The 46,763-nt window shown below is 61.8% G+C and carries 44 protein-coding genes and 1 tRNA gene (1 of these 45 only partly in view); 23 read left to right on the top strand and 22 right to left on the bottom strand.

From position 1 onward, the window contains the following. Positions 1 to 11: 11 nt before the first annotated feature. The 5 genes from K9B37_RS14240 to K9B37_RS14220 all read left to right on the top strand — a co-directional run bounded on the left by K9B37_RS14240 (position 12) and on the right by K9B37_RS14220 (position 5,303). Positions 12 to 88: transfer RNA gene (locus K9B37_RS14240), tRNA-Met, on the top strand. A 436-nt stretch (positions 89 to 524) separates the two neighbouring features. Then, on the top strand, positions 525 to 1,508 hold the full coding sequence (locus K9B37_RS14235; protein ID WP_439651730.1) for a TAXI family TRAP transporter solute-binding subunit: 984 nt from the start codon (positions 525 to 527) through the stop codon (positions 1,506 to 1,508). An 81-nt stretch (positions 1,509 to 1,589) separates the two neighbouring features. Beyond that, positions 1,590 to 3,761 carry a TRAP transporter permease gene (locus K9B37_RS14230; RefSeq protein WP_224313836.1) on the top strand — a complete coding sequence of 724 codons (2,172 nt, stop codon included), beginning with the start codon at positions 1,590 to 1,592 and terminating at the stop codon, positions 3,759 to 3,761. Positions 3,762 to 3,816: 55 nt separating this feature from the next. Beyond that, positions 3,817 to 4,461: a bifunctional 4-hydroxy-2-oxoglutarate aldolase/2-dehydro-3-deoxy-phosphogluconate aldolase gene (gene eda, locus K9B37_RS14225; protein WP_224313834.1), complete on the top strand. Its 645-nt coding sequence runs from the start codon at positions 3,817 to 3,819 to the stop codon at positions 4,459 to 4,461. A 59-nt stretch (positions 4,462 to 4,520) separates the two neighbouring features. Further along, on the top strand, positions 4,521 to 5,303 hold the full coding sequence (locus tag K9B37_RS14220; RefSeq protein WP_224313832.1) for a tellurite resistance TerB family protein: 783 nt from the start codon (positions 4,521 to 4,523) through the stop codon (positions 5,301 to 5,303). A gap of 18 nt (positions 5,304 to 5,321) precedes the next feature. On the opposite strand, the gene K9B37_RS14215 is transcribed toward K9B37_RS14220, so the two are convergent. Continuing rightward, on the bottom strand, positions 5,322 to 5,921 hold the full coding sequence (locus K9B37_RS14215) for a hypothetical protein (protein ID WP_224313830.1): 600 nt from the start codon (positions 5,919 to 5,921) through the stop codon (positions 5,322 to 5,324). A 225-nt stretch (positions 5,922 to 6,146) separates the two neighbouring features. Here K9B37_RS14215 and K9B37_RS14210 point away from each other — a divergent pair, with 225 nt between their 5' ends. Continuing rightward, positions 6,147 to 7,952, top strand: a complete 1,806-nt coding sequence (locus K9B37_RS14210) for an IlvD/Edd family dehydratase (protein WP_224313863.1) — start codon at positions 6,147 to 6,149, stop codon at positions 7,950 to 7,952. Between the two features lie 26 nt (positions 7,953 to 7,978). Next, positions 7,979 to 8,725: an SDR family oxidoreductase gene (locus tag K9B37_RS14205; RefSeq protein ID WP_224313829.1), complete on the top strand. Its 747-nt coding sequence runs from the start codon at positions 7,979 to 7,981 to the stop codon at positions 8,723 to 8,725. 13 nt (positions 8,726 to 8,738) lie between these two features. Here K9B37_RS14205 and K9B37_RS14200 read toward each other — a convergent pair whose 3' ends face one another. After that, complete coding sequence (locus tag K9B37_RS14200) at positions 8,739 to 9,116, bottom strand: tetratricopeptide repeat protein (RefSeq protein ID WP_224313827.1); 378 nt, start codon at positions 9,114 to 9,116, stop codon at positions 8,739 to 8,741. 243 nt (positions 9,117 to 9,359) lie between these two features. On the opposite strand from K9B37_RS14200, the gene K9B37_RS14195 reads away from it, so the two are divergent. The 5 genes from K9B37_RS14195 to K9B37_RS14175 are packed head-to-tail and all read left to right on the top strand — an operon-like array spanning position 9,360 to position 14,587. Continuing rightward, positions 9,360 to 10,361 (top strand): AraC family transcriptional regulator, encoded by a 1,002-nt coding sequence (locus K9B37_RS14195; protein ID WP_224313825.1) that lies wholly within the window; start codon positions 9,360 to 9,362, stop codon positions 10,359 to 10,361. Beyond that, on the top strand, positions 10,358 to 11,425 hold the full coding sequence (locus tag K9B37_RS14190; RefSeq protein ID WP_224313824.1) for an AraC-like ligand-binding domain-containing protein: 1,068 nt from the start codon (positions 10,358 to 10,360) through the stop codon (positions 11,423 to 11,425). The genes K9B37_RS14195 and K9B37_RS14190 overlap by 4 nt, the downstream gene beginning before the upstream one ends. Then, positions 11,422 to 12,477: an AraC family transcriptional regulator gene (locus K9B37_RS14185; protein WP_224313822.1), complete on the top strand. Its 1,056-nt coding sequence runs from the start codon at positions 11,422 to 11,424 to the stop codon at positions 12,475 to 12,477. The genes K9B37_RS14190 and K9B37_RS14185 overlap by 4 nt, the downstream gene beginning before the upstream one ends. After that, on the top strand, positions 12,474 to 13,541 hold the full coding sequence (locus tag K9B37_RS14180; protein WP_224313821.1) for an AraC family transcriptional regulator: 1,068 nt from the start codon (positions 12,474 to 12,476) through the stop codon (positions 13,539 to 13,541). The genes K9B37_RS14185 and K9B37_RS14180 overlap by 4 nt, the downstream gene beginning before the upstream one ends. Then, the gene (locus tag K9B37_RS14175) at positions 13,538 to 14,587 is read left to right on the top strand and encodes an AraC family transcriptional regulator (protein WP_224313819.1); all 1,050 of its coding nucleotides are present in this window, start codon (positions 13,538 to 13,540) and stop codon (positions 14,585 to 14,587) included. Before K9B37_RS14180 ends, K9B37_RS14175 begins: the two co-directional genes overlap by 4 nt. Positions 14,588 to 14,593: 6 nt before the next feature. Here the strand turns inward: K9B37_RS14175 and K9B37_RS14170 are convergent, their stop codons facing one another. From K9B37_RS14170 to K9B37_RS14140, 7 genes are all read right to left on the bottom strand, one after another. Then, positions 14,594 to 15,565, bottom strand: coding sequence for a 2-hydroxyacid dehydrogenase (locus K9B37_RS14170; RefSeq protein WP_224313817.1), 972 nt, complete (start codon positions 15,563 to 15,565; stop codon positions 14,594 to 14,596). 23 nt (positions 15,566 to 15,588) lie between these two features. Beyond that, positions 15,589 to 15,894 (bottom strand): TfoX/Sxy family protein, encoded by a 306-nt coding sequence (locus K9B37_RS14165; protein ID WP_224313816.1) that lies wholly within the window; start codon positions 15,892 to 15,894, stop codon positions 15,589 to 15,591. A gap of 126 nt (positions 15,895 to 16,020) precedes the next feature. Beyond that, entirely contained in the window at positions 16,021 to 16,548 is a 528-nt protein-coding gene (locus K9B37_RS14160) for a MarR family winged helix-turn-helix transcriptional regulator (protein WP_224313814.1), read from the bottom strand. 102 nt (positions 16,549 to 16,650) lie between these two features. Next, positions 16,651 to 17,478, bottom strand: a complete 828-nt coding sequence (locus tag K9B37_RS14155) for an ABC transporter permease (RefSeq protein WP_224313812.1) — start codon at positions 17,476 to 17,478, stop codon at positions 16,651 to 16,653. Between the two features lie 3 nt (positions 17,479 to 17,481). Next, positions 17,482 to 18,261, bottom strand: a complete 780-nt coding sequence (locus K9B37_RS14150) for an ABC transporter ATP-binding protein (protein ID WP_224313810.1) — start codon at positions 18,259 to 18,261, stop codon at positions 17,482 to 17,484. A 26-nt stretch (positions 18,262 to 18,287) separates the two neighbouring features. Continuing rightward, a complete protein-coding gene (locus tag K9B37_RS14145) occupies positions 18,288 to 19,295 on the bottom strand; it encodes an ABC transporter substrate-binding protein (protein WP_224313862.1) in 1,008 nt (335 codons plus the stop codon). Between the two features lie 107 nt (positions 19,296 to 19,402). Beyond that, complete coding sequence (locus K9B37_RS14140; RefSeq protein WP_224313808.1) at positions 19,403 to 20,956, bottom strand: OpgD/OpgG family glucan biosynthesis protein; 1,554 nt, start codon at positions 20,954 to 20,956, stop codon at positions 19,403 to 19,405. A 642-nt stretch (positions 20,957 to 21,598) separates the two neighbouring features. On the opposite strand from K9B37_RS14140, the gene K9B37_RS14135 reads away from it, so the two are divergent. From K9B37_RS14135 to K9B37_RS14120, 4 genes are all read left to right on the top strand, one after another. Beyond that, entirely contained in the window at positions 21,599 to 22,753 is a 1,155-nt protein-coding gene (locus K9B37_RS14135; protein ID WP_224313806.1) for a type III PLP-dependent enzyme, read from the top strand. Positions 22,754 to 22,882: 129 nt separating this feature from the next. Further along, positions 22,883 to 23,455, top strand: a complete 573-nt coding sequence (locus K9B37_RS14130) for a GNAT family N-acetyltransferase (RefSeq protein ID WP_224313804.1) — start codon at positions 22,883 to 22,885, stop codon at positions 23,453 to 23,455. A 109-nt stretch (positions 23,456 to 23,564) separates the two neighbouring features. Beyond that, positions 23,565 to 24,995: a homospermidine synthase gene (locus tag K9B37_RS14125; RefSeq protein ID WP_224313802.1), complete on the top strand. Its 1,431-nt coding sequence runs from the start codon at positions 23,565 to 23,567 to the stop codon at positions 24,993 to 24,995. A 57-nt stretch (positions 24,996 to 25,052) separates the two neighbouring features. Next, entirely contained in the window at positions 25,053 to 25,391 is a 339-nt protein-coding gene (locus K9B37_RS14120) for a hypothetical protein (protein WP_224313800.1), read from the top strand. Here the strand turns inward: K9B37_RS14120 and K9B37_RS14115 are convergent, their stop codons facing one another. From K9B37_RS14115 to K9B37_RS14080, 8 genes are all read right to left on the bottom strand, one after another. Then, complete coding sequence (locus K9B37_RS14115; protein WP_224313798.1) at positions 25,392 to 25,910, bottom strand: DUF2937 family protein; 519 nt, start codon at positions 25,908 to 25,910, stop codon at positions 25,392 to 25,394. Positions 25,911 to 25,921: 11 nt separating this feature from the next. After that, positions 25,922 to 26,200, bottom strand: a complete 279-nt coding sequence (locus K9B37_RS14110) for a hypothetical protein (protein WP_224313796.1) — start codon at positions 26,198 to 26,200, stop codon at positions 25,922 to 25,924. Positions 26,201 to 26,209: 9 nt separating this feature from the next. Next, positions 26,210 to 27,214, bottom strand: coding sequence for a WD40 repeat domain-containing protein (locus K9B37_RS14105; protein WP_224313795.1), 1,005 nt, complete (start codon positions 27,212 to 27,214; stop codon positions 26,210 to 26,212). 217 nt (positions 27,215 to 27,431) lie between these two features. Then, a complete protein-coding gene (locus tag K9B37_RS14100; RefSeq protein ID WP_224313793.1) occupies positions 27,432 to 28,394 on the bottom strand; it encodes a CobW family GTP-binding protein in 963 nt (320 codons plus the stop codon). Positions 28,395 to 28,456: 62 nt separating this feature from the next. After that, a complete protein-coding gene (locus tag K9B37_RS14095; protein WP_224313791.1) occupies positions 28,457 to 29,380 on the bottom strand; it encodes a metal ABC transporter substrate-binding protein in 924 nt (307 codons plus the stop codon). 17 nt (positions 29,381 to 29,397) lie between these two features. Next, a complete protein-coding gene (gene aztB / locus K9B37_RS14090) occupies positions 29,398 to 30,264 on the bottom strand; it encodes a zinc ABC transporter permease AztB (protein WP_224313790.1) in 867 nt (288 codons plus the stop codon). 18 nt (positions 30,265 to 30,282) lie between these two features. Continuing rightward, positions 30,283 to 31,029, bottom strand: coding sequence for a zinc ABC transporter ATP-binding protein AztA (gene aztA / locus K9B37_RS14085; protein WP_224313788.1), 747 nt, complete (start codon positions 31,027 to 31,029; stop codon positions 30,283 to 30,285). A gap of 261 nt (positions 31,030 to 31,290) precedes the next feature. Then, positions 31,291 to 32,868, bottom strand: a complete 1,578-nt coding sequence (locus K9B37_RS14080) for an OpgD/OpgG family glucan biosynthesis protein (protein WP_224313786.1) — start codon at positions 32,866 to 32,868, stop codon at positions 31,291 to 31,293. A gap of 154 nt (positions 32,869 to 33,022) precedes the next feature. Here K9B37_RS14080 and K9B37_RS14075 point away from each other — a divergent pair, with 154 nt between their 5' ends. The 3 genes from K9B37_RS14075 (at position 33,023) to K9B37_RS14065 (ending at position 36,627) form a co-directional block, all read left to right on the top strand. Further along, positions 33,023 to 33,976, top strand: a complete 954-nt coding sequence (locus K9B37_RS14075; RefSeq protein ID WP_224313784.1) for a TAXI family TRAP transporter solute-binding subunit — start codon at positions 33,023 to 33,025, stop codon at positions 33,974 to 33,976. Between the two features lie 75 nt (positions 33,977 to 34,051). Then, positions 34,052 to 36,262, top strand: a complete 2,211-nt coding sequence (locus K9B37_RS14070) for a TRAP transporter permease (protein WP_224313782.1) — start codon at positions 34,052 to 34,054, stop codon at positions 36,260 to 36,262. Next, complete coding sequence (locus tag K9B37_RS14065) at positions 36,259 to 36,627, top strand: DUF1850 domain-containing protein (protein WP_224313780.1); 369 nt, start codon at positions 36,259 to 36,261, stop codon at positions 36,625 to 36,627. The genes K9B37_RS14070 and K9B37_RS14065 overlap by 4 nt, the downstream gene beginning before the upstream one ends. A 19-nt stretch (positions 36,628 to 36,646) precedes the next feature. Here K9B37_RS14065 and K9B37_RS14060 read toward each other — a convergent pair whose 3' ends face one another. Next, positions 36,647 to 36,868, bottom strand: coding sequence for a hypothetical protein (locus tag K9B37_RS14060; protein ID WP_439651733.1), 222 nt, complete (start codon positions 36,866 to 36,868; stop codon positions 36,647 to 36,649). A gap of 120 nt (positions 36,869 to 36,988) precedes the next feature. Here K9B37_RS14060 and K9B37_RS14055 point away from each other — a divergent pair, with 120 nt between their 5' ends. Next, the gene (locus K9B37_RS14055) at positions 36,989 to 38,587 is read left to right on the top strand and encodes a gamma-glutamyltransferase family protein (protein ID WP_224313778.1); all 1,599 of its coding nucleotides are present in this window, start codon (positions 36,989 to 36,991) and stop codon (positions 38,585 to 38,587) included. Here K9B37_RS14055 and K9B37_RS14050 read toward each other — a convergent pair. Both K9B37_RS14050 and K9B37_RS14045 read right to left on the bottom strand, forming a co-directional pair. Continuing rightward, on the bottom strand, positions 38,584 to 39,612 hold the full coding sequence (locus tag K9B37_RS14050; protein WP_224313776.1) for a nickel/cobalt transporter: 1,029 nt from the start codon (positions 39,610 to 39,612) through the stop codon (positions 38,584 to 38,586). The genes K9B37_RS14055 and K9B37_RS14050 overlap by 4 nt on opposite strands. Next, a complete protein-coding gene (locus K9B37_RS14045; protein ID WP_224313775.1) occupies positions 39,603 to 40,250 on the bottom strand; it encodes a DUF1007 family protein in 648 nt (215 codons plus the stop codon). The genes K9B37_RS14050 and K9B37_RS14045 overlap by 10 nt, the downstream gene beginning before the upstream one ends. 204 nt (positions 40,251 to 40,454) lie before the next feature. Here K9B37_RS14045 and K9B37_RS14040 point away from each other — a divergent pair, with 204 nt between their 5' ends. Then, positions 40,455 to 43,955: an indolepyruvate ferredoxin oxidoreductase family protein gene (locus K9B37_RS14040; RefSeq protein WP_224313773.1), complete on the top strand. Its 3,501-nt coding sequence runs from the start codon at positions 40,455 to 40,457 to the stop codon at positions 43,953 to 43,955. A 14-nt stretch (positions 43,956 to 43,969) separates the two neighbouring features. Here the strand turns inward: K9B37_RS14040 and K9B37_RS14035 are convergent, their stop codons facing one another. Both K9B37_RS14035 and ung read right to left on the bottom strand, forming a co-directional pair. Then, positions 43,970 to 44,899, bottom strand: a complete 930-nt coding sequence (locus K9B37_RS14035) for a bifunctional helix-turn-helix transcriptional regulator/GNAT family N-acetyltransferase (RefSeq protein WP_224313771.1) — start codon at positions 44,897 to 44,899, stop codon at positions 43,970 to 43,972. Between the two features lie 56 nt (positions 44,900 to 44,955). After that, positions 44,956 to 45,660, bottom strand: a complete 705-nt coding sequence (gene ung, locus K9B37_RS14030; RefSeq protein ID WP_224313769.1) for a uracil-DNA glycosylase — start codon at positions 45,658 to 45,660, stop codon at positions 44,956 to 44,958. 195 nt (positions 45,661 to 45,855) lie between these two features. Here ung and K9B37_RS14025 point away from each other — a divergent pair, with 195 nt between their 5' ends. Together K9B37_RS14025 and K9B37_RS14020 are read left to right on the top strand one after the other, a co-directional pair. After that, positions 45,856 to 46,224 carry a hypothetical protein gene (locus K9B37_RS14025; protein WP_439651729.1) on the top strand — a complete coding sequence of 123 codons (369 nt, stop codon included), beginning with the start codon at positions 45,856 to 45,858 and terminating at the stop codon, positions 46,222 to 46,224. Positions 46,225 to 46,278: 54 nt separating this feature from the next. Next, on the top strand, positions 46,279 to 46,763 hold the 5' portion of the coding sequence (locus K9B37_RS14020; RefSeq protein WP_224313767.1) for an NAD(P)/FAD-dependent oxidoreductase. 850 nt of this gene lie beyond the right edge of the window; 485 of the gene's 1,335 nt are visible here — the first part of the coding sequence; its start codon is at positions 46,279 to 46,281; the stop codon falls past the right edge of the window.

Here is a 46,763-nt window from a genome sequence, read left to right as displayed (position 1 = left end):
CAAGCCCTTGCCGCGGGGTGGAGCAGCCCGGTAGCTCGTCAGGCTCATAACCTGAAGGTCACAGGTTCAAATCCTGTCCCCGCAACCAAGACAAAAAACCCCCCGCATGATGAGTGCGGGGGGTTTTGATTGTTCGGGAAAACGCGCACATCAAAGACGCTGGCCGAGCGCGTCTCACATCGCCGGCGCACACATCGGGCGCGGACCCACAAGACCGCCAAACCCGATCCGGAACGGCACCACCACCGGCGCCGCCGACACAACCCCATCCTGCGCCAAAGCCTCCAATGCTTCAGCCTCAACCGCGTCGTCACGGTACCGCCTCAGACGACCAACCAAACGACACGACGCACTCTCAAGCAAACGACGCTTGCGGCGCCCGTATCCCGCTAGGAATGAGTGACGGGCAGCATACTATCCTATCCAGAGCAATTTCAGGCGCTTCATAGACGACTATTGAAATTTCGTTAGACTGATTTCCCAGGCCGCCAGGAGCGGCCCTTCTGTTGATTGGGGAGATCAGAATGTCCACAACCATCACCCGTCGCCATCTGGCCAAGCTCGGTCTCGGCATTGGTGCCGGCGCTCTGCTGGGGCGCAGCGCTTTCGCACAGATGCCGGCCTTCTTTCGGATTGGAACCGGCGGGACGGCAGGAACCTACTACCCTGTCGGCGGTCTCCTCGCCAATGCGATCTCCAATCCTCCCCAGCTCGTCCTGACGGCGCAGGCTTCCAACGGCTCGGTCGCCAACATCAATTCCATTGCGTCGGGAGCTCTCGAGTCCGGCTTCAGCCAGGCGGATGTCGCCTACTGGGCGCACACAGGCACCGGCCTCTTCGAGGGCAAGGGCAAGCTCGAGGATCTTCGCCTGCTCGCCAATCTTTATCCCGAAAGCATTCATCTCGTCGCGGCAAAGGCAGCAAACATCAAGTCCGTCGCGGATCTGAAAGGCAAACGCGTGTCGCTCGACGAGCCAGGATCCGGAACCCTTGTCGATGCCCGGATCATCCTTGGCGCCTGGGGTATCAAGGAAAGCGACATCAAGGCCGACTTCCTGAAGCCGAACCAGGCGGCAGAGAAGATGCGGGATGGGGGCATGGATGCCTTCTTCTTCGTCGGGGGCTATCCAACGAGCGCGATCACAGAACTGGCCGCCACCGGCGGCGGTATCGATATCGTGCCGCTCGCAGGTGCCGAAGCGGATGCGCTGATCAAACAATACAGCTTCTTCTCCGTCGATGAGATCCCGGCAAATACCTACAAGAATGTCGGCGCGGCGAAGACCCTGGCCGTGGGTGCGCAGTGGATCACCTCCGCGAAAGTCCCTGACAATGTCGTCTATGAGGTGGCAAAGAATCTCTGGAGCGATAAGACGCGCGCGACGCTCGATGCCGGCCACGCGAAGGGCAAGTTCATCCGCAAGGAAACGGCTCTCGACGGTGCGGGTATCCCAATTCATCCGGGTGCCGCAAAATTCTACAAGGAGGCAGGCCTCCTGAAGGCCTGATCTCATTCCATTTGAGATGCCTCTCGCAACGGGTTGCGAGAGGCGCTTTCATGTCGAGTGTTTGAAGCGAGCCGCATCACCATGACCCATGCAGACGTCTCCGCGATCGTCGAGGATCGTAGCCTCGAGGAGAAGTTCGATCCCGAGATGCGGTTTCGGCCTCTTAGACCGGGCACGGCCTGGATCGTCGCGGGGCTGCTCTTCGCACTCTCCATGTTCCACTACTATACCGCAGGCTTCGGTCTTCTCCGCGAGACGACGCATCGCGGCATCCATATGGCCTTCGTGCTCGGCCTGATCTTTCTCGTCTTCGCTGCGCGCAAGGCGGATCAGGAAAGGCTCGTGCCTTCGCATTGGTGGCGACCGGGCGGAATTTCCCTGCTCGATTGGGCGATGGCTATCGCGGCCGTCGTGTCGAGCCTCTATGTGCCGTGGATCTTCAACGAGCTGGCCTTTCGCGTCGGTAATCCGACAACTCCCGACGTGGTGATGGGCACGATCCTCATCGTCGTGCTACTCGAGGCAGTGCGGCGCTCCGTCGGTTGGCCGCTGCCGTTCATCGCGATCCTGTTGATGCTCTATGCCTACTTCGGCCCCACCATGCCGGGCATTTTCCAGCATCCCGGCGCGTCATGGTCCAATATCGTCAATCATCTCTACCTGACGAGCCAGGGGATCTACGGCATCGCGCTCGGCGTGGTGGCAACTTACGTCTTTCACTATGTGCTGTTCGGAGTCCTCGCTACGCGAGTCGGGCTTGGAAAGCTTTTCATCGATCTCGCTTCCTGTCTGGCCGGTCGCTATGCCGGTGGTCCCGCAAAGGTCTCCATCTTCGGCTCCGCTCTGTTCGGCATGATTTCCGGGTCCTCGATCGCCAACACAGTGACAGTCGGCTCACTCACCATTCCAGCGATGATCCGTCTCGGCTATCCGCGCCATTTCGCAGCCGCGGTGGAATCGACCGCCTCGACCGGCGGTCAGATCACGCCGCCGATCATGGGTGCTGCCGCCTTCTTGATGGTCGAATTTCTCAATGTCTCCTATCAGACGGTGATCCTGGCAGCCATCGTCCCGGCGCTGATGCATTTCTTCGGCGTTTTCATGCAGGTTCATTTCGAGGCCCGTCGTTCCGGCATGCGAGGCATGAAAGCGGAGGATCTGCCCAATCCGATTCAGGTCATCAGGGAGGGTTGGCAATCGGTCATGCCGCTCGCGGTCCTGCTGATTGTCCTGTTCACCGGCTTTACGCCCTATCTCGCCGCTTTCTGGGGCATCACGGCCTGCATCCTGATCGGCACCGTCCGCATTCCCGCCGTGACACTCGCTTTTCTGGCCGCAATCATTGGCGCTATCGCAGCAGGTGTTCTCACGAATCTTGCATTCGTCATCCCGATTTTCGTCGTCCTGGTCGGTTTGATGCTCGCAACTTGGCTTCAGAGCGAAGCTGGAAAGGCGAAGATTATCGATCTCGTCGATGCTTTCGTGGTCGGAGCGAAATACGCCATCGGCGTCGGGGCGGCCGCCGCAACGGTCGGAATCATCGTCGGCGTCGTCACTCTGACCGGCGTTGGCTTCAAGATCTCCTTCATCGTGACGTCTCTTGCGGCGCAGATTGCGCAAGTTGTCGGCGACATCGTGCCGGCATCCATGTTCGATCTGAAGAGCATGACCTTGTTCTTCACGCTGCTGATGACTGCCATCGTGTGCATTCTGCTCGGCTGCGGCGTTCCGACGACGGCGAACTACATCATCATGGTGACGGTTGCCGCGCCGGCTCTCGGTCTCCTAGGCGTCGCCCCGATCGTGGCACATTTCTTCGTATTCTATTACGGTGTGCTCGCCGATATCACGCCGCCGGTGGCGCTTGCCGCCTATGCAGGCGCGAGCATGGCGGGAGCAGATCCGTTCAAGACCGGAAACACGGCATTCCGTCTCGGACTTGGCAAGGCTTTGGTCCCGTTCGTCTTCGTCTATGGTCCTGCGATGCTGATCGTGACGCCGGAATTCACCTGGCCGAGCTTCTTCTTCGTGGTCGGTGGATGCATGCTGGGCATCGTGCTCCTTTCTGCCGCCTTCACGGGTTACGCCCTGACACCGATGCGAGCCTGGGAGCGTTGGCTTGCCGGCCTTGCCGCGCTTCCAATCATCGCGCCGGACGTGACGACGACCGTCGTCGGATTGGGGCTTGCAAGTCCCGTTGCGATCGCGCAGCTTGTCCGCGCCCGATCGCAGCGGGAGGCCGTGCCCGCCTGACGATGCAAATGTCGCCATCACACGATAAAATGCCAGCGAGAGCATCCAAGTACCTATGACAGCGAAGATCGAAACCCTGCAGCGCTATACGCGCCTTGCCCCGGTGATTCCGGTTGTGACCATCGATGATCCGCGCATGAGCATCGATCTGGCTCAGGCGCTGGTGCAGGCCGGGTTGCCGGTGGTCGAGATCACGCTCCGGACATCCGGAGCGATGGATGCCATCGCGGCGATTGCAAAGGCCGTGCCGGAGGCTGTGGTTGCCGCCGGCACTGTTCTCACGAAAAGCCAGATTGCCGAAGTCGTGGATGCCGGCGCCAAGTTCATCGTCACGCCTGGGACGCCTTTCAGGCTCGCGGAGCAGCTTGCCGAGGCATCGATCCCAGTCATGCCAGGCTGTGCGACCGTTTCCGAAGCGATGACTTTGGGGAGTCTTGGCTTCGAGATTCTGAAGTTCTTTCCGGCCGCAGCATCCGGAGGGGCGGCTTGGCTCAAGTCGCTTCAGGGGCCTTTGCCGAAGCTCTCGTTCTGCCCGACGGGCGGCATCGATCTGGCAAGCGCTCCGACTTACCTGTCCCTTGCCAATGTTCCTTGCGTCGGTGGTACATGGGTGACGCCCGCCGACCTCCTGCGGAAACGGGATTTCTCCCGCATCCAGGAATTGGCGCGCGAGGCCGCTGCCCTTCGCCGGCCAACCTGAACCATTCGTGAGCCACCCCGTTGTGTCCTTCAGCAGGACACGACGAAGGGGAGGTCTTCATGGTCGACTACCGCAAACTTCTGGATGCCGTGGTCGGCGCCCTCGCGAAGCCTGATGGCGGGTCGCCCGCAGGCGGCCCCTCCGATCTGGCGCATCAGCTCCAGACCGGCGCCACGTCGCTTGCGCCAGTCCTCGACAAGGCAAAGGAACTCGCGGCGAAGCATCCTGTTTTGACGCAAGCCGCCTTGCTCGGTCTGGCGGGTCTCATGTTCGGGAGGCGCAAGAAGGGGGGCATTGCCGGAGGTATCGCCAAGCTGGGTGGCCTCGCCGTGATCGGCGGCCTCGCATACAAGGCCTATCAAAACCAGAAGGGCGGACAGTTCGCAGCCGCTTCTATCCATGGATCGGACAATGAATCTTCTGGGCGCGGCGCAGGAGATGGCTTGCAGGACGTGCCGGAAACCTCGCGGTTTCATCCCGTATCGCAAACCGAAGACGATGCCATGCTCTTCCTCCGCACCATGGTCGCAGCTGCTGCCGCTGATGGGCAGATCGATCATATCGAACGTGCGCGCATCATCCGCGGGCTTACGGAAGCTGGCATCGATCCGGAGGCGAGCCGCTGGCTCGACCGGGAAATGCAGGCCCCGATGGGAGTCGACGAGCTTGCAGACGGCGTCGAGGATCCGGAACTCGCAGCCCAGGTATATGCTGCAGCCCTGCTCGCCATCGATCCGGACACGCTCCAGGAGCATGAGTTCCTGCGGCAGCTCGCGGAAGCTCTCGATCTCGACCAGAATCTGAGGCGGCAGATCGAAGAGACGATCGACGCGGCGCGTTAATCGAATCCTTTTGATTCGTCAGAGCGGAGACGTGCGAGCGAGTGGACGGATCTTCTGATACAGGACCGTAGTCTGCCGTCCGCCCTTTTCCTCGTACCGCCGGCCGAGAACGAAGCCGAGATCCGGAGCGTAGAGATCCGTGTATTCGGAAAGCACGCGCCCTTCTGCATTCATGGCGCGATTACGGACGATCGTCACATCGTAGCTGCAGGATCCGAGCTGTAGTTTTTCCTGTCCAGCAACCGTGATCTCGAGTGAGATAGGTGCTGCGATCTTGTTGGGCTGAGCCGGCGCATAAGTTACGGCGCGACGAGCCTTGCTATCCAGCGGAAAGATCGATCGCAGATCTGATAAGGGTACGTTGAAGCGTCGCCCATCTTCATCGAAACGGCTGATTTCGAACAGGCCGCGATAGTAGATCACATCCTGCTTCTTTCCGCCTGGATAAGTGTTGACCACGTGAACGAATGAGTCTGCCGTTGGCCTGACTTCGGCCTGTGTGCCCTGGCGTTCCAGCACGAACCCGGTCTTGGCCGTTTGAGCGTTCGGGCACTCATCGGCGAGCGCGGGCAGGGAAAGGGCGAAAGCCAGCGCAATGGGCGAAAGGCGATGAAGCATAGTCTGATCCAGAAGTTCTCAGGATCGCGATCAAACCGTTCCCGCGACAATGTTTCAAGAAAAATATTCCGCCGGGAGCGTTCCTGCTGCGCTGCGAAAGGAAACGCATGAGCAGCCGCCGCTATGCACCGAAAGCAAGGAGCGATCTTCCCGTAGCAGTTGATTTCCGTCGCTGCAGCGGATCAAATCGTGACAAGCACAGAGTTCAGTGGAAAGGACCAGCACATGGCCGAGAAGCCGAGACGCCGGACGCCTGATCAGCTTCGTTCCCGGTTGTGGTTCGACAATCCGGACAATCCCGGCATGACCGCTCTCTATCTTGAGCGGTATCTCAACTACGGCCTGACACAGAAGGAGCTTCAGGGAAAGAAACCGATCATCGGCATCGCCCAGACGGGCTCCGATCTTTCCCCTTGCAATCGTCACCATATTGAGCTGGCCAAGCGTGTGCGCGAAGGCATCACGGCGGCCGGTGGCGTCGCTTTCGAGTTCCCATGTCATCCCATTCAGGAAACCGGCAAGCGTCCCACGGCCGCCCTTGACCGCAATCTCGCCTATCTTTCTCTGGTCGAAGTTCTGTTCGGCTATCCGCTTGACGGCGTAGTGCTGCTGACCGGTTGCGACAAGACGACCCCCGCCTGCCTGATGGCCGCCGCGACTGTCAACATCCCGGCGATCGCCCTCAATGTCGGACCCATGCTCAACGGCTGGTTCCACGGCGAGCGCACCGGATCCGGCACGGTGGTCTGGAAAGCGCGTGAGCGCCATGCGGCCGGCGATATCGATTACCAGCAGTTCATGGATATCGTGGCGTCTTCCGCCCCGTCCGTCGGTCATTGCAACACCATGGGGACCGCGTCGACCATGAATGCTCTGGCCGAAGCGCTGGGCATGGCAATGCCCGGTTCAGCGGCGATTCCGGCACCTTACCGGGAGCGGGGCCAAATGGCTTATGAGACCGGTAAGCGCATCGTCGAAATGGTGTGGGAGGATCTCAAGCCGTCCGACATCCTTACCCGCGAGGCTTTCGAGAATGCGATCGTCGCAAACGCGGCGATTGGTGGTTCCACCAACGCACCGATTCATCTCAACGCACTTGCCAAGCATATTGGCGTTCCGCTCGATTGCGACGACTGGGAGCGGATCGGTTTCGAAATTCCGCTTCTCGTGAACGTGCAGCCGGCCGGAGAATATCTCGGTGAGGAGTATTTCCGGGCCGGCGGCCTGCCTGCAGTGATGGCCGAGCTGATCGGTGCTGGTAAGATTCATGAGGGTGCTCCGACCTGTGCGGGCACGACGATGGGCGAGAATTGCCGCGGCAAGTTCACCTGGGATCGCGATGTTATTCGCGCCTATGACAATCCACTGAAGGAAAAGGCAGGCTTCCTCAACCTGAAGGGAAATCTGTTCGACTCCGCGATCATGAAGACGAGTGTCATCAGTGAGGAGTTCCGGGAGCGATATCTGAGCAACCCGCAGGATCCGAATGCCTTCGAGGGACCTGTCGCGGTCTTCGACGGGCCGGAAGATTACCATCATCGCATCGACGACCCGTCGCTCAATATCGATGAGCACACAATTCTGATCATGCGAGGAGCCGGCCCTATTGGTTACCCCGGCTCAGCCGAGGTGGTGAATATGCAGCCGCCTGGAGCACTGATCAGGAAGGGGATTCATTCCCTCCCTTGCATCGGCGACGGTCGCCAGTCCGGTACGTCCGGAACTCCGTCAATCCTCAACGCATCGCCGGAGGCTGCCGTCGGCGGTGGGCTAGCGTTGCTGCAGACCGGTGATCGCGTGCGAATCGATTTGAACAAGCGAAGCGCCGACATTCTCATCTCAGGTGAGGAGCTGCAGCGGCGGCGGCAGGAGCTTCGGGAGAAGGGGGGATATCCGTATCCGGAGAGTCAAACACCCTGGCAGGAAATCCAGCGGGCGATGGTGGATCAGCTCTCGGAGGGCATGACCCTTAAGCCTGCGGTGAAGTTTCAGCGGGTGGCGCAGAAATACATTCCCCGAGACAACCATTAAACGGGTCAAGGATCTCCGAGGACGCCATGGCGAACAGGCTTGCAGGCAAGACGGCTCTCGTTACGGCAGCCGGACAGGGGATTGGGCGTGCCATTGCAGAAGCCTTTCTCCGGGAAGGGGCAACGGTGTGTGCGACCGATCTCGAACTCGCGAAGCTCGAAGGATTGGAAAGGGCCCAGAGACGTAGGCTCGATGTGCTCTCGACAGCTTCAGTTCAGGAGGTGATCGGCGAAGCGGGCCCTCTCGACATTCTCGTAAATGCCGCAGGCTATGTGCATCACGGAACGGTGCTTGAGTGTTCGGATCGTGACTGGGACTTTTCTTTCGATCTCAACGTCAAGTCCATGCATCGCACGGTCCAAGCCGCGCTTCCGGGAATGCTCGAGAAAGGCGGTGGATCAATCGTCAACATCGCGTCAGGGGCGTCATCGGTCCGCGGCATTCCGAACCGTTACGTCTACGGCTCGACCAAAGCGGCCGTCATAGGCCTGACCAAGGCTCTGGCCGCTGATTTCATCCGGAGGGGAGTTCGCGCTAATGCGATCTGTCCCGGAACGATCGAATCGCCCTCTCTCGATGACCGCATTCGCGCTTTAGCGGAGAGTTCTGGTCAAAGCATTGAGACGGTGAGGCAGGCCTTCATTGATAGGCAACCTATGGGACGACTGGGAACTCCGCTGGAAGTCGCGGAACTGGCTGTCTATCTCGCCTCTGACGAGGCCAGCTACACCACCGGGCAAATCCATCTGGTGGATGGCGGCTTCGCCCTCTAAGCGAAGCTTGCACTCAAAACAGGAAGGTAACGAAGGGAATCGCGGGAGCCTCGCATTCCTTGAAGCGTGCTGAATAGCCTTCAACGGCAAGGCTCTTACCGTCGACAAGGCACTGCTGCTGTTTTGCCCGCCCCGAGCGATCGATCCATGTAATCGCTTCTTCCAACCGCCAGTCCAACCGCAGGGCCGATCGGAAGTCGCTGATCGCATCGTCATAGCGTCCAAGACGATACATGATCCGTCCGCGCTGCAAATGAAACCGGATATGAGACTGGCGGGTCATAAGGGCCAAGAAAGACTTTGCAAATAAGTAAAGAGTTTGGCTCGCGCGAATTTGCTTCGCATGTGGGAAAGTATTCAAAGGAATGACGTTGTTGGCGGTTTCGTACATTTCCGTATCCGTTGAATAATCTTTCGAATGACTTCAGTCTTCCTTAGAGTAAGATCGATAAATGCGCTGCATTTACAGGCTGAAGAATGCCATCCATCCTCCCCCTACGAAAATCGGAAACCCGCACGACTTGTCGGAATTGCGCAGAAATCGTAGCGTTTTTCCGAGTTCTGCGGTTCAGCGGCGTTTGGGATGGTGCGAGGCGGAAAAGGTCGAAGCCTTAGGAAGGGTAACGCTTCCCCGGTGGTTGATGTTCAGGGTGGAATTACTACCGTAAGTTTTAGAACATCACTGATTGACGAAATTGAGCATCTGACGAGTACTGTCATATCCAATAACAATATGCTCGTGTCGTCCGGTCGGGATCGAACCGTCGATGCTCAGTTTCAACTGCGCCATGTTGGCTCCTGGGGCATCTTTAACGTTTCGTATGGCCTGGAAATCGGCAGCCGCCTCCACTTCGAAGACGGAGACAACCGTCTCGCATTCACCATGGCGACCCGAGGGAGAGGCAAGCTGGTGCAGGGAAGGGACGAGTTCGACTTCTCCCCCCAGAAAGCCGTCGTCTTCGCATCCACATCGCCGAAGGAGATTTATCACTCCTCTGATGTCCAGTTATCGAACCTCGTGCTGGAACGCCGGAAGATTGCAGGCCACTGTGCCAGGCTTCTGGGGCGTGATGCCGTCGGCGATGTCGAGTTCGAGATGGATTTCGACCTTACGGATATGAATGGGCAGAGCTGGCTGCGACTGTTTCACTACGCCTCTTCGGAGCTGAGCGCCCCTCATTCCTTGATTCGCGACATTCCGGCCGCCCGGCAGCAGATGGAGCAGATGCTGATCACGGGCTTGTTACTGAGCCATCGACACAATTACACCGATGCACTTCTGCGGCCGCAACCGGCCGTGGCGCCGTTCTATGTGAAACGGGCGGAGGCTTTCATCGAGGCGCATTTTGCTGCGTCGCTTTCACTGGCCGATATTGCAGCCCATGCGGGGGTCAGTGCACGGAGCCTCCAGAGCGGTTTCCAGAACTTTCGCGGCATGACGCCGATGGCGTTCCTACGCACCATTCGTCTGCAACATACCCATGCTCAGCTGCGATTGGCGGACCCAACAGCGACGACGGTGACTGAAATTGCGCTCGCCTGTGGCTTCACACATATGGGTGAGTTCAGTGCACTCTATAAGAAGACCTTCGGTGTCACGCCACGCGAGACCTTGGTGGGAATGGTATCGCAATGACGGGAGCTATAGAGCGTCGGCATGAGGGGGCCAAAGCCGGTTCCGAACACGATGCGTTGCCCGCATCGAATGCGGCTGCTCCAAGAGTGTTTGAGCATTCCTATCAGTCATCCAATCTCGACGAGATCGAGCATGTCGTCAGCACACGAGTAACGCCGCACCGACTCGTTCCTCTCGGTCGTAGCCGGCAGGTCGATAGCTCGTTCCAGTTCCATGGCGCAGGAAGCTTGGCCATCTTTGACATCCGATATGGAACCGAGGTCGCGGTCGAATTCGAGCATTATGAGGCCGAAGATCTGCTCGGCTTTGTTATGGCCAACGAGGGATCCGGCCGCGTACTCTTGGACCGAGACGAGTTCGAGGTCTCACAGCAAAACGGAGTCCTAATCACATCCGGACCACGAGAGACACTCCAGTATACGGAGGGCTGCGAGACGCGCGTCCTATTGATGAACCGCAGGAAGATTACGGAAACATGCGCCAAGCTTCTGGGGCGCGATATTCTCGAGCCAATAAGTTTTCAGACGCAATTTTCCCTGAAAGGCGCGTCAGGTGAGAGCTGGTTGAGACTGACTCGATATGCGGCTTGGGAGCTTCAGCAATCACAGTCGCTGTTGAAATTTCTGCCTGCAGCGCAGCAGCAACTCGAGCAAAGCTTGATTTCTGGTCTTCTGTTCTCTCAACCGCACACATACCTGGATGCCCTCCTGCGGCCGCAATCGGCAGCAGCGCCATTCTATGTGAAGAGAGCGGAAGCCTACATCGAGGCTCATTTTACCGAGCCGCTGTCGCTCAGCGACATTGCCACTCAGGCGGGTGTAAGTGCGCGCAGTCTGCAGAACGGCTTCCAGACCTTCCGCAGTACGACTCCGATGGCGTTCCTGCGGTCTGTGCGCTTGAAACATGTGCACGCGCTCCTACTCGCGGCTGACCCGAAAGAAGAAACCATTACGGAAATTGCTTTAGCCTGCGGTTTCACTCACATGGGTGAGTTCGGCACACTCTACCGGCGTACCTTCGGCGTCACCCCGAGGGAAACGCTCTTGCGGAAGGGTGCCTCATGAATAGTCCCGCGAGTGGCAAGAAGCAGCCCGCTCCTGCTTCCTATGAAGGGCTACCCGATCCGACCGCTGCGCGCAGTTTGCTCGCCGATCTTACTTATAGAACCTCAAAAGTCGACGAACTCGAGAATGTCCTCTGCAATACGTTAGGCGAACATAAATTTACCCCCTTAAGTCGCGACGGACAGTTCGACGGTGCGTTCTGGCTCCATGGAACATGGGATTTCAGCGTTTTTGGCATGCGCTTCGGGCGTAGCATGGCTACGGATCTTATCTATGAGGACGCGGATGATCGAGTTGGCTTCACCTTTGCAGAGGCGGGCAGTGGGGGACTCCATATTGATGCGAAAGACCTGACAGTCGCGGGTTATGAGGCGGCGGTTTTTACATCTGGTCCACCGCGCAGGCTCAATTTCGGGGAGAATTCACGATTTACAGCGATCGTTATGAGCCAGTCAAAAATTATGCAATTGTGCGCCAAGTTACTTGGAAGGGAAGTCAATCATAGTCTTGGCTTTACAGCCAGGTTCGATCTTGCAACGCCAAACGGAAAGAGCTGGCTCAGACTTTTCCAATACGCTGTCACTGAGCTCGGCACCCCAGAGTCGCCCGTTAGACATTTGCTCCCAAGCTTGCAGCAATTGGAGCAGATGCTAATGACCGGCCTTCTCTTCAATCATCGGCACAACTACACGGATGCACTGTTGCTCCCGCAATCGGCCGCAGCGCCGTTTCATGTCAGGCGCGCGGAGGCCTTCATTGAGGCACATTTCACCGCACCTTTGTCGCTGGCCGATATCGCGGCGCATGCGGGCGTGAGCGCACGGAGCTTGCAGAGTGGCTTCCAGAATTTCCGCGGCATGACGCCGATGGCGTTCCTGCGTTCCGTTCGTCTGAGACATGCGCGCCAGGCGCTTTTAGCTGCGAATCCGCAAACCACCACAGTGACGGAGATCGCGCTCACCTGTGGGTACAACCACCTAGGTGAGTTCGCGACGGCATATAAACGTACTTTTGGTGTCACACCGAGCCAGACCTTGCTGACGAAGGCATGACGGATACCATAGCGCCATTTGTGGATCATGCGCTCGCGATAAGAGAGGGCGGAGTTGCGCCGTCAGCTCAACCAAAGGTCGGAGGCATCCTCGATTTTGTCTACAAGAGCTCGAGGCTCGACGAGATCGAAGACACGGTCGTGAATTTCATTTCTTCTCCTCACTCGCTCGTCCCAGTGACGCGCGGTGCTCGGGCCGATGGCAGTTTCAGTTTTCATGGAATGGATGACCTCGCAGTCTTCAATGTCGGCTACGGGCGCGAGCTTGCCGTCGAATATCACGATCAACCGGGCGGTCGCCTCGCTATCGTCATGGCTCCTCAAGGCCTCGGTCAGCTTGAACAGGTTGGCAAAACCTCGCTCGTTTCGGATCGGCAGGCTGTCGTGTTTTCCTCCGGGGAGGCCCAAGCATTACGATACAGCGAGGATGGGAATACGCAGGTCCTGGTACTGGACCACCGGAAGATTGCCTCCTGCTGCGCTAAGCTTCTAGGGCGTGAAATTGCTGGCGAGGTGGCTTTCGAGACGGAGTTCGATCTGACGGATGTGAATGGGCAGAGCTGGATGCGGCTCTTTCATTATCTTTCTTCTGAGCTGAGTGCTCCTTTTTCGCTGATCCGTGATATTCCGGCTGCGCGGCAACAGTTGGAGCAAATGGCCATCACAGGCTTTCTGCTGAGCCACCGGCACAGTTATACCGATGCGCTTCTGCGACCCCAACAGGCTGTGGCACCTTTCTACGTGAAGCGAGCGGAGGCCTTCATCGAGGCACATTTTGCAGCGCCGCTGTCGCTGGCCGATATCGCGGCGCATGCAGGAGTGAGCGCGCGGAGCCTGCAGAACGGCTTCCAGAATTTCCGCGGCATGACGCCGATGGCCTTTCTACGCTCCGTGCGCCTTCAGCATGCCCACCGGGCGTTGCTCGTCGCGGATCCGGCCATATCGACCGTGACGCAGATCGCATTAGCATGCGGCTTCACACATCTCGGCGAGTTTGGAACGATCTACAGACGTATGTTTGGTGAGACGCCGGGGCGGACGCTACAGCGATCGATCAGGTCATGAACGAACGAAAGCCGCCCGAAGCGAAGGAATATCCCTCAATTCCAGGACGAGATTCTATCTCGCAACGAGATCTCATCATCGATCAGACATGGCAGTCGACGAAGCTCGAAGAACTGGAGAACGCCCTCAATACTCTCGTTTCGCCCCAGCGTTTGATTCCCACTTCCAAGGACGCGTCCGCGGGTGGCATGTTCGGGTATCGGGGGCAGAACGACGTCGGGATCTTCCGGGTTCAGATCGAGCAGGATGTGGACATGCACCAGATCCCTGAGGATGCCAACGACCGGATGGCTTTCGTCATTGGTCCGGCAGCCCCTAGCGAGCTTAAGATTCGTGGTGAGACTTTTTCCATCTCGCAGCAACGAGCCGTCATTTTCCCCTCGGGTCCGGAGCGACTTATTACAATCCCGAAGAATACGGAGCACCATGTCCTCATCATGAGCCGCCGCAAGATCGCCGAGTGCGCGGCCAAGCTCCTTGACCATGATATTCCGGGATTTATCGAATTTGACGTGGGTGTCGATCTCGAGAGTCCTACCGAACAAAGTTGGCTTCGTCTCCTGACATATGCTGAGACGGATCTCGCTGATCCCACTGCACTCATCAGACGATCCTCGCCGGCCTGGCGACAATTCGAGCAATCGCTGCTTACGGGCTTTCTGCTTTCGCATCGCAATGCCTACTCGGATGCGTTGCTTGCTCCTCGGGCTGCTGCAGTTCCCTTCTATGTCAAACGCGCAGAGGACTATATCGAGGCGCATTTCACCGAGCCGCTGTCGCTGGCCGATATCGCGGCCCAGGCCGGCGTGAGCGCGCGGAGCCTGCAGAACGGCTTCCAGAATTTTCGCGGCATGACGCCAATGGCGTTCCTGCGCTCCCTCCGACTGAAGCAAGCGCATCACCAACTGTGTCTTGCAGATCCGAATGCTGCGTCGGTGACCGAGATCGCACTTGCTTGCGGCTTCACGCATTTGGGCGAGTTCGGGACGCTCTACAAACGGACTTTCGGCGTGACGCCCCGTGAAACTCTCTTCAAGCGCGGCTGACGCCCTTCACTGGCCACGCGGTTGATAGGGCGTTTCGGACACCGGCGTGAGCGGACCTTTTCCGGCAAACCACGATACGAGGTTGTCGACGACGAGCTGGCCCATGGCCTTGCGGGTATGGATGGAGCCCGACGCGACGTGCGGCAGAAGAACGACGTTGTCCATGTCGATCAGCGCCTGGGGAACCTGTGGCTCGTGCTCGAACACATCGAGACCCGCCGCGAGGATGGTCCCTTGCTGCAGTGCTTTGATCAGCGCCGCCTCGTCGACGACACTGCCGCGCGCGACGTTGATGAGCACACCATTCGGGCCCAGCGCGCTGAGAACCTCTGCGTTGACGAGATGCTTCGTGCCTGCGCCGCCGGGGGTGATCGCGATCAGCACATCGACCGCCTCCGCCATGCTGGTCAGCGTCGGGTAATGGGCGTACGAGACGTTTTCTTGCCGGGTTCGACCGTGATAGGCAATCTCGACGCCGAAGCCTTCGAGGCGGCGCGCAATCGCTTTTCCGATCCGGCCGAGGCCGATGATTCCGATCTTGCGGTCGCGCAGGGTCGAGGACAGGGGGAAGGGTGCTTTCAGCCACTCGCCGGCACGGAGATAACGGTCCGCCTGAGGGATGCGGCGGAGCGTCGAAATCAACAATCCGATCGTAAGATCGGCGACCTCGTCGTTCAACACGTCGGGCGTATTGGTAACGATAATACCTCGCTTCGCCGCCGCATGGACGTCGACATTGTCGTAGCCGACTCCGAAGCTCGCTACGATTTCAGCGTTCGGGAAGAAATCCAGGAAAGCTGCATCCGCGCGCCCCTTCATCGTGCTGGTGGCGAGACCTCGAATGCGCGGGCCGAATTCACGCAGGAACGTATCCTGATCAGACGCCTCCCACATGCGATGCAGGGTGAAATGCTCTTCGAGCGCTTCAATGACACTCGGCAGCATCCGGCCGGTCATCAAAATGTCCGTCTTGGTCATGGCTTGTCCCCCGTTCGGTATACTCAACCGACGCGGCAGCGCGGCGACATGCCCCGGCGCAAGGCCTCGTCGATGGCTTTGGCTTCCTGTCGGAGAATGGTCTTAACCGAGGATGGCAGGTCGAGCCAGTGGCATCCGCGCAGAGCTGCCTCCAAACCATACAGCGCATTCAGTGTCACGCGACCAGGAAACATGAACTTGAGCCGCCGGTAGACTTCCACCGCTCCCAAAGAGCGCAGATCGGAAACGGTCCCGATGCCGGCTTCCTCCAGCCACTTCTGTGTGACCGAGCCTATTCCGGGAAGCGTGCTGATGGGGGCATCGGGCATAGGTAGGCTCCAGTGCGCTCTAAAGCGAGCACGATAGAGCATCGATTATGCTTATGCGACAGCTGGGAATTCCTGGAAAAGGAATTCTGGGAAAATACGATTCAGGAGAATCAGCTGCGCGGGCCGTCAGGCGGTAGCGGCGAGCGGCTCTTCTACGGATGTAGGCTCGTCGACCTCATCGTCGCCGTCGAAGCTGCTTGGATCAGCGCCCGTGATGCTTGCGAGATTCTTTGCGGCGCGGCGCAGAAGCTTGCGCAGGCGCTTACGGTCCTTGTTGTCGAAGCCTGCCAGAAGCTCGTTCTCGACTTCGTCCCAGAGGGCGTTGATTGCGGACGCCTTCTTCTTTCCCTCCCGCGTCAGCTTCACACGCACGACCCGGGCATCGCCGGGCTCCGTATGGCGTTCCACGAGTTTCAGGCTTGCAAGGCGGGAAATCGTCTTGGAGGCCGTTGGCGGTCGGACGCGCAGAATGACTGCGAGATCGCCCATGGTCATGGGGCCCGAGTGAGAGAGGGCCTGCAACACCTGCTCCTGTCCGGCGAACAGGCCCAGATCGGAGAGCTTGTCCCCGGTTCGGCTACGATGAAGGCGTGCTGCTTGGACCAAAGACCATCCGACGCTCTTCACGCCTGGATGCCTGATATCGGTGTCCATCCCATTCCCCGCCATTAGATGCTCCGGCGCCGCCACCATGAGCGGAACTCATGACGGTTCGATGACAATTCCATTGCAGAGGCCACACGATTGTGGGCCGCGTTAGGCAGAAAGGGCGCTCTCGTGCCATCGCCGGAGGAGAAGCCGGGATAGAACGGTCGCAAGCCCGAAGAGGAGAATTCCGGTAAAGGCGAGAAGGGTCAAGCCAGCGAACAGCCGCGGAATATTGAGCCGGTATTGGCTTTCGATGATTCGATAGGCGAGGCCGGATCCGGCTCCCGCCGAGCCTGCGGCCATTTCGGCCACGACGGCTCCGATGAGGGAGAGTCCGACGGCGATCCGCAGCCCCGCGAGAAAGGCCGGCAACGCGGCCGGGCGACGCAGGTACCATAGGATCCTCACACGCGACCACAACCTTGCCATTCGGCCTGGAACCGACGGCGCTCCGTAAAGGGCGAAGAGCTCGAGAAGGCCGCGATCGACCGATTGAAGGCCGAGCATCGTATTTGACAGGATAGGAAAGAAGGCGACGATCCAGGCGCAAGCCAGCACCGCCGTGTCCTGCGGCATATAGATAAGGAGCAGCGGTGCGATCGCGATCACCGGCGTCACCTGCATGGCGACCGCGAAAGGATAGAGCGAGTACTCGACGAGGCGAGAAAGGCTGAAGATCACGGCCAGGGCCACACCGCCGCCGACGGCGAGGAGAAGGCCCAGGAGCGTCGTTCTCAAGGTGACTGCGAGGGATCCGGAAAGCACCGGCCAATCCGTCACGATGGTCCGCGCAATAAGGCTTGGGGCCGGCAGGATATAGGGCGGAACGGCCGCCGTCCGCACGTAGAATTCCCAGGCAGCAAGAGCGCTGATCATCACGCCGAGGGGCAGAAGAACCTGGAGGGACAGGGTAGCCTGGAGGGGGCCGCGCGCCATGGCTTACGTCTCCGTGCCGGTGGCGACATTCGCAAGGACTTGCGAGATATCCCGACAGAGATCGCCATAGGATTGGCTTGTCCTGAAAGCGATCCCGCGTTCCGGCGTCGCATCGATCCGAATCTCGGCGGCCACCGTCCCCGGGCGGGGCGACATGACGATCACCCTATCTGAAAGGGAGACGCTTTCGAAGATGGAATGGGTGACGAAAACGATCGTCGCGCCGAGATCACGTTTGAGGCGCAGAAGATCATCGTTGAGCCTGAAACGCGTGATTTCGTCGAGAGCCCCGAACGGCTCGTCCATCAGGAGAAGCCGCGGTTTGAGCACCAGCGCGCGGGCAAGGGAAACCCGCATCTTCATGCCGCCGGACAGTTCCCGCGGATAGGCATCGGCAAAGCCTTCGAGTCCGACGAGTGACAGGCATTCTTCTATGCGTTCTGACGCTTTCTTTCTCGAAACACCGCGCAGGCGTAGCGGCATCCATACATTGTCCGCCACGTCGGCCCACGGCATCAGGGTCGGCTCCTGAAACACGAAGCCGATTTCATGACGATGGTCCTGAATGCGTGAGCCGGGCCAGAAGACGCGTCCCGTCGTCGGCGCCATCAAACCTGCCATGAGGCGAAGAACAGTGGACTTCCCACAGCCGGAGGGGCCGAGCAGGGACACAAGCTCGCCGGTGGAAACGTCGAGTGTGAAGTTGGAGAGTGCCGCCACGCCATTGGCGAAGACCTTGCCAACGCGGTCGAGCGACATGATCGGAGCGACAGGCTCTGCCATGATGCGGCGCCAGAAGGCGCTGCCTCCTATTTCCTGAGGTTCAGGCCGACACCCTTGTCGACGAACTGGAGCGTATAGGCTCGACGGTAGTCGAGATCGGCCTTGAAGAGACCGGCCTTCACCATCTTGTCGAAGAAGTCCTTCATGCGCGCGTCGGTCATGGCGCCGATCCCGAGGATTGTCGCATCACCTGAATCGACGATGCCGTATTCCTTCATCTTGGCGAGCGAATAGGAGAGCAGCTCGTCCGTCATTTCGGGATTGTCGCGCTTGATGAGCGCGTTGGCCTTCGTGTTGTCGCCGTAGAGATAATTGTACCAGCCGATGGTCGAGGCATCGACGAACCGTTGCACGAGGCCCGGATCGCTCTCGATCACCTCGCGACGAGTTTCCACCGTCGTCGAATACGTGCTGAAGCCGTGATCGGCGAGCAGGAAGACGTTGGGCCTGAAGCCTGCCGCTTTCTCGATAATGAGCGGCTCCGCCGTAGCATAGCCCTGCTGCACCGCGCGGAGATTGGCGATAAAAGGGGCAGGGGTAAAGCCGTAGGGCTTCACCTGTTCGTCGCGAAATCCGTATTCCGCCTTCATCCATTGATAGAAGGTGGCGAAGCCGTCCTTCGAGAGCAGGATGTCGTTTGAGGTCTTGAGCGCCTCGAAGGTATCGAGCCCCTGGCCGGGATGGCTCAGGAGCACCTGCGGCTCCTTCTGGAAATGGGCGGCCACCACCACCGTAGGGATGTTCTTCTCGACCGCCGAAAAGGCCTGGATCAGACTGCCGCCCATGTAGAAGTCGAGCTTGCCGACTGTCATCAGCATCCGGTTGTTGGCGCGCGGCCCCCCCGGGACGATGGTGACCTTGAGGCCGTACTTCTCGTAAGTCCCATCCGCCACGGCCTGATAATAGCCACCGTGCTCGGCCTGGGCGAGCCAGTTCGTCCCGAAGGTCACTTCTCTTAAGGACTGCTCGGCCGCTGCAGAGGCGAGGCCCAAGCCGAGACCGGCTCCCAGAAGCGAGGCGATCCACACTTTCATCGTCATTCCAGGCCACCCGCCCAATGGTCGCGCCCGTGATTGCGCTCGGCGCTCTCTGTGCAAGCCTCATGCAAGCTTGGCAAGAGCGGGAGCGCCACGGGCGGTCATCATTCCACCGCCCAGGGATAAGTCCAGGTCTCGGTCAGGGTCTTGTTGCCGGCCTTCAGGAAGGCGCGCAGATCCGTGGACTGCCCCGGTTCCAGCTTGACGTCGATGGCAACGCGGAAGCCTTTCGTGTGCTCGTTCGGCACGACGAAGGTGTGGGTGATCGTTCCGGTGGAGGTGGTGGGGATGAGCTGCACCTGCCCGGGGTCAGCCAGATAATAGGCCAGGTCGCCGCCGGCGAAATCGATGATGAAACGTCGATGGGTCGGATCGCTGGGGCTGTTCGAGCCGCTGTTGCGGGCGGGTGACTGGAACGTGTTGATGACTTTGCCGCCGGGATGCATGGCGTTGGATGATGTCAGCGCCCGCAGCCGATAGGTGAGCGTGACCTCCTGACCAGCCTCGAGGGGGCGGCCCGGCTGCCAATAGGCCACGATATTGTCGTGCGTTTCGTCCGGTGTGGGGATCTCCACCAGCTCCACCCGGCCTTCGCCCCATTCGCCAACAGGTTCGACCCAGTAGCTCGGTCGCTTGTGGTAGGAGGTTTCCAGATCCTGATAGTTCTCGAACACCCGGTCGCGCTGCATCAGACCGAAGCCGCGCGGGTTCTTGTCGCTGAACGATGAGATGGCCTTCCGGGTCGGGTTGCGAAGCGGCCGCCAGATCCATTCGCCGGCGCCCGACTGCATGAGGAGGCCGTCCGAATCGTGGAGTTCGGGGCGGAAATCGTCCGTGCGCCGGCGCTCGTTCTCGCCCTCGAAGAACATCGAGGTGAGGGGAGCAAGACCCACATTCGGAATGCTCTGGCGCGGGAACAGGGTCGCGGTCACATCGAGGGCAGTCTCTTTCGACGGGTAGAGCACGAACCGGTAGGCGCCGGCCACGGACGGGCTGTCGAGCAGGGCATAGATCGTCGCCTGGTCGCTGTCGGGCTTCGGCATCTCGATCCAGAACTCGCGGAAATGCGGGAATTCCTCCGCATCGCCGCCTTCCACGTTGATGGCCAGGCCGCGGGCGGAAGCGCCGTATTTCTGATCCGCGCCCAAGAAGCGGAAATAGCTCGCTCCGAGAAAAGCGATTACCTCATCGAAGACCTTGGGGCTGTTGAGCGGATAATGGAGCCGAAAGCCGGCAAAGCCGAGATTGACCGGCAGCGGCTTGTCGATCTTGTTGTGCCCGTAGTCGAACAGTTCCTTTTGATAAGGAACAGGCGTTGGAACCCCATCGCGCAGGACGTTCACCGTTACCGGGCGCTGGTACAGGAAGCCGAGGTGGAAGAGCTGCATGCGGAAGGGGCTGCCGCTGGAGGCCAACAGAGCCTTGTCGGGCCGGAAGCGGATATCGCGGTAATCGTCGAAGCTCAGCCGGTTCAAGGGCTCCGGCAGCTGCGCCGTCATGGCCTCGTACGGCTTGGCTGCGAGTTCCCGCGCGCGGCGAACCACGTCCTCGAAGCGGAATGGATTGGGCGCCGGAACCCCGGGTTGCTGCGCCAGCGCCGGCACGGCCACGCTGGCGAGAAGACTCTGGAGGATGATTCGGCGCGTGAGCTTCTGCATGAGCGGAACGATTCTTCTAAAGGCCAGGGGAGGAAAGGAAAAATGGGGATCGAGGCCTTCTCCGTCCACTCGCTCCACTTAACAAAAGCTGAACAATGGCCGTTGATCGACGGCTCAGTGGAAAGACGCGAAAAAATCCCTCGAAAGGGCTAAAAAGGTCTTGTGATCCGAGGCCATTGGGCCTATCTCACTGCTTGCCCAATTTCGCACGTGCCTGTGGTCGCGTGCCGGTTGGTGGGCATCCGGACAAGAGGCCGGACAGCCGCCCGAGAGCGATCTAGCTCTCGATACCCCTAACCGGCAGCCGGAGGCGAAAACCGGCGCACCTCGTTCTCAACGGGGGACGCGACTTAAAGCAACGACGAACGGGCTTTTTTGGTCTCGTCGGCCCTCCAAAGGTCGACACCGAAGAGGCTTGTTTATCATTGCCAGGCGTGCGGACGGGAATTCCCCATCCAATCCAAGGCAGCATCGTCGGGTGAAGAGCCCATCGCCGCTCATCGTGTCTCCATCGCACGACGCGGGATGTCATCTTCCCTCGCTGACGCCGGGCGCGCGGTTTCCTTGAAGGAATTCCACGACGTCTGAACTTCAATCCGGAGGCTTGAAGACCTCCATTGAACCTTTGGTGGGGAGAGCGCCATGACTCAGCGCATCCGCGAATTTCTGCGTAACCGAAGTGAGGACGGCCCCTGCGTGGTCGTCGATCTCGATGTGGTGCGCGACAACTATTCCAAGTTCGCCCGGGCACTTCCCGACACGCGCGTGTTCTACGCCGTGAAGGCAAATCCTGCGCCGGAGGTGCTGAAGGCTCTCGCCGATCTCGGCTCGTGCTTCGACACGGCTTCTGTCGTCGAGATCCAGCTTGCTCTCGACGCCGGCGCGACGCCCGAGCGGATTTCTTTCGGCAACACGATCAAGAAGGAGCGCGATATCGCGCGGGCCCTTGAGCTCGGTGTGCGCCTCTTCGCCGTCGACTGCGAGGTCGAGGTGGAGAAGATCGTCCGCGCGGTGGCTCAGGTCGGCATTCCGTCCTCCGAGGTGAAGGTGTTCTGCCGGATCCTCTGCGACGGCGCCGGTGCCGAATGGCCCCTGTCGCGCAAGTTCGGTTGCGTGCCGGAGATGGCCGTGGACGTGCTGGAGCATGCCTATCGTCATGGCCTCGAGGCTTACGGCGTCTCGTTCCATGTGGGCTCGCAGCAGCGCAACACGGAAGCCTGGGATCAGGCGCTTGCCTCCGCATCCGCGATCTTTCGCGAATGCGCCAGCCGCGGCATCCATCTGTCGATGGTCAACCTCGGCGGCGGTTTCCCGACGAAGTACCTGAAGACGATCCCGCAGGTGGAAGCCTACGGCGAGTCGATCTTCCGGGCGCTCTCGAAGCACTTCGGCAACCGTCTGCCAGAGACGATCATCGAGCCGGGTCGCGGCATGGTCGGCAATGCGGGCATCATCGAGGCCGAGGTCGTTCTCATCTCGAAGAAGAGCCAGGATGAGGACGAGGTGCGCTGGGTCTATCTCGACATCGGCAAGTTCGGCGGCCTCGCCGAGACGATGGACGAGTCGATCCGCTACCCGATCCGCAGCGAGCGCGATCACGACCGCAAGGTCCCATGCGTGCTCGCCGGACCGACCTGCGACTCGGCGGACGTTCTCTACGAGAAGGAGCCCTATCCGCTCCCCATCTCGCTGGAGATCGGCGACAAGGTGCTGATCGAGGGCACGGGGGCCTACACGACCACCTACTCGGCGGTCGCGTTCAACGGCTTCCCGCCCCTGAAGTCCTACGTGATCTAACTCACGTCCCGCCTGCCTCGCCCCCGAGGCAGGCATCAACCCCTGAAAGAGTTGTCCCGGACGGCCTGCTGGGTTTGCCAGCAGGTTGCGAGGGCTGTCGCTCACCCCAACGTCTGGGAGGCTACGGCCATGATCACAATCCGCGAGGAAATCCACCGCGATATCGACGCGCGCGAAGCGCTGCTCGATGCCTGCTTCGGTCCCGCCCGATTCCAGAAGACCTGCGAGCGCCTGCGCGAGGGCCGCCAGCCGGCGGAGGGCCTCGCGCTCGTCATAGAGCAGGACGAGCGCATCGTCGGCACGGTCCGCCTGTGGCACGTTTCCGCTGGTCCGCACCGTCCTGCGTTGATGCTCGGACCGATCGCCATCGATCCTGCGCTTCAAGGTCTCGGTCTCGGCGGCAAGCTCATGCGCGACGCGCTTGCGCGGGCGCAGGATCATAACCATCGGGCTGTGCTACTGGTCGGTGACGCGCCTTATTATGAGCGCTTCGGCTTCTCGGCAGAGAAGACCAGCTCCCTCTGGTTACCGGGGCCTTACGCGCGCGATCGTTTCCTAGCCTTGGAACTCGAGGCGGGTGCGCTTGATAGCGCGCGCGGACTCGTATCCGCCACCGGCCATCTTGAGGAAAAGCCGGATCTCGCAGCGCTCGTCGCTGCGGCGGCCCAGGGCGCCATTCCGGGATTCAACCGGGCCGCCTGATATTCTCGACAGTTGACGCGCGCCGCACCGGGAGGAATGGTGCGGCGCGCTTTCGTTTGCCACCGATCAACCCCCAACCCGTCGCCTGTCTGACGAAGGAGTAACATCGATGACCAACTGGCCCGTCTATGGCCGTATTACCGGCCCGATCGTGATGATCGGCTTCGGATCAATCGGCAAAGGCATGCTGCCTCTGATCGAGCGCCATTTCGAGTTCGACAAGAGTCGCCTTGTGGTTATCGATCCGAACGATGCAGATCGCCATCTGCTCGACGAAAGGGGCATCAAGTTCGTCCATGCGGCGGTCACGCGCGAGAACTATCGCGAGCTTCTTACGCCCCTTTTGACCGCCGGCGGCGGCCAGGGCTTCTGCGTCAACGTCTCGGTCGATATTTCGTCGCGGGCCATCATGGAGCTCAGCCGTGAGCTCGGCGTGCTCTATGTCGATACGGTCGCGGAGCCGTGGGCCGGCTTTTATTTCGACAAGAGCGCCGGCCCGGAGGCGCGCACCAACTATGCCCTGCGCGAGGATATCCTCGATGCCCGGCGCCAGAAGCCCGGCGGCACGACGGCGGTTTCCTGCTGCGGCGCCAATCCCGGCATGGTGTCCTGGCTCGTGAAGCAGGCGCTCCTGAATGTCGCGAAGGATCTCGGCATGCAGGTCGAGGCGCCGAAGTCCCGCGAGGAATGGGCGCGTCTGATGCAGCAGGTCGGCGTGAAAGGCATCCACATCGCCGAGCGCGATACGCAGCGCGCGACGTCCGAAAAGCCCATGGGCGTCTTCGTGAACACCTGGTCCGTCGAGGGGTTCGTGTCGGAAGGCGTACAGCCGGCGGAGCTCGGCTGGGGAACCCACGAGAAATGGATGCCGGAGAATGCCCGCACCCATGAAAAGGGCTCACAGGCTGCGATCTACCTGCTCCAGCCGGGCGCCAATACGCGTGTCCGCACGTGGTGCCCGACTCCTGGGCCGCAATACGGCTTCCTGGTGACGCACAACGAGTCGATCTCGATTGCCGACTTCTTTACCGTGCGTGAGGACGGCAAGGTCGTCTATCGACCGACCTGTCACTACGCCTATCATCCGTGCAACGAGGCCGTGCTTTCGCTACACGAGATGTTCGGGCAGGCGGCTCGCGTTCAGGACGAGTTCCATATTCTGACCGAGAAAGAGATCGTCGACGGTATCGACGAGCTCGGTGTGCTTCTCTACGGCCACGGCAAGAATGCCTATTGGTACGGCTCGCGGCTCTCCATCGAAGAGACGCGCAAGCTCGCCCCATACCAGAATGCAACCGGTCTCCAAGTGACCTCTGCCGTGCTCGCGGGCATGGTCTGGGCGATGGAGAATCCGAATGCTGGCATCGTCGAGGCGGACGAGCTCGATTTCCGTCGCTGCCTCGAAGTGCAATTGCCATATCTTGGCCCGGTCGAGGGCGTCTACACGGACTGGACGCCTCTCGCAGACCGCCCCGGCTTCTTCCCTGAGGATATCGACACCTCGGATCCGTGGCAGTTCCGGAACATCCTGGTACGATAAGGCGATAGAGTGCCGTCCCCGGCTCGTTTCGGTCGGGGACGGCAACGGAGATTCGTGATGCCCCATTTCGAGCCCTTTTACGCCGACAAGCTCCGTGGCTCTCTCGGAGTGGTGGATGCGGAAGCGGTGCTCGACTTGAGGGAGGCTTCTCGGGAGCAGGCCGTCGCATCAATCCAGGACATGCTGGAGCGCAGTCGCTTCGCGCAGGGTAAGTCCGTGGCGATCCGTCTGTCGCCGCCACCGGAGGGAGGAGGCGAGACGCTCTTCCAGCCCATCGGAAAAGCTCTTCTGGAAGCCAAGAAACGCGGGTGGATCGATCGTCTTCAGACGCTCCCTGCGCAGGACGGCCTCGGTTTTTACATCATGCTGTCAGGAAAGCCGGAGAGCCGTCCCTGATCAGACGCGCGCCACGCGGGGACGCGGACGCCGGAGAAGGCTGCGCACGAAACCGGTCAAGAGAAGCAGGGCTCCCCACGCTCCGATGAAGCCGATGGCGGCTGCGAGGATGCCTTCCTCCGTCACCGGGACCGCAGGCTCGAAATCCTGATAAGCCGCTTCCATCACATCCGTATCGCCATCACGCATCATCAGGGCGACGCGCATGAACGGGCCGGCCTCGATCATGGTCCGCCGATGGTTTTCCAGGCGCGTCAACCGCTCCGCATTCCCCTGCATCGCGACGCCCTGACGGCTAACCAGAGTGTCCGCGTTTCCGCGCAGGCGGAGAATGGCGCTGTCCCGGGTTTCGCCACTGCTTTGCGCATCCGCGTCGAAGTGCTGGAGCACGCGAGTCAGCTCGTCGATGGAGCCGCCGAGGCGCTGCCGATATTGTTGCGAGAATTCAGGTAGCTGGGACGCGAGGACCCCACCGGCGAGGCCGCATCCAAAGGCGACGATTCGGGCGATCCTAGGCAAGCGACACCTCCTCACGATCCAAAGGCGTCATTGATATCTTGTTCCGTCATCTGGTCCATGGGCTTGGAGATCTTATAGGCACGGGTCTTCGCGCCGGGCTCCATGATCAGGATCACGGTCTCGATCCCGGGGCAGGCGGGATCCGTGCAGGCGATCTCGTTGACCGCAAAGGCCGTCTCAGGCGGAAAGGGCCGTGCTGCGCGTGCCAGGGCCTTGACGCGCTCGATGCTCTCCCGATCCGGTCTTGAGAGGCCGAGAGCTCCTTTGAGAAACGCGCCGAGCCGGGCCACACGGGGTTCCTAGGGCAGAGCCAGGATGCCGGCCCGCCCATCCTCGCATCCGAAGGCGAGGTGCCGGCCGGCCTTGTCCCAGGCCATCGCGGTGATGCCGCTCTCCTTGGTGGCCGGTCGCACCAGCAGTTCGGAGGCGTCGGCCAAGCGGATCAGCAGAATGCAGCCATCCTCGTAGCCGACCGCCAGCACATAGGCGTTGGGATGGAAGGCGACGCGGCTGACCTTTGCCGGGCGTACCCCGCACTCCCGGGGGGCCTTGCCCATCGGCCCTTCCTTGGACTCGAAAGGCCACACGATGGCCGCTTCCGCACCGGAGGTGGCCAGCCATTTGCCGTCATGGGACCAGGACAGGGAACGCGTCTTCGACGGGTACCCGGACATGCGCATATGGCCCTTGTCGGGGACGAGGCGCCAGCCGTGCAGGGCGTTCTCCTGCATGGAGGTCACGACGAAACGGGCATCAGGCGACCAGGTCACGTCGAGATGCGAACCCTTCCATTTCAGGCCTTCGGGCTTCGCCTCGACGTTCGGGAACCAGAGGGTGACGCCGTTGTAATGGGCGATGGCCAGGCGGTAGCCCTTGGGAGCAAAGGCAAGGCCCCGCGCCGTGGTCAGGACGTCCAGGATCTTTTCCCGGCCCCGGTCGTCCCGGGCAACCACCCGCTTCCCGGCGCCGTAGGCGAAAGCGCCGTTGCCACTTAAGGCAAGGGAATCGATCCAGGCTCCCTTGGTCTCGGCGAGGGTCTTGGTCGAGCCGTCCGCACCGGTGACAGCCACGCGGCCATCATCGCCGCCCGTGAGGAAGCGCTCGCCGTCGCTCAGGCCCACGAGCACGCCCGCATCGGGATGAGCCTCGACCCGATGGGTTTCGCCCTCCCTGGCGAGGACCACGCCGCCATCGCCGAGGCCGAACGCCACCGTGTCTTTCAGCCATCCAAGGGCAGTCACGTGTGCCCCTGCCGCAACGGGCACGATGTTCTGCGTGAGAGACGGAGCAGTTCCAGCGGTCATCGAGGCGATCCCTTTCGCGGGAGCGATAGCATAGATTGGCGGAGAAGAGGCAAGAGTCCTCGACCGTCATTCCGGGGCCGCGAAAGCGGAACCCGGAACCCATAAGCATGACGGCGCAGGAGAGATCGCCACGGCCATCGCGGCATTTGATCCTGCATCTTAAGCGATTATGGGTTCCGGACTTGCCTGACGGCAATCCGGAATGACAAGGGGTTCGCTATACCGCGCAGGCCAGGAAGCCTTCCGTGATCGCTTTCTCGTTCAGGTCGCGTCCGATGAAGACGACCTTGGAATCGCGCTTTTCGCCCGGCTTCCAATCGCCCTGCACATCGCCGTCGAGGATCATGTGGACGCCCTGGAAGACGAAGCGCTTCGGCTCGTTCGGGAAGGCCACGATGCCCTTGCAGCGCAGGATGTTCGGGCCCTCGACCTGGGTCAGATTGGAGATCCAGGGCATGAACTTCTCCGGATCGACCTCGCCATCGACCCGGACGGAGATCGACTGCATGTCCTCGTCGTGGTGATGGTGGTGGCCTTCCTCCAGGAAGTCCGGCTCCAGCTCGATGATGCGGTCGAGATCGAAAGCCTTTCGGTCGAGCACCTCAGCGATCGGAATGGCGCAGTTCTGCGTGCGGTGGAGCTTCGCGTAGGGGTTGATGGCGCGGATGCGCGCCTCGACCGCATCGAGCTCCTCCGGGGTCACCAGATCGGTTTTGTTGAGGATGATGACATCGGCGAAGGCGATCTGGTTCTTGGCCTCGGGCGCGTCTTTGAGGCGGTCCGACAGCCACTTGGCATCCGCCACCGTCACGACCGCATCGAGGCGTGCCGTGTCCGACACGTCCTGATCCATGAAGAAGGTTTGCGCCACGGGCGCGGGATCGGCAAGGCCGGTGGTTTCGACGATGATGGCGTCGAACTTGCCCTTCCGCTTCATCAACCCGTCGAGGATGCGGATGAGGTCGCCGCGCACCGTGCAACAGATGCAGCCGTTGTTCATCTCGAACACTTCCTCGTCGGCGCCGACGACGAGTTCGTTGTCGATGCCGATCTCGCCGAACTCGTTGACGATCACGGCGTATTTCTTGCCGTGCTGTTCGGTGAGGATGCGGTTCAGGAGCGTCGTCTTTCCGGCGCCGAGATAGCCTGTGAGAACGGTGACGGGAATCTTGTCGGTCATCGGATGTTCCAGAAGTTTGACACAAGCACTCCCGGCCATGCCGGGAATGCGAAAAATCTCGTTCAGCTTGAGAGAGCCGTGCTGAAGGCCCTTATATTGTGTCGCATCATGTCAATGTAAGTCCCCGCTGGTCCGTCGGGCGCAGAGAGCGCGTCCGAGAAGACGGGGTCGCCGATCCGGGCGCCGGTCTCCTTTGCAATCCGCTCCATCAGGCGCGGATCGGAGACGTTCTCCACGAAAACCGCTTTGATCTGCTCGCGCTTGATCTGTCGGATGATCTTGGCCACGTCCTTGGCCGAGGCTTCGGCATCGGTCGAGACGCCCTGAGGCGCCACGAAGGTGATGCCGTAGGCGTCCTGGAAATACCGGAACGCATCATGGGAGGTGATGAGCCGGCGCCTATCCTTGGGGATACGGGCCACGATCTCCTTCACCTCAGTGTCGAGGGCGTCGAGCTTGGCAAAGTAAGCGGAGGCATTGGCCTGATAGAGGTCCTTGCTGGCCGGATCCGCCGCGATCAGGCCGTCGCGGATATTGGCGACGTAGATCTTGGCGTTGGCAATATTCTGCCAGGCATGAGGATCGAGCCCGCCATGATCATGACCGTGGCCGTGTTCGTCATCCTCTCCCTTGAGCGGCGTGATGCCCTTCGTGGCCTCCACCCTCGGCGCCTTCGTTCCGGACGAGAGGATCAGACGGTCGATCCAGCCCTCGAATTTGAGCCCATTGGCGAACACGACCTTCGCCTCGGCGAGGCGCCGTCCATCCGCCGGCGTTGGAGCATAGACATGGGCGTCGCCATTGGGGCCGACCAGCGTCGTCACTGAGACGCGATCCCCGCCGACCTGCTTCACCAGATCGCCTAGGATGGAAAACGTCGCCACCACATCGAGCTTGTCGGCGGTTTGGGCGATAGCGGCGAATGGCGTCGCAGCCAGCGCGAGGGCTCCCAGCAGTGAGGCGAGAAGGTCTCGTTTCGTCAGCATCGCGTATCTTTCCTATCTCAGGCTTCGAGATGTTTGCCGGGCCAAGCGAGCCAAAGCAGGCCACCCTCGCGGCCGAGCGCGAGGGACAAACCGTAAAGGCCGCCTGCAGTCAGGATGATGGCGGGCCCCGCCGGCAGCTCGGCATGGAACGACAGGAGCAGGCCGCCTATTCCGGACACGATCCCGACGGCGATGGACACGACCATCATGACGGTGATGTCGTTGGTCCAGAAGCGGGCGGCGGCGGCGGGAAGCATCATCATGCCGACCGCGAGAAGCGTTCCCAGCGCATGAAAGCCGCCGACGAGGTTGAGCACGACGAGACCGACAAAGACCAGATGGACCGGGGTTCCCGAGCGGCTCACCGAGCGCAGAAAGGTGGGATCGACGCATTCCAGGACCAGCGGTCGGTAAAGCAGGGCGAGCGCCAGGACCGTGATCGTCGAAATCGACGCCAGAAGGAGCAGCGTCTGGTCGTCCAGGGCGAGCACCGTGCCGAAGAGAACGTGCAGCAAATCGACGTTCGAGCCTCGCAGCGACACGATGGTGACGCCGAGCGCCAGGGACAGCAGGTAGAATGCGGCGAGCGAAGCATCCTCCTTGAGGTTCGTCAGTCGCGAGACCAGACCAGCCGCCACCGCCACGATGACGCCGGCGATCAATCCGCCGATCGTCATGGCGGGAAGGGACAGACCGGCGATCAGGTATCCGACGGCGGCTCCGGGAAGGATGGCATGGGCCATGGCATCGCCGGTCAGGCTCATGCGGCGAAGCATGAGGAATACGCCGACCGGCCCGCCGCCCAAGGCAATGGCGATCACGCCCACGAGGGCCCGCTGCATGAACTCGAACTCGGAGAAGGGGCTGATCAGGAATTCGACCATGAACGGGACTTTCGGAGCTTAGGCCGCGTTTCGCTGGCATGGCGCCGCGTGCGGATCGTAGGCCTCGACCATCTGGCGCGCGGTGAGCAGGTTCTCCGGGCTCAGGACATGCCCAGTCTCGCCCCAAGCAACCGGTTCGCGGGCGATCAGGAGCGTTTCAGGGAAGACGCGGCGGACCATGTCGAGATCGTGCAGGACAGCGACGACGGTGCGTTTCTCCGCATGCCAGCGGCGCACGAGATCGAGGAGATCCGCCGTGGTCTTGGCATCGATGGCCGTGAAGGGCTCGTCGAGCAGGATCAGGGATGCGTCCTGAAGCAGGAGACGCGCGAACAGCGCCCGCTGCATCTGGCCTCCGGAAAGGGTCGAAATCGGCCGCCGCTCGAATCCGATCAGCCCCACAGCAGCAAGGGCATGCTCGATCCTGGTCCGATCCTTGCGGCCGATGCCGCCAAACAGACCGGAGCGGGACCAGAGACCCATCGCCACGAGATCATAGACCGAAAGAGGAAAGGACCGGTCGATCTCCGCCGCTTGGGGCAAATAGGCGACCGGCCCGGGACCCGCTCCGTTCAGGCTGATCCGGCCCTCCAGAGGGGCGAGGGTTCCGACGATCCCCTTGAGCAGGGTCGACTTGCCAGCCCCATTCGGACCGACGACGGCGGTCAGGCTGCCGGCTGCGATCTCGCCGTCCAGATGATGGACGGCCGGGTGGCGGCCATAGCCCAGAGTGACCTCGTCGAAACGGACGGATGTCGCCGGCATTGCAACCTCACCCCAGAACCAGGAAGACCGAGAGCCAGAGGCCGGCGAGCACAACGCTTGCTCCCACGACCCGCTGCCAGGCGGAAAGGCGCAGGAGTGAAAACGTCGGGACAGCCGCCACCGCGCGTGGCGCGTGGCGATGTCCGTGCGTGTGATCGTGGTGGCTCATAAGCCACTAGTATAGCGAGAACGCCTCGCCTTCCAGAGGGCGTATAGTATTTTATACGCATTTTTTGATTGTGGGTTTTCTGCCCCGCAACCTTAGAATGAGGGATGGTACTGATAGAGCCAAGTCTCGCTCAGGATCTCATCTCCCTGGCGCAGGTAGCAGCGCATCTCCACGGGCTCGGTTCCGGTGACGGTGAGGTCGAACTGAGTTCGCCAATGGCCGGGCACGTCGTTCGGCACCGCCTCGGTCAGAATGTTCGAGAACTCGCCGCGCGAGGCCGAGAGGACGGGACGCGGGATCACGCCGTTCGGCAGGCGGGCGAGGGGCTCGCCCTTGAACTCGATCATGAATTTGCGCACGCCCTTGGGACGAATGGTGCCCGCCTGGCCGCCATTGCCGAAGCGGGTGGCCATGACCCGCGCCAGGGGTGTGGGGAAGGGCTCGTCCGCGGTCCAGTACATGCGGTAGCGCAGGTCGTAGGATTGGCCTGCCTTGGCCGGTTCGGAGGGAACCCACATCACCACGATATTGTCGTGGATCTCGTCGTCGGTCGGAATCTCGACCAGCTGGATCGAGCCCTTGCCCCAGGTCCCGAGAGGCTCGATCCAGAGGGACGGGCGCCGGTCGTAATAAACGCCGTCGAGATAATGGTCGAAGTTCCGGTCGCGCTGGAGAAGGCCGAAACCTTTCGGGTTCTCTTCCGAGAAGGCCGAGGTGATGATGCGGGGCGGGTTGTTGAGCGGCCGCCAGATCCGCTCTCCGGAGCCGGTCCACATGGCAAGACCGTCGGAATCGTGGATTTCGGGGCGCCAGTCGATGGCCGTCGGCTTCGCCATCTCCGAGTACCAGTACATCGAGGTCAGGGGCGCGATGCCGAGGCGGCTCACGTCCTGGCGCATGAAGACCGCGCATTCAAGATCCATGATCACCGATTTGGTGCGTGTCATGGAGAAGCGATAGGCGCCCGCGACGCTGGGTCCATCGAGCAGCGCATAGACGACGACCGTATCGGAATTCGGCTGCGGCGTGTCGAAATAGACATGCGTGAAATCCGGAAATTCCTCGTTCTTGCCGAAGACCGCGACGTCGACAGCGAGGCCCCGGGCCGAGAGGCCGTACTGATAGAGTTCGCCGATGGCGCGGAAGTAGGAGGCTCCGAGAAACGCCACCCAATCGTTCTTGCGCCAATCGAGCGTCCCGTTGCGCGATTCCTGGAAACGGAAACCGGCAAAGCCGGAATTGACGGGCAGCTTATGGGCGGCGGAATCCGCCGGCATGTCGAAATAGGCGTCGTCGTAGATGATCTCTTTCGCCTGGCCCTTCTCCACCACATGCATGCGCACCGGCTTCTGGAAGTAGCGTCCGAGATGGAAGAAGGTGACCGGGAACTGGCTCGGTCCGTTGGCCCAGAGGGCGAGATCCGTCTTGAACTTGATCTTGCCGTGGGCGTCGTAGTCGATCTGGTAGAGCACATCCGCTGGAGGCTGAGGCGGCGCCGTATAGGGCTGCCGTGCCATGTCCCTCGCTCGGGCCTTGAGGGCGTCGAAGGAGAAGGGCGCAGCCTGGCCCAGCTTCAGGCCCTGCTGGGCCATGGCCGGAGCCGAGAAGCCCGTTGCGGCGAGGCCGGCCGTGGCGGCGGCATATTCCAGAAATTGACGACGATTGAACATGGAAACGAATGTGCTTCGACTGTGGAGGAACGACCCCTACCGACCAAGGTGGCAGGATTAAGTCACTCTTATCCTCTTGAGAAATCCGCGTCAGCCGCCAAACTAGGCCCACACACAGGCACGAGCTCAACCGTGCCGTTATCGGGAGAGAAGCATGAATCGCCGTATTGCGCGCCTTCTGGGCGCAGCCGCCCTTGTGTTCGCCGGGACCGGCCTGCCGGCGCAGGCCCAGGGATTTCTGACCATCCTGACGGGCGGGACATCCGGCGTCTATTATCCCCTCGGGGCGGCCCTGTCGAAGATCTATGCGGACAAGATTCCCGATGTTCGCCCTTCTGTGCAGGCGACGAAAGCCTCGGTCGAGAACCTCAACCTCCTGCAGCAGGGCCGGGGCGAAATCGCCTTTACGCTCGGTGACAGCCTGGCCTTTGCCTGGGAAGGCAACGAGGAGGCGGGCTTCAAGACCAAGCTGACGAAGCTGCGCGGCATCACCGCGATCTATCCCAACTACATCCAGATCGTGGCGTCGAAAGATTCTGGCATCAAGACCCTGGCGGACCTGAAGGGCAAGCGTCTGTCCGTCGGCGCGCCGAAATCCGGCACGGAGCTGAACGCCCGCGCGATCCTGCACGGGGCGGGCCTGAGCTACAACGATCTCGGCAAGGTCGAGTATCTGCCGTTCAACGAGTCCGTCGAACTTATGAAGAACCGACAGCTCGACGCGACCCTTCAATCGGCGGGCCTCGGCGTCTCGTCCCTGAAGGATCTGGCGACCTCGATCCCGATCACCGTCGTAGAGATCCCGGCCGCCGTGGTGGACAAGGTCGGAGCCCCCTACGTCAAGGCTACGATCCCGGCCGGGACCTATACAGGCCAGGAGGTGCCGGTGCAGTCGGCGGCGGTCGTGAACTATCTCGTCACGCGCTCGGACCTCCCCGACGATCTCGTCTACCAGATGACGAAGGCCGTGTTCGAAAACCTCGGCGATCTCGCTGCCGCACACAGCGCCGCCAAGGACATCAAGCTCGAGAGCGCCATGAGCGGCATGCCTGTCCCCATGCACCCGGGAGCGGAGCGCTATCTCAAGGAAAAGGGCGTCTCGAAATAACCGTCGCGTGCCAACGCTCCTTTGATCGAGCGCGCTCCGGCCGAGCGCGCTCTCTATTTGACCAGAGATCGATTGATGAGTGCTTCCGCCTATCCCGTGACCGAAGAGATCGCCTCCCAGACGCCTAATGTCCCGGACATCGATATCGAGCATGGCCTGCCGACCGGTTGGGGCGGGGGTCTGAAGGGCCGCCTCCTCTTCGGCATCGCCATCGCGTTCTCTGCCTTCCAGATCGCCACGGCGGTCTATGCCATCCTGCCGAGCCAGGTTCTGCGCACCGTACATGTGGGCTTCCTGGTGCTTGTCTCAGCGGCGCTCATCGCCAATCACCGCGCACGGAATACGGTCGGTCTGGCACTAGGCTGGGGCATGGGCATTGCCGGCTTTCTGGTCGGGCTCTACCACTGGATCTTCTACAACGATCTCGTGAACCGAGCGGGAGAGCTCCTGCCGATGGATCTCACCGTCGGCATCGTGGGGATCGTAATCCTCTTCATCGTCGCTTGGCGCATGATGGGACCGGCGCTTCCCCTGATCTGCCTCGGTTTCCTCGCCTATGCTCTGCTCGGGGAATATCTGCCGGCTCCCCTGAACCATCGCGGCTATTCCATCGAGCAGGTCGTCGAGCACATGGCTTTCGGCACCGAAGGCATCTACGGGACGCCGACGGCGGTTTCAGCCACTTATATCTTCCTGTTCATCCTGTTCGGCTCCTTCCTGGAGCGGGCCGGCATGATCCAGCTCTTCAACGACGTTGCCATGGGACTGTTCGGCAGCTCCAAGGGAGGGCCGGCGAAGGTAGCGGTCTTCTCCTCGGCCCTCATGGGGACGATTTCGGGCTCGGGCGTGGCCAATGTGGTGACGACCGGCCAGTTCACGATTCCGCTGATGAAACGCTTCGGCTACAAGCCGGCTTTCGCCGGAGGGGTGGAGGCTACCGCCTCGATGGGCGGCCAGATCATGCCCCCCGTCATGGGCGCCGTCGCCTTCATCATGGCCGAGAATATCGGCGTTCCTTATGCCGAAATCGTCAAGGCCGCGATCATTCCTGCGATCCTCTATTTCGGCTCCGCCTTCTGGATGGTGCATCTCGAAGCCGGCAAGGAGGGGCTCGTCGGCATGGCGCGCAGCGAATTGCCGAAGCCCCTTCTGGCACTCAAGCGGCAATGGCATCTGGCGCTGCCGCTGATCGTCCTGATCATCCTGCTCTTTGCGGGATTCACGCCCCTGTTCTCGGGCTCCGTGGGCCTCGCCCTGACGGCGATCCTGATCCTCGGAAACGCCATCGCGGCCGCCATTCCGAGCCGCCCGCTGCGGACCTTCTTCTGGCTCGGGCTCGTCGCCATCATCATTTACGTGATCGGCGCCGCAATCCTTCCCTCTCTGCCGGATTGGATCGGGACGGTCTTCAGAATGCTGAGCATCCCGCTTCTTGCTCCGGCGCTCTTCGCCGCAGGGCTGTTCACGCTGATCGCCGCGCTCGTCGTCGTCGCAGCCCTGCGCCGCGACTGGCGGCAGACCCTGGTCGAGTGCCGGGATGCGCTTGCCGACGGTGCGCGCCAGGCGCTTGCAGTCGGCCTTGCCTGCGCCATCGTCGGTACCGTCATCGGCACGATGACGCTGACCGGCGCGGCGACGACCTTCGGCAACTACATCGTCTCCTTCGGGCAGGAATCGATCTTCCTGTGTCTCGTGCTCGTGATGTTCACGAGCCTGCTCCTGGGCACCGGCCTGCCGACGATCCCGACCTACATCATCACGGCAGCGCTGGCGGCGCCGGCTCTTCTGAAGCTCGGAGTGCCGCTCATCGTCAGCCATATGTTCGTGTTCTACTACGGCATCATCGCCGACCTGACGCCGCCGGTGGCTCTTGCCGCACTTGCGGCCGCGCCGATCGCCAGGGCCTCGCCGGACGCCATCGGCTGGCAGGCGAGCCGGGTGGCGCTCGCGGGCTTTCTGATCCCGTTTATGACGGTCTACGAGCCGTCCCTGATGCTTCAGGACGGCGGCGCCATCGCTGCGCAGTACGGCTATTGGATCGAAGTGGCGGTGGTGCTGTTCAAGGCGCTGATCGTCGTCGGCATGTCGGGGGTGGCCGCCATCGGCTTCCTTTTCTCGCGCACGCCGTTAGTGGAGAGGATCCTGGCCGGTGTCGCGGCGGGGCTTCTGATCGGCAATTTCCCCTGGAGCGACACCCTCGGTCTGCTCGTCGCGGCGCTGGTCATCGGACTGAACTTCGCGCGCGCGCGACGGATTGCAGGCTCTCCGATCCAGGTCCGACTATGATCTGCCTGCTCGCCGGGACCAAGGTCGTGCCGCTTCTTGCCGGCGCGATCACCCTGGCCTGGACGCATTCCGTCGAGAAGGTCCTGTGGGAAGAGGACTGGCGTTCGGGGCCTGCGGGCCTCGAGCTTGTGGAGGCGCGGGTGCGTGGTTCCGGGGCAGGGATGGAACCGCCACCGGAGGCGGAGTTCAGCAATGGGGTCTGGAAGTGGCACCCCAAGGTTCCGCTCTTGCGGGAGGTCGTTCTGCGGCGTTCAGGAGCTACGGCGGACTGGCAGATCTGCAAGGAGGGCCGGTGCCAGCCCATGAGCGATCTCGTGCCGCCCGATGTGGATCCGGTGGTGATGCAGCCCTGCGCAGGGCCTTAAACCTGGATCGGGCGTCGTCTCAGGCGCCCGTGATCGGCTCGACGGCCATGCAGCGCCGCCAGAGAATGGTGAGGATATAAAGGGCGAAGAGGCTGAAGATGCCCATGAGCGCGTAGCCGACGATATGGCCGAGCTCGAACAGGCCGGCAATGGCCCAGCCGCCCGCGATCGCGACGCCGAACACTTCCGTCCCCACCAGGATCATGATGCTCAGGACCGTCACGAGATTGCGCGTGTTCACGCCTTTTGCCTGAGCCACTCCCGCATCTCCCTTCGTTTCGATAAGGGAGGCACTACCCTAAATGCCCCCTCCCGTGCAAGTTTCGCCCGCCTTAAATCGTCCGGTCTTTTCAGCGCATCCATGTCCGAAACACCCGTCTTTGCCACTGCCGCCGTCGCGGCACCTCATTCTTCCGTCGCCGAGACCGGCCTGACGATCCTGGCCGCCGGCGGCAATGCGGTCGAGGCGACCGTTGCCATGGCGGCGGCCGGCTCCGTTGCCTGTCCCCATGCCTCGGGCCTGGGAGGCGATGGCTTCTGGCTCGTGAGGGTGCCGGGCGGCAAGGTGCACGCGCTCGATGCCTCGGGACCCTCCGGCTCGCATGCGACCCTGCGCCACTACCGAGCTAAGGGGTTCGATGCGGTGCCGCTCCGCGGTGGTGACGCAGCCCTGACGGTGGCCGGTGCCGTTGCCGGCTGGGCGCTGGCTCTGGAACTCGCCAAGACGCTCGGCGGCAATCTTCCCCTCGACATGCTCCTGGCCGATGCCATCCGTCTGGCTCGGGAGGGACTGCCCTTGAGCGAGCGCGAAGCGAGCCGCAAGGCCCTCGCGGACGAGGCCTTGCGGAATGCCCCCGGTTTTGCCGCGGTGTTTCTCGCGGAAGGCGAAAAGGCACCGAAGCCCGGGGCCTTACGTCGTCAGCCGATGCTGGCCGATATGCTCGGCCAACTGGCCCATGCAGGGCTTGTGGATTTCTATCGCGGCGATGTGGGGCGGGAGATTGCCACCGATATCGAGCGCCTCGGAAGCCCGATCATCCGGAAGGACCTGGAAGCCTACAGCGCCCGCGCCCTTGCGCCCCTCTCCGTAAAGCTGCACTCCGCGACGCTTCTTGCGCCGCCCCTGCCGAGCCAAGGGCTCGCCGCGCTCATGGTTGCCGGCGTCGTCGACAGGGTGAATGTCCGACGGGGCGAGAGCGCCGAGCATCACCACGTCCTGATCGAGGCGGTGAAGCGAGCCTATGCCGTTCGCGACCAGATCATCATGGACCCGCGCGAAGTTTTGCGAGATCCGTTGGCCTTCCTGGAGCCGATGGCGCTGGAGCGCGAAAGCGCGGACATCGAGGCGCATCGCGCGGCGGCATTTACGAGTCGCGTGCCGGCTCAAGGCACCTCCGTCTGGATGGGATGCATCGACAGGGACGGCCTTGCCGTGTCCTATGTCCAGTCGCTCGGCCCTGATTTCGGCTCCGGCTGCGTTCTCCCGGCGACCGGGCTTCTCTGGCATGCCCGCGGCATGGGCTTCTCCCTCGATCCGCGCGGATGGAACCCGCTCGCGCCCGGGCGAAAGCCGTTCCATTCGCTGGCACCGGCTCTCGCTGCGTTCGAGGATGGTCGGGTCCTGGCCTTCGGTGCCGGTGGTCCTGACGAGCCACAGATTCAGGCGCAGGTATTCGCGAGATACGCGGAAATAGGCATGTCACCGGCGGAGGCTGTTGACGCGCCCCGCTGGCTGCTGGCGGCAGGGAGCGACCGGGAGCCTGCTTGCATCCAGATCGAGACCAGCTTTGATCCGTCCCTCGTCCGCGACCTGTCCCGGCGCGGACACCGGGTCGACAAGATCGAGGGGCGTGTCGACGAGGCTTTCGGCGCGGCCGGCATGCTGGTCAGGCATCCGCGCGACGGGCGGGTCTCTGCCGTTTTCGACCCGCGCTCGGAAGGGGCCGTTCTCGGGCTCTAGCTCGCCAACCCCGATGTCCAGAGGCCGAATAGAAGGCTGCAGCCTAGCACCACGACGAAGGCTGCGGCGAGGAGTTCGATGCCGGCGATGGCCAGGGCGCCCGTCATGCCGCGCCCTCCTGCTAAGCGAAGAGCCGCGGCCTTGGCGAAGACCGCAAGCGCTGCGACGGCGCCGGTCGTGAGAGCCGTTCCAAGGGCCATGGCGAGGGTCGCTGCGACGCCAGCTAAGAACAATCCCTGCGAAAGCGCGAAGACCAAGACAACCAGGGCACCGGCGCAGGGGCGGATGCCGGCCGCCAATGCCACTCCGGCCATGCCGCGCCAGCTTGTCAGGCGGCGCAACTCGTCAGGTTCGGGCATGTGCACATGGTCGCAGCTTTCATCCTGCGGCGCGGCCAGCGGATCGCGTGCCAGGGCCATGACGCCCAACAGCTTGCCGGCCTTGCGCCAGGTGATGAGGGCTCCGACGAGAGCCACGACGACGAAGCTCATCCATTCGATGCCCGTTGTAATCGTTTTCATGGTCGCCGCGGTCGCGCGGAACAGCAGGGCGACGATCCCGACGATGAGGATCGCGATGCAGGCCTGCACCAGGGCGGCGGCGAGGCTGAGGCCAAAACCTTTCGCCAGCGCCCGCTCGTCGGCGACCAGATAGGCGGCGATCACGCCCTTGCCGTGGCCCGGACCAGCCGCGTGAAAAACTCCATAGGCGAAGCCGATCAGGATCAGCGTGGCAAAGGCCGCGCCGTCGTCTTTCAGGGCGGAGACGGCCTGCTGCAGGCTTTTGTAGAAGCTGCTCTGGACGGCCAGGATATAGGCGCCGAGATCGCCCGAAGGAGCCGCCTCCCTCAGGCCTATCCCGAAGGGATTGCGGGTTGGCGCTGCCGGTCCCGGAGCCAGCCACCATAGGAGGAGGGTCAGCACGACGGTGACAAGGGCGACCGCGGCGGCCGCTACGGCAAGGCGCGAGCCGAGCTTTTTCCTGGCTGACGGCGCAAGGCTGATGGGCTCGGCGGTTACGGACATGCGACGATCGCCTTGTTGGCGAACTGTCCCCCGAAGGTCGAGGCCGCCGTCAGGGTCTGGAAAAAGGCTTCGGACATCGGCTGGGCCTGGGGCGGCGGCTCCGTATTTTTCGGCCGGGAGATGTTGGTGGCACAGCCTTGGGGGGCACCAGCGAGCGTGACGGCGTCACCCTCGGCCAGGCTGAAGGAGACGAAATAGGTCGGATCGTAGACCTCGAACGAAACGGTCTTCGCGGGGGCGGGGGCCCTGAGCGGCAGCAGGTAGGACATGGTCACCGCCTCGTCCGCATACTCCATGCGATAGTCGCGGGGAGCGCCGAATTCCTGCTTCCTGCCATTGCCTTTCAGCACGGTGAAATAGTCGAATTCGGAAAGCGCCTCGGTATTCTCCTTCGCCAGATCCTGGAGTTCGTCAGGAGTCAACTTGCCGTCGCCATTCTTGTCCAGTCCTTGCGTGACAAAGGCCGAATAGGCCTTGTCGAAAGTCCAGGCATGGCGGATACCGGTGATCCGCCCTTCGCCGTCATAGACAAGCTCAGCCTTGGCTGTGACCCACACATGGGGATGGGCGAGAGCGGGAAAGGCAAGGGCCGCAAGAGCAGCCGCGGCGAGCGAAGTCAGAGCGAGGCGACGAATCATGCAGCTCACCGTGGAAGATTCTCTCGGAAGGGAGAGGCGTCGAGGTCGATTCCAAGTTCTGAGGCATGATGGTTAATGGAGGCGAAACGGAGGCGCCCTTCATTGACGGAGAGGGATGCATATGTCAGCATTGCTGACATAAATCCGTAAAGAACAAGACCGATGAACGGCAATGGGGCCCAGGCTCCAGGAGGGAACCGGACGATGGCCGAAGGGCATGTGGCGCTCCGTGACGTATCGCTCGACGACAAGTACGACCTTTCCAAGGACCGGATCTTCATTACGGGCACGCAGGCCGTGGTCCGCATGCTGCTCATGCAGCGCGAGCGTGATCGCTTGGCGGGCCTGAATACGGCCGGATTCGTCTCGGGCTATCGCGGCTCGCCGCTCGGCGGCATGGACCAGAACCTGTGGCGCGCCCGACGCTGGCTCGAAGAGGCCAATGTGCTGTTCCAGCCCGGTCTCAACGAGGAGCTTGCGGCTACCGCCCTTTGGGGTTCGCAGCAGGCGGAGATCCGCGGCGACGGAAGGTATGACGGCGTCTTCGGGCTCTGGTACGGCAAAGGACCGGGCGTCGACCGCTCGGGGGACGTATTCCGCCACGCCAACATGGCAGGCTCCTCGAAACATGGCGGCGTGCTGGCCCTCATGGGAGACGATCACACGGCGGAATCCTCGACGGTCGCGCACCAGTCGGAGTTTCATTTCGTCGATGTGATGATGCCGATCCTGAATCCGGCAGGCGTCCAGGAGATTCTCGACTACGGCCTTTACGGCTATGCCATGAGCCGTTTTTGCGGCACGTGGGTCGCCTTCAAATGCGTGAAGGAGAACATCGAGTCGACAGCCTCCGTCGACGGTTCCCTCGACCGGGTGAGGATCGTCATGCCCGACGATTTTTCGATGCCGCCCGGCGGCCTCAACATCCGTGCGCGGGACGGCGTGCTTGATCAGGAGGCGCGCCTCCAGGACTACAAGCGCGACGCCATGATCGCCTTCGTGCGCGCCAACAATCTGAACCGGATGATCCTGTTCGGCGGACGCCAGCCGAAGATCGGCGTGATCACGGTCGGCAAGTCCTATCTCGACGTGCGCCAGGCTCTCGACGAACTCGGTCTCGATGAGGTCAAGGCCAACGATATGGGCCTGCGGCTCTACAAGATCGCCTGCCCGTGGCCGCTCTCGCAGAGCGAACTCGCCGATTTCGCCCGCGGTCTCGACATGGTCATCGTCGTCGAGGAAAAGCGTTCGCTGATCGAGGTGCAACTGCGCGAGGAACTCTACGGTACCGCCAACCAGCCGCTTTGTATCGGCAAGCGAGACGAGAACGGAAACTGGCTGTTCCCGGTCAAGGGTGCGCTCGATCCCAATGACATCGCCGTCGTGATCGGCGAGCGTCTGCTCAAGTATCACAACAACGACGATCTGCGCGGGCGCGTGCAACGCCTGAGGCATGCCCAGCAGGTTCTCTCCGTCACGGCGGACGTCGCGACGCGTGTCCCGCATTTCTGCTCCGGCTGCCCGCACAACACATCTACCAAGGTGCCCGAAGGCATGCGCGCCTACGCGGGCATCGGCTGCCATTACATGGTGCAGTGGATGGACCGGGAGACCGACGGCTTCACGCAGATGGGCGGCGAGGGGGCGAACTGGATCGGCGAGGCGCCGTTTTCAGCGCGCGGTCACGTGTTCCAGAATCTCGGTGATGGCACCTACAACCATTCCGGCGTTCTGGCCCTGCGCTGGGCCATCGATACGAAGACCAACATCACCTACAAGATCCTGTTCAACGACGCTGTCGCGATGACGGGTGGGCAGAAGCATGAAGGCGGATTGACCGTCGACATGATCGCCCGCCAGGTGCGGGAGGAGGGCGTCGAGCGCATCGCTCTCGTCACCGACGAGCCGCACAAATATCCGAAATCCATTCGCTGGCCGGATGGAATGACGATCCATCACCGTTCGGAGCTCGACAGCGTGCAGCGCGAGCTTGCGGCGATCTCCGGCGTCACGGTGATGATCTACGATCAGACCTGTGCCTCGGAGAAGCGCCGCCGCCGCAAGCGTGGTGAGTTTCCCGATCCGGACAAGCGGGTCATCATCAACGATCTCGTATGCGAGGGGTGCGGCGATTGTTCGGCGCAGTCGAACTGCGTCGCCGTGCAGCCGCTCGAAACCGAGTTCGGTCGCAAACGTCAGATCGATCAGTCTAACTGCAACAAGGATTTCTCCTGCGTCTCCGGATTCTGCCCGTCCTTCGTGACGGTCCACGGCGCCAAGGTGAGAAAGGCTGCGCCGGATAGCGCCCACACAGATGGCCTGACGCTTGCAACCCTTTCGGAGCCAGTCGTTCCGGCGATCGATCGAACTTTCAATATCATCGTGACCGGTGTTGGCGGCACGGGTGTCGTCACCATTGGAGCCATCCTTGGCATGGCTGCTCATCTCGAGGGCAAAGGTCTCGGAATGATCGACATGGCGGGCCTCGCCCAGAAGGGCGGCGCCGTCTACAGCCATGTGCGTCTTGCCAATTCGCAGGACGACATCCACGCCATCCGTGTCACGGCGGAGGCGGCGCACCTGGTTCTCGGTTGCGATCTCGTCGTCACCGGCACGAAGAAGGTCCTGGCCTCTGTCAGAAAGGGCATGACGGCCCTCGTGGTGAACACGGCGGAAGTCATGCCCGGCGAATTCACCCGCAACGCGGACTTCTCCTTGCCCACGGAGCGGCTGAGGCGTGCCGTCATCTCCGCTGCCGGAGAGAATGGGGCGGACTTCATCGACGCGACCGCCATCGCCACCGCGTTGCTCGGGAACGCGATTGCCGCCAACATGTTCATGCTGGGCTACGCTTATCAGAAGGGGCGTGTGCCGCTCTCCCGTGCATCCATTGAGAAGGCCATCGAACTCAACGGCGAAGCGGTGAAGATGAATTTGTCCGCCTTCGCCTGGGGGCGTCAGGCGGCCGAGGAGCCAGGAAAGCTGTCATCTGTCGTGAATGCCACCCGCGCGCCGACGGAGTCACGGATGCGCTCGGAAACGCTCGACGACATGATCGAGCGGCGCGTGCAGTTCCTGACGGGTTATCAGAGCGCGCGCTACGCCCAGCGCTACCGCAGAACCGTCGAGCGCATGCGTGCTCTTGAGGCAAGAACGGGGCTCGAATCCACGACCCTAACGGAGGCCGTCGCCCGCTCCCTGTTCAAGCTTATGGCCTACAAGGACGAGTATGAGGTGGCCCGCCTCTATACGGACGGCAGCTTCGAGCGGCAGGTCGCTTCCGCTTTCGAAGGTGATGATCTTCGTTACGAGTTCCATCTGGCACCGCCCTTGCTCGCCCGCAAGGATCCGGCGACGGGCCTGCCCCGCAAGATGAGCTTCGGGCCTTGGATGATGAAGGCTTTTCGTGCGTTGGCGCGTCTCAAGCCGCTGCGCGGAACGCCGCTCGATGTCTTCGGCTACACGCAGGAGCGCCGCATGGAGCGGCAGCTCATCCGCGACTACGAGGCCCTGCTTCAGGAGATCTCGTCGAAGCTCGATGCCGGCAACCATGCGGTCGCCGTGGGCCTTGCCTCCCTTCCGCAGAAGATCCGCGGCTTCGGCCATGTGAAGGAGCGCAACCTCAAGACGGCGAAGGTGGAGGAAGCGGAGCTCCTATCACGCTTTCGCTCGCCGCCGCAGCCGATGGCAATGGCGGCGGAGTAGCTAGGCCAAGAGATTTAGAGGTCGAGGACCCAGTTTTCGCCGACGAGGTCGTGCCCAAAACTGTGATGGGGCTCCGCGCTCACGAGCCGGAAGCCCGCCTTCGTGTAGATGCCCCGCGCGGCGTGCAGGATGTCGTTGGTCCATAAGGTGATCTGGCGATAACCGCGCTCGCGGGAGAAACGGATCGCCTCGTCCACGAGCCGCTTTCCGACCCCAAGTCCGCGCGCATGCGCCTCGACATACAGAAGCCGCAGCTTCGCGATCTCGTCCGATTGCTTGACGATGAAGATCGAGCCGAGAATGTCTCCGTCCCGGTCCGCGAGCCAGCAGCGCTCCTTCTCCGGATCGAAGTTCTTGACGAAGCCTGCAACGATCTCCGCCACCAAGGCCTCGAAGGTTTCGTCCCAGCCGTATTCCTGCGCATAGAGGGCGCCATGGCGATGGACGACCCATCCCATGTCGCCCGGGCGATGGGTGCGGAGCGCGAAAGAGTCGTGCTGCGCAGTGCCTGAATCGAGCCGCTTCTCGATCGCGCGCATGTTTGCAACGAGCTGGCGCTGGTCGGCCTCCGACAGCGGCATGAGAAGAGTTGCGATCTGTTCACGGGACTGGCGATCGAGCGGCGCGAAGGCCCCTTTGCCTTTCTCCGTCAGGACCAGATGATGCTGGCGTCCATCGCTTGCAGAGCGGACGCGCCGGACGAGGCGTTGCTCCTCGAAACGCTTGAGAATACGGCTGAGATAGCCGGGGTCCAGGTCGAGGTCCTGGCACAGCTCGCCAGCGGTCGGATCGGTCCGATGGGCGAGTTCGTAGAGCACTCGCGCCTCCGTGAGCGAAAAGGGGCTGTCGAGCAATCCCTCCCGCAGGACGCCAAGCCGCCGGGTATAGAAGCGGGTGAAGCGGCGGATCGCAGCGATACGGTCTTCAGCAGCAATGGCGTCCATGGCCAGTCTCCTCTTGAGAGGGAGGTTGGCGCAGTTAGTTGACTTAGTCAAATAATTTAGGCGAGGTGCCAGTCGATGGGGGGGAGCCCCTTCGCGGATAGCCAAGCGTTGGTCTGGCTGAACGGCTTCGTTCCGCGAAAGTCCTTGAGACGGTTGAGAGGGGAGGGGTGACCGGCTTCGATGACCAGATGCTTCTTCGGATCGATCAGCGCGGTGTATGCTCGCGCCTTGGCGCCCCAGAGCAGGAACACCACGGCAGGCTGACTTCGCGACACGGCCGCGACGGCCTGTTCGACAAGGCCAGACCAACCGAGCTTGAGATGGGCGCCAGCCTTCCCGGCTTCGACTGTCAGAGCCGTGTTGAGAAGCAGAACCCCCTGTTCCGCCCATCGCGTCAGGTCACCGGAGCGTGGCATGGGGATGTCAAGATCGTCGGCCATCTCGGCCAGGATCGTACGAAGCGAGGCCGGCAGGCGACGTCCGCCCGTATAGGAGAATGCGAGCCCGTGAGCGTCTCCAGGGGTTGGATAGGGGTCCTGCCCAAGGATCACCACCTTGACGCGCTCCAGCGGCGTCAGCGCGAGGGCGTTGAAGATCTTCTCCGGCGGTGGGAGAACATGAGCGCCCCCCGCAACGGCTGTATCAATCTTTCCCGCAATGTCATCGGCGGTGCCCTCACGGAAAAAGGGCAGCGTGCACCAACCGGCACTGTTAGGATCGGCGCGGAAAGCCGTGAGCGCTTTGGTAACGGGGCCGGTCATCGGAACACAGTCCTCCTCGGATTCTGCGGGTAGCATCGGCCCTGGGCTCTGTCGAGGACATGGTCCCGTCCAAGATTTCGCTCCGGCGCTTTCGTCCATGGGAACGGTGTTCGCGTCCGACCGTTCATTGAGGCAAAGAAGGGAAGCGTTGGTTCCTAGCGTTCTAACCCATCACGTTACGAACGGGAGGCCCCAGTGACGGATCGCTCCGACATTCCGCCAACCTATACTATCAGGCCGGTCGCTTCGCCCCCGCCCTCGGAGAATCCGACGGCGGCGATGCTGAAAGCCGACATCGACAGCGGCCGCACAGGTGACAAGAACCCGGTCTTCGACCCCGGCCTGTCGCCCCTCGGAACCGACGACGAAGCCGCGGGCACTCCGCCGTCCGCCATGTGTGTTGCCCTCGCCCGCCGTTATGAAAACCTGGTCCGCTGGTCGCGAGAAACTTGGCCCATCGATGCGCCTCACCACGAGGACGGCTTTCCGACGGTGTTCGCCGGCAGCATTGTGGCGATTGGCGCGATCCTCGCGTGCGGCATATGGTATGTCCGGGCCATCTAGTGCGGCACGACCGAATCGTCTCGTTGCTGTCCTCACAGGGAAAGGGCTGCAGATATGCGCCTTTCGCCTCGAACGTCCGTGAACACGGCTGCGCGTCCGCGCGTCGTCATCATCGGTGCAGGCTTCGGCGGCCTTGAAGCCGCAAGAGCGCTTCGATCCGTTCCGGTCGATATCACGGTCATCGACCGCCACAATTACCATTGCTTTCAGCCGCTTCTGTATCAGGTCGCAACGGCAACCTTGGCACCGTCGGATATCGCTTGGCCGATCCGCGGCATCCTGCGCCGGCAGAGCAACGCGACTGTTTTCATGGCCGACGTGACGGAGGTGGATGTCGAGCAGCGCGTCGTTCACACGGATCCCCTCGCCATTCCCTACGACTATCTGGTCCTCGCCACAGGTGCGACACACTCCTATTTTGGGCACGATGATTGGGCCGGGATGGCACCTGGCTTGAAACAGATCGAGGACGCGACCCGGATCCGCCGGCGGATTCTCATCGCCTTCGAAAAAGCGGAACTGTCCCCAGATCCGGCGGA

Origin of the sequence: Microvirga puerhi, from assembly GCF_020089865.1 — a bacterium.
GTDB lineage: Bacteria > Pseudomonadota > Alphaproteobacteria > Rhizobiales > Beijerinckiaceae > Microvirga > Microvirga puerhi.
This window is presented reverse-complemented; position numbering and strand designations above follow the sequence as displayed.

What these genes read in the sequence shown, in the direction of transcription:
- K9B37_RS14235 (WP_439651730.1), top strand. Translation starts at nt 525, where the DNA reads ATGTCCACAACCATCACCCGTCGCCATCTGGCCAAGCTCGGTCTCGGC.
- K9B37_RS14230 (WP_224313836.1), top strand. Translation starts at nt 1,590, where the DNA reads ATGACCCATGCAGACGTCTCCGCGATCGTCGAGGATCGTAGCCTCGAG.
- eda (WP_224313834.1), top strand. Translation starts at nt 3,817, where the DNA reads ATGACAGCGAAGATCGAAACCCTGCAGCGCTATACGCGCCTTGCCCCG.
- K9B37_RS14220 (WP_224313832.1), top strand. Translation starts at nt 4,521, where the DNA reads ATGGTCGACTACCGCAAACTTCTGGATGCCGTGGTCGGCGCCCTCGCG.
- K9B37_RS14215 (WP_224313830.1), bottom strand. Translation starts at nt 5,921, where the DNA reads ATGCTTCATCGCCTTTCGCCCATTGCGCTGGCTTTCGCCCTTTCCCTG.
- K9B37_RS14210 (WP_224313863.1), top strand. Translation starts at nt 6,147, where the DNA reads ATGGCCGAGAAGCCGAGACGCCGGACGCCTGATCAGCTTCGTTCCCGG.
- K9B37_RS14205 (WP_224313829.1), top strand. Translation starts at nt 7,979, where the DNA reads ATGGCGAACAGGCTTGCAGGCAAGACGGCTCTCGTTACGGCAGCCGGA.
- K9B37_RS14200 (WP_224313827.1), bottom strand. Translation starts at nt 9,116, where the DNA reads ATGTACGAAACCGCCAACAACGTCATTCCTTTGAATACTTTCCCACAT.
- K9B37_RS14190 (WP_224313824.1), top strand. Translation starts at nt 10,358, where the DNA reads ATGACGGGAGCTATAGAGCGTCGGCATGAGGGGGCCAAAGCCGGTTCC.
- K9B37_RS14185 (WP_224313822.1), top strand. Translation starts at nt 11,422, where the DNA reads ATGAATAGTCCCGCGAGTGGCAAGAAGCAGCCCGCTCCTGCTTCCTAT.
- K9B37_RS14180 (WP_224313821.1), top strand. Translation starts at nt 12,474, where the DNA reads ATGACGGATACCATAGCGCCATTTGTGGATCATGCGCTCGCGATAAGA.
- K9B37_RS14175 (WP_224313819.1), top strand. Translation starts at nt 13,538, where the DNA reads ATGAACGAACGAAAGCCGCCCGAAGCGAAGGAATATCCCTCAATTCCA.
- K9B37_RS14170 (WP_224313817.1), bottom strand. Translation starts at nt 15,565, where the DNA reads ATGACCAAGACGGACATTTTGATGACCGGCCGGATGCTGCCGAGTGTC.
- K9B37_RS14165 (WP_224313816.1), bottom strand. Translation starts at nt 15,894, where the DNA reads ATGCCCGATGCCCCCATCAGCACGCTTCCCGGAATAGGCTCGGTCACA.
- K9B37_RS14160 (WP_224313814.1), bottom strand. Translation starts at nt 16,548, where the DNA reads ATGGACACCGATATCAGGCATCCAGGCGTGAAGAGCGTCGGATGGTCT.
- K9B37_RS14155 (WP_224313812.1), bottom strand. Translation starts at nt 17,478, where the DNA reads ATGGCGCGCGGCCCCCTCCAGGCTACCCTGTCCCTCCAGGTTCTTCTG.
- K9B37_RS14150 (WP_224313810.1), bottom strand. Translation starts at nt 18,261, where the DNA reads ATGGCAGAGCCTGTCGCTCCGATCATGTCGCTCGACCGCGTTGGCAAG.
- K9B37_RS14145 (WP_224313862.1), bottom strand. Translation starts at nt 19,295, where the DNA reads ATGAAAGTGTGGATCGCCTCGCTTCTGGGAGCCGGTCTCGGCTTGGGC.
- K9B37_RS14140 (WP_224313808.1), bottom strand. Translation starts at nt 20,956, where the DNA reads ATGCAGAAGCTCACGCGCCGAATCATCCTCCAGAGTCTTCTCGCCAGC.
- K9B37_RS14135 (WP_224313806.1), top strand. Translation starts at nt 21,599, where the DNA reads ATGACTCAGCGCATCCGCGAATTTCTGCGTAACCGAAGTGAGGACGGC.
- K9B37_RS14130 (WP_224313804.1), top strand. Translation starts at nt 22,883, where the DNA reads ATGATCACAATCCGCGAGGAAATCCACCGCGATATCGACGCGCGCGAA.
- K9B37_RS14125 (WP_224313802.1), top strand. Translation starts at nt 23,565, where the DNA reads ATGACCAACTGGCCCGTCTATGGCCGTATTACCGGCCCGATCGTGATG.
- K9B37_RS14120 (WP_224313800.1), top strand. Translation starts at nt 25,053, where the DNA reads ATGCCCCATTTCGAGCCCTTTTACGCCGACAAGCTCCGTGGCTCTCTC.
- K9B37_RS14105 (WP_224313795.1), bottom strand. Translation starts at nt 27,214, where the DNA reads ATGACCGCTGGAACTGCTCCGTCTCTCACGCAGAACATCGTGCCCGTT.
- K9B37_RS14100 (WP_224313793.1), bottom strand. Translation starts at nt 28,394, where the DNA reads ATGACCGACAAGATTCCCGTCACCGTTCTCACAGGCTATCTCGGCGCC.
- K9B37_RS14095 (WP_224313791.1), bottom strand. Translation starts at nt 29,380, where the DNA reads ATGCTGACGAAACGAGACCTTCTCGCCTCACTGCTGGGAGCCCTCGCG.
- aztB (WP_224313790.1), bottom strand. Translation starts at nt 30,264, where the DNA reads ATGGTCGAATTCCTGATCAGCCCCTTCTCCGAGTTCGAGTTCATGCAG.
- aztA (WP_224313788.1), bottom strand. Translation starts at nt 31,029, where the DNA reads ATGCCGGCGACATCCGTCCGTTTCGACGAGGTCACTCTGGGCTATGGC.
- K9B37_RS14080 (WP_224313786.1), bottom strand. Translation starts at nt 32,868, where the DNA reads ATGTTCAATCGTCGTCAATTTCTGGAATATGCCGCCGCCACGGCCGGC.
- K9B37_RS14075 (WP_224313784.1), top strand. Translation starts at nt 33,023, where the DNA reads ATGAATCGCCGTATTGCGCGCCTTCTGGGCGCAGCCGCCCTTGTGTTC.
- K9B37_RS14070 (WP_224313782.1), top strand. Translation starts at nt 34,052, where the DNA reads ATGAGTGCTTCCGCCTATCCCGTGACCGAAGAGATCGCCTCCCAGACG.
- K9B37_RS14065 (WP_224313780.1), top strand. Translation starts at nt 36,259, where the DNA reads ATGATCTGCCTGCTCGCCGGGACCAAGGTCGTGCCGCTTCTTGCCGGC.
- K9B37_RS14055 (WP_224313778.1), top strand. Translation starts at nt 36,989, where the DNA reads ATGTCCGAAACACCCGTCTTTGCCACTGCCGCCGTCGCGGCACCTCAT.
- K9B37_RS14050 (WP_224313776.1), bottom strand. Translation starts at nt 39,612, where the DNA reads ATGTCCGTAACCGCCGAGCCCATCAGCCTTGCGCCGTCAGCCAGGAAA.
- K9B37_RS14045 (WP_224313775.1), bottom strand. Translation starts at nt 40,250, where the DNA reads ATGATTCGTCGCCTCGCTCTGACTTCGCTCGCCGCGGCTGCTCTTGCG.
- K9B37_RS14040 (WP_224313773.1), top strand. Translation starts at nt 40,455, where the DNA reads ATGGCCGAAGGGCATGTGGCGCTCCGTGACGTATCGCTCGACGACAAG.
- K9B37_RS14035 (WP_224313771.1), bottom strand. Translation starts at nt 44,899, where the DNA reads ATGGACGCCATTGCTGCTGAAGACCGTATCGCTGCGATCCGCCGCTTC.
- ung (WP_224313769.1), bottom strand. Translation starts at nt 45,660, where the DNA reads ATGACCGGCCCCGTTACCAAAGCGCTCACGGCTTTCCGCGCCGATCCT.